The sequence below is a fragment of the Klebsiella sp. GN_Kp190 genome (assembly GCF_040061795.1).
In the GTDB taxonomy this organism is placed as follows: domain Bacteria; phylum Pseudomonadota; class Gammaproteobacteria; order Enterobacterales; family Enterobacteriaceae; genus Klebsiella; species Klebsiella michiganensis.
In genome coordinates, this window is the sequence record NZ_JBEAFN010000022.1 from 1 (window position 1) to 41,855 (window position 41,855).

Consider the following 41,855-nt stretch of genomic DNA (forward strand, 5'->3'; position numbering starts at 1 on the left):
ACAGAAACGCCAGCACGAACCCCATGCCGAGAAACATCAGGGTGAAGCCTTCACCTAATAGCAGTGCTGCATCAGTCATAAAATAGCCTTCGGGCAGGAGGCACGATAATGATGTTATTTATCCCCGTCATCTTTCAAATTGCTTCTTTGTTGGCCAGCTTCGTTCCCCCCAGTCACTTACTTGCGTAAGCTCCCGGGGATGTAATGAGGGACATCCATGTCCCTCACCAGAGGCAGCCTTTGGCTGTTCAAATTCGTTCCAGACGAATTTGTCTCTCCCTTGCCGCCTCAAAGCAACTCGAAATCTTTTGGGTATATAACGAAAATAATAAGGGTGGATTTCCCTGGACCGCCCGGTCAGAGCCCCTGTTTATTATCGTCATAAACATCACGCCATCATTATCGTGCGAATGATATCATCCAGATTATTTGATAAAGCTTACGTTCTGGCATATTTCATCAGCGACTATCTCTTTACGCTGATTGAAAATAACTTTGTTCTGTTCAAACAGGTTATTACCATGAGTATCAATAGAAACAATTAACGGGCCAAACTCTTTCACCCGACATACCCACAGCGTTTCCGGCATACCGAGATCGCGCCACTGCGCATCTTCAATTTCTTCCACGCACACCGCGGCCACTACCGCGCAGCCGGCCGGGAATACGCAGTGCAGCGCTTTATGCTCCGCGCAGCCCTCTTCAGTGCCCTTGCCCATACCGCCTTTACCAACAATTAATTTCACGCCGGTCTTTGCAATAAATTCTTTTTCGAATTTTTCCATGCGCATGCTGGTCGTTGGTCCGACGGAGACCATTTCAAACTTATCGTCTTCGCCTTTAATCGGACGGACAATAGGCCCGGCGTGTAAAATAGCGCCGCCGCTAACATCAACGGGTAATTCACGGCCACCTTCAATTAAGCGACGGTGCGCCACATCACGACAGGTAACAATATGGCCATTGAGATAAATAATATCGCCAGCCTTAATATCGGCTAAATCTTCATCTTTAATTGGCGTAGTAAGGATTTTTTTCGTCATCAGAAATTCACTCCGCTGTGAGACATAATGGTGTAGTTCAAGTCTTTATCAAAAACGATATGCCCTTTCCGGTGTGACCAGCAGCCCACGTTCACCGCCACCCCAATGGTGGAAGGATGACGCGCGGTGTTTTCAATATTCACGCCCATAACGGAGGTATTACCGGACATCCCCTGCGGCCCAAGGCCAATTTTGTTAATACCGTCTTCCAGCATTTTTTCCAGCGAGGCCGCACGTTCATTTTCATTATGCGAACCGATCGGGCGCATCAGCGCTTTTTTCGACAGCAGCGCCGCCGTTTCAACGGAGGTCGCCACGCCCACGCCGACCAGCAGCGGCGGACACGCGTTCAAACCGTAGCTGGTCATCACGTCGAGAACAAAGCGGGTAACGCCTTCATAACCCGCGCCCGGCATCAGCACCATCGCTTTCCCCGGCAGGGAACAGCCGCCGCCAGCCATATAGGTATAAATGCTGCACTGGTCAGAATTGGGGACAATCTCCCAGAACACCGTCGGCGTGCCTTTACCCACGTTTTTGCCGGTATTGTATTCATCAAAAGTCTCAACGCTGTTGTGGCGCAGCGGGGAATCCACGGTTGCTTTAATCACCGCTTCACGCAGCAGCGCTTCCAGTTCGCCGATCAGCGGGAAGTTCGCCCCGCACTCCACCAGAAACTGAATCACGCCGGTATCCTGGCAGGAGGGGCGATCCAGCTCCTTTGCCAGACGCTGGTTCTCAATCATGGTCGTAAAGATGACGTCAGCCAGTTTACTGGTCTCTTTCTTATGCAAATCTTCCAGTTTTGCAGTGACGTCATCAGGTAAGACTTTGCCGGTATACCCCACAAATTTGGCCATCACATTGGTCATATGGGATATCTGTTCACTTTTGCTCATACAGGCTCCTTAGTCAGGACAGCTTCCGTTCATTACGGATGAAAAGGGAAAAGGATTGGCAGCAGAATCAGGCTGACAATGGTGGAAACGATAATCAGAGGGATGCCGGATTTGGCGTAGTCGACAAACTTATAGCCACCTGCCGACAGCACCATCATGTTGGCAGGCATACCGATTGGCGTAGCGTAGGCGCAAGAACTGCCGATGACCGTCGCCATTAGCACCGCACGAGGATCGGCGCCCATGCCCGCGGCAATCGACAGGCTCACCGGTACTAACAGCGCGACGGTCGCGGTGTTGGACATGAAGTTAGTCATAATGATGGACAGCGCAAAGACCACCACCAGCAGCATAAACGGCGAAGAGTTTTGCCCCAGCATGCCAATCACGTGATCCGCCACCAGTTTTCCCGCCCCGGTCATTTCCAGCGCTTTCGCCAGCGCCAGCGTGCCGCCGAAGATAAAAATGGTCTGAGAATCAATGGCTTTATAGGCCTGCTTTTCTGTAAGTACGCCGGTAACCACCAGCACCAGCGCGCCGATACAGCCTGCTACCGCCAGACTCACACCGGTCTGCTTTTCGAAAATCATGCCGAGGATCGTGGCGATCAGAACAACCAAAGAGAGGATCTGCTTCCAGCGCGGAACGTGGCTGTAATCGCGCTGTTCACCGATGCTGCCAACTGCACCGCTGTTCGGGTGATTGGGCAGGAATTTATAGCCGATGGTCAGGAAGTAAATAACGCCGCAAATCAGCATCGGTAAACCGACTTTGGCATATTCAAAAAAGCCAAAACCGCTGCCAATATTCTGCAAAGCTGACTGCGCAATCAGGTTGCCCGGCGCGCCAATCAACGACAGGTTACCGCCGAGCGCGGCGGCAAAAACCAGCGGCATCAGCAACCGGGAACGGGCAAAGCCTGATTTCGCCGCCACGCCGATAACGACCGGGATCAGTACGGCTGCGGTACCGGTATTGGAGAGAAAACCGGACATCACGCCAACCACGACCATAATGGTAAAAATCAGCTGTTTTTCCGTTTTCGCGAAGCGCGTAATCACGCCCCCCACCTTATTCGCCATCCCGGTTTCAAATAGCGCCCCGCCGACGATAAACATGGCGACGAAGAGAATAACGTTGGTGTCGATAAAGCCGGCGAAAGCCTGCTTGAGATTGAGCACGCCGGTAAGCACCAGCGCGACGCAAACCACCATAGATGTGACCGCGAGGGGGATTTTTTCCCACACGAACATGGCGATAGCAAACGCCAGCAAACATAGGGTAATGGTAATCGGTTCCATATTTATAGTTATCCCATCAATGATATATGATGTTGTATCCAATATTGACGGGAGGGAAATTATTCCCATACAAAGAGTAAGTCAACGCGTTTTTTTCGAAAGCTTCAGGATTGAGATCTTTATCAAAATCTTGCGAAAGCAGTCACTTATCGAAACTTATTTATGAAATGAATAAGTAAGGCGCCTGCAGCGGTCCTACAGGCGATGCGATCAAGCGGAGGGTTCTTCGACGTAGCGCGTTAGCATGTTCTCCATCGAACGGATAATATGCTCGCGCATTCGCTGGCGCGCCAGCGCTTCATTATGCTGCTCCAGGGCCTGTAAAATCCCCTTGTGCTCGCGGATGGAAATGATCGCGTACTCTTCCTCAGTGACCTTATGCCCCATCGAAAGCCCGTTCCACATATTGCTGAGCAGCAGCTTCATTTTGCCATTTCCCGCCGCGTTCCATATCTCCATATGAAACGCCTGGTTCAGGTCTGAATATTCAGCTGAGTTATTTTCCGCCAGCGCTTTTTCCGCAGAGTAATGCACTTCGGCAATGCGCGAAATGTCCGTCCCGGGACGACACGCTTTAGCGACTGCTTCACTCTCCAGCAGCGCGCGAATCTCATAATGCTCGCGGATCGTTTGTTCGTTAATTCCCAGCACGACCGCCCCTTTATTGGGCCGGACTTTAATCAGCCCATCCGCAGCCAGTATCTGAAACGCTTCACGCACGGGCATACTGGACACGCCGACCATGGTGGCGATCCCTTCAAGGGTAATTTCTTGCCCTTCAACTAAATCTCGCGACAGTATAGCTTTACGTAATACTGCCGCGACCTGCTCTTTCGCTGAAAGAAGCTTAATTTTCCCTAATCGAGGCTTCTGCACTTTCCCAATCCTTCATGTGTTGACGCATTATTTCTGCCAGAGAGAGGAAATAACGCTGCGTTTCCTGCGCGATCTCGGCGCGATCGCCCTGACGAATAGCCTCCATCAGAGAGCTGAGTATTTGCGCCGACTCTTGATTATCCTCTTTCAGATACAGAATGACATAACCGATATAACCATCCAAAAACTGCTGATAAATTTTTTCCAGATAGCGATTATCAATATAAGAAATGAGCGTCTCGTGGAACGCCAGCTCTCGCGCTCGCTCACCGGAATGCCCCAGCGCGCGCGCGCTGGCCGCCAGCGATTCGCCCGCCGCTGCGGGTACCAATGAAAAAAGCTCCGTTGCCATCACCGCAATGGCCCGGAAAATATGGCTGACATGGTCAGGCGCCAGCCTGGCGACCTGCATATGGCGGTTTGGCAAACGCACCAGAAACCCTTCCTGCTCAAGGGCCTGTAGCGCTTCCCGAACCGGCATACGAGAAAGCCCCAGCTGTTCGGCAATACTCTCCTGCGCGAGTTCATCCCCCGGTTTCATGCTACCGGAAAGGATCTCGTAACGGAGCATTTGCGTAATGTGGTCCCTGGTCTGCTTTCTTTCGATTTTTTTCACAACGTCCTCGTTTATTACCGCTCAAGACGCGGGGAGTTTAGCAGATTTACCAGCAGGTTGAGTCATTCAGGGGTGGGAGAAAGCCATAAAAAAGCCGGAACCCAGGCTCCGGCTTTTCTTTTCATGAAACGTTATTTATTCACAAAGTCTTCGCCAAGGGCGATATCTTTCTTCAGCGTATCCAGCATCCCCTCCAGCGCCTGCTGCTCAAACGCGCTCAGCGTGCCGATAGACTGACGCTGCTCTACGCCATTTTTGCCTAACAGCAGCGGCTGTGAGAAGAAACGGGCATATTGACCATCACCTTCAACGTAGGCGCATTCCACTACCCCTTTCTCTCCCTGCATGGCGCGAACTAAGGAGAGACCGAATCGCGCGGCGGCCTGTCCCATCGAGAGCGTTGCTGAACCGCCACCGGCTTTTGCTTCCACAACTTCAGTACCGGCGTTTTGAATGCGCTTAGTTAAATCGGCCACTTCCAGCTCGCTGAAGCTGACGTCCGGAATTTGTGACAATAAAGGAAGGATAGTCACGCCTGAGTGGCCGCCAATCACCGGAACCTCAACATCTGATGAAGATTTGCCTTTCAGTTCGGCAACAAAGGTATTCGAGCGGATAATATCCAGCGTTGTGACGCCAAAGAGCTTGTTCTTATCGTAAACACCGGCTTTTTTCAGCACTTCTGCGGCAATCGCCACGGTGGTGTTCACCGGGTTGGTAATCACCCCGACGCAGGCCTGCGGACAGGTTTTGGCGATTTGCTGTACCAGATTTTTCACAATACCGGCATTAACATTGAATAAATCGGAGCGATCCATGCCGGGCTTACGCGCTACGCCCGCGGATATCAGCACCACATCAGCGCCTTCCAGCGCAGGGGTGGCGTCTTCGCCGGAAAAACCTTTGATTTTTACATCGGTAGGGATATGGCTTAGATCAACCGCCACGCCCGGGGTTACCGGAGCAATGTCGTACAACGAGAGTTCTGAACCTGAAGGCAGTTGGGTCTTAAGTAGTAGGGCAAGCGCCTGGCCAATTCCACCAGCGGCGCCGAGGACTGCAACTTTCATCCTAAACTCCTTATTATGGTTAAAATAGTCTTTCGTTACTCCGTCGCCTGGACCTTAATTCACAAGATGAACAATTACAATAATTATGGCTGAAGAATGCGTGGTCGTGCGCAGCGATGCAGCAGCTTCGCATTTTCCTCCCTGAGACTGACCATCCAGCAAAGCGTAGTACCGGATCGACTGTTGGTTACAATACACCCAGCACATTGAGCAGAACAACATCATTTAATAACATTTCATTTACTTTTGTGGCAATTTGCGCGCCGTGACGAAAGCATGTTCCTTATTAGGGTTTTTTGCTAAAATATGCGCCCTTCATAACATTATTTACGCTTCTCCCCTGCGGATTATTTGCATAAAAATGCATGTTTATGCATAATGATGTTGTTTTTACCACCATAATTGGGTGACTTATGCGTAGTTCGGCAAAACAAGAAGAACTGGTTAAAGCGTTTAAAGCGCTGCTTAAAGAAGAGAAATTCAGCTCTCAAGGTGAAATCGTTCAGGCCCTGCAAGAGGAAGGCTTCGATAATATCAACCAATCGAAAGTCTCACGTATGCTCACCAAGTTTGGCGCCGTACGCACGCGTAACGCCAAAATGGAAATGGTTTACTGCCTGCCCGCCGAGCTTGGCGTCCCGACGACCTCCAGCCCGCTAAAAAACCTGGTGCTGGATATCGATTATAACGATTCGGTCGTGGTTATTCATACCAGCCCAGGCGCAGCGCAGCTGATCGCCCGGCTTCTGGACTCCCTTGGCAAAGCCGAAGGGATTCTCGGCAGCATTGCGGGTGATGACACTATCTTTACCACCCCGGCCAGAGGTTTTACCGTTAAAGAGCTGCATGACGCCATTCTCGTCCTGTTTGAGCAGGAACTCTGATGCCCTTCCCTCTGGTTAGCGCCGGAGGGTATCCCTTCAAAAAATTATCATTTCTTTAACATTTTGTGTGTTTTTCCGCTTCTATACATTCATTTACGTGATGAAACCGGCTTAAGCGCACAAAAGATCAAATTCACCTATCCTTATGATTTTATTAGCCATAATGACCAAGCATGGCGAAGAAAAGACATTTCTAATTCTTATATGTTATAAAAAAGACATTTCTTTGTAATTATTTACATGAAAAACAATTAGCAAGGTATTAATATTTTCAGTGATTAGTGTATACTTGATTTTGTGATGAGGGTCACGAAACAAAGACCCCCAACAAAAAGATTCGACGAGGTGAACATCATGAAAATCAAAACCACTGTAGCAGCATTAAGCATCCTTTCCGTTCTGTCTTTCGGCGCCTTCGCCGCTGACTCTATCAACAGCGAACAGGCTCAAGGCCGTCAGGCAATCGGCACCGTTTCCGTCGGCGCGGTAAGTTCTTCCCCGATGGATATGCACGAAATGCTGAACAAAAAAGCACAAGAAGAAGGTGCTTCTTCATACCGCATTATTGAAGCACGTACCGGTGACCACTGGCACGCAACGGCTGAACTTTATAAATAAGATTTAACGATTGTCGGTCATTAACTGAAACAGAATCTCTCCAGCGGCCCCAGGTTCATTAAGCCTCCCGCCGCTGCAAATATGAAGGTTGGAGAAAAAATTATGAAAAGCGCAATTATCATCGCATCCCTGGGTCTGGCTTCCGTTCTCTCTTTCGGCGCAAACGCCGCCGTTAATCAAGTGAACGCCGAACAGGCGCAAAATCTGCAGTCCATGGGCACCGTTTCCGTTTCTCAGGTAGGCAGCGCGCCGATGGATATGCGTCAGGAACTGGCGGCTAAAGCTGAGAAAGAAGGCGCCAGCAGCTACCGTATTATTGAAGCCCGTACCGGCGATAACTGGCACGCTACGGCTGAGCTGTACAAATAAACCCTCGTCGTCTTATCCGACGACTTGCCCCCGCTCCGTCGGGGGCTTTTTTATGACTGCCGCACATTAAAACGCAGCTCCCCTTCCAGCTCCTCTTCCGCCTCATCAAAGAGCAGAATTAACGCGCCGAAACGCCGGCGCTGATTATCGCTTAAATGAATAAACTCAATCTCCAGCGGTAAGGGTAACAGCCCGGCGGTCACGGCTTCCCACAGAGAATCCAGGTTATTCACTTTCTCACGCGCTAAAGCAAAGGTACGAGAAAACTCACGATAAAAATCCTGCTGCTCAGCTATTTCATCAAAATCAAAGGTATAGGTAGTCATTGCCCGCATCCCGTCCACACCTGCAACTTTTCATAGCCCGGTCATCCCGGCGTGTAGTTCCACTCTGACGGAGGAATTCATACTCTGAGCGTTAAGTATAGCGATAAAAAAACCGACGCTTCGGCGTCGGTTCTGGCGGTTAGCTGTTGGTTAACACATGCTGGTACTTATGCAGCATCTCCACCAGCCTTCGTACCGGCTCGGTCACCTGCGGAGAGGCTTCCCAGTGCTGTAATTTTTGCTGGTAGATATCCAGTTCATCAAGCAAGCGGGCAAAATAGTAGCGGCGCTTATCATCACTACTGGCTGAAATGACGCGATCCGCGGTACGTCGCAGCTGCCGGTGAAAGGCCGACAGATCGTCATTTATCGGTACCGGCGCATCGCGCAGACGCTGATGCGCGATAATCAGGGTCAGCGCCAGACGAAAGCGGGCGATATCGCCAGGGAATTTATTCAGCAACAAAAAGAGCTGACGATACAGGGCCGGCAAGTGGTTCTCTTTACGTCGCGCCATATTGGTGGTCAGCGATGATACCGCCGCCGAGACAAACTGGTTGAGCAGCACGCGGCCGGTGCGGGCCTGCGAATTATCACGCACCAGCAGGATCACCATCAGCGCAAGGAAGCATCCGACGATCTGGCCCAGGGCACTATCAAGAAACTGGTTGAATTCAAACTTCATCGGATTGTCGAGCACCAGAATATTAATGGTGCTGGCCAGCGCCCCCAGCGAACCGAGCCGCCGCTTTTGTACCTCGATGCCGATAAAAAAGGCCATCACCGCCAGGCTGATACACAGCAGCAGCATACTTTGCTGCGTCGCGGGCATAATCACGAGGAAAAACAGCGCCCCCAGCGGTAACGCCGCCAGCGTGCCGTAGAGGAAATCGATAGCTACCATCCGCGGATTAGGTAAACGCATCGCTAAGGCCGTGACAACCGCAATCATGACCATCGCCCCGCTTCCTGAAGTCCAGCCGGTCCACAGCCAGAACAGCGTACCGAGGATACAGGAGATAGACGTACGCCAAAAGTTGACCATCGCATGGTGCCGCTCGGCGGATTCCGCCTTCACCACCACTTCGCCTTGCAGCACTTCTTCTTCAATACGGCTGATTTTGGTATTGCCGACCACGCCCCGCTTCAAAAGCAGATAGCGCGTCGCAGCGCCTACCCAGCTGTAGATTGTTACCGGCGTATTGTGCTCTCCCTTCCAGGTCAAGAAGCGGCGCATCCGCTTTAGCTGGCGGTGCACGTCCTGCACGGTCTCGACCGGTTCAGCAAACAGCTCGCGGTAATCATCCGTCACCATCTCAGGGCGTGTATTCTGAATCAAATAGGTTTCACAGGCCTGAGTAATTAAGGTCAGAGAGAGGGTATTGATCGCCTTCAGCCGCTGATTCACTTTTGCCCAGCGCGAGGACTCCATGATCAAGTTGCCGCGCATCCCTTCCAGCCCGTTGGTACGACGCACCAGCGCGCTCCAGGCCTTATCGACGTCATCTTTATCACCATGCGCCACGCAAAGCTGCATCAGGCGATAGTGATCGATCAGCAGATTATCCAGTTCAAGGTCGATCTCTTTTTTAATCGAACGCGGAGAAAACAGCAGGTCGGCCACAATGGCGCTGACGATACCGATGACAATCTCACTGCATCGCTCAACGGCGAACTGCGGCGCCAGCATCGGCTCTTCATGAATAGTGATAATAATGATAAGCGCGGTATAGCCCGCCAGGCCCCAGGCATAGGAGTTCTCAACCCGCACCAGCGAGGAGATCCAGGTGCAGAATCCGGCCCACAGGCAGCATACCAGCACCATCAGCAGCGGGGCGCGGATCATCAGGATGATGATCGCCAGCGCGGCGATACAGCCGATAAAGGTGCCGGCGATACGCAGCATCCCGCGATAGCGGATCGCCCCGGAGTAAGGCTCCCCGCCTGCGGCAAACGCCGGGCCGGCAGCAACGATGGCGGCGGTAAGCACCGCCCAGCGCGGCGTTTCCAGCTGAAAATGAAAACCGACGAATAACGCCAGCACCACCGCGCAGGCTAACTTAACGGCGAAGCGGAGATGCCGGAGTTCGATGGTGAAGATCCCCATGGCGATTAACCGAACTCACGCAGGCGCATCGCCAGTTTCTGGAAGAAGTTTGCCTGGCGAGTATCGCGATCCTCTTTACCTGTAATCACCACCGTCGCGGTGGTACCCGCAGGCCAGAGATTGCCCTGCTGTTGATCGAGGCGAATACGTACCGGCACCCGCTGTGCCAGACGTACCCATTCAAGGTTAGAATCAATAGAGGCTAGCCCTTTTGAATCGCTGCTGCTGCTGGCATTGGTGACGCCTGCAGCAATGCTGTCGACGGTGCCCCTGAGGGTGTGTACGCTTCCCAGCGGGGTAATTTCAGCACAAAAACCGGGGCGCACGCCCTCAAGCTTGGTCTCTTCAAGATAGGCCATAACGTAGAAGGTATTCTGCTTCACCAGCGCAACCGCGGTGGAGCCTCGGGTGATAAACTCGCCGCGGTAAACGTTCAGGTTGGTCACCCAGCCGTCGGCCGGGGCGCGAATCACCGTACGTTCAAGGTCAAGCTTCGCCAGGTCGCGACTTGCCGTCGCTTTGGCTAATTGATGCTCAACGGTTTGCAGAACGTTATTCGCCTGGTCTATCTCTTCCCGGGACATGGCCTGGACGCCAAGGCGGTTACGACGGCCGGCTTCGACGCGTTTCTCCTGCGCCAGAGTCTGATAGTAGGAGACATCGGCTTCAGCCTCGGCTAACGCCTTCTGGTAACGCGGCTGGTCAATGACGAACAAAACCTGGTCTTTCTTAACCAGTTGGTTATCCTTGATATTCACCTGCGAAATCAGGCCGGAGACATCGGGAGCGATGGCCACAATATCCGCACTAAAACGCGCATCGCGCGTCCAGGGCGAGGCGGTGTAATACACCCATGCGCGAAAAATCGCCATAAATGCAAGGATAACCAGTATCACAGTGATTGCGGTACGGAGGATATTTCTTGTTAGTGTTTTCACATCAACCTCAAACGAACAAACGTGATATCAGATAAAACAGGCAGCAATATAGCGCGGTATTAAACAGTGCCGGGTGCCAGACAAAATCATAGATGCCCGTTGGAACCAGCAGGCGGTGCACCAGCCAGAAGATGGCTAGCGACAATAGCAATTCAAAGAAGATCGGCGGAAACGACAAGCCGAAAATCACAATGACAGGAAACAGACTCATGATGACCTTGATAAGAAGCGTACAGGTGATATGCGCGATGCGTTTATTATTAAGCTAACTATATAGTAACGTAACAATTGCGGTCTTATCTATAATGTGTGATCTAAATCACTTTTAAGCCAGAGTGAATAATGGAACGATTAAAACGCATGTCCGTTTTTGCCAGAGTGGTCGAATTAGGTTCATTCACCGCCGCGGCCCGCCAGCTCCAGATGAGCGTTTCTTCCATCAGCCAGACGGTAGCCAAACTGGAAGATGAACTGCAGGTTAAGCTACTCAACCGCAGTACGCGCAGCCTTGGCTTAACAGAAGCGGGAAAAATATACTATCAAGGCTGTCGGCGAATGCTGTTCGAAGTCCAGGATGTCCATGAGCAGCTGTACGCGTTTAACAATACGCCCATCGGTACGCTGCGCATCGGCTGTTCTTCAACTATGGCACAGAATGTCCTGGCTCGCATAACCGCCGATATGCTCAAAGAGCACCCGGGTCTCTCAATCAATCTGGTCACAGGCATTCCCGCGCCGGACCTGATTGCGGACGGCCTGGATGTGGTTATTCGCGTGGGAGCGCTGCAGGATTCCAGCCTCTTTTCCCGCCGCCTGGGCTCCATGCCGATGGTGCTCTGCGCGGCAAAAAGCTACCTTCAGCACGCCGGATGTCCGGAAAAACCGGCGGATCTCGCCAGCCACTCGTGGCTGGAATACAGCGTCCGGCCGGATAACGAATTTGAAATCATCGCTCCGGAAGGGATTTCAACCAAGCTGATCCCTCAGGGCAGATTCGTCACCAACGATCCGATGACGCTGGTGCGCTGGCTGACGGCAGGCGTCGGCGTGGCTTACGTTCCGCTGATGTGGGCGATCGAAGAGATCAACCGCGGCGAACTGGAGATCCTGCTGCCGAGCTACCAGTCCGATCCGCGACCGGTATACGCGCTGTATACCGAGAAAGATAAGCTGCCGCTGAAGGTACAGGTATGCATTAATTACCTGACTGAGTATTTCGTCGGGGTGGCGAAGATTTACCAGGGGATGCACGGCCGGGGGATTGCCCGCTAGCGGCCCGAGCCCGCCACAGAGGGTAAGAACAGATTATCGGGCCCGGCATCGGAAATAATCTGCGTTACGTCGCGGAGATTGCCGATACGCACCTCGCCGGAACGATCAAATTTGCTTTTGTCGATTAATAATAGCGACTGTGCCGCCCGTTTCAGAAGCAGCGATTTGTAGGCGGCATTATTGGCGCTGGAATCCCAGAGTACGCCATCGTTATCGATCCCCTCGCAGGAAAAAATAAACAGATCGATCTCCAGCGATTTGACCTGAGAGAACAGCGCCGGATTAACGTAATAACCATACTGACGCAGGAGCTGCCCCCCGGCGCTGATCAGCTGGATCCGCTCACGGCGGCCCAGCTCTACGCAGACCGGATGGCTATTGGTAAACACCGTCAGGGTCATATTCGGTAGCTGACGCGCCAGAAACCAGCAGGTTGAGCTGGCATCCAGGGCGATCGTCATTCCTTCATCAATCCACGCCAGCGCCGTACGCGCGATATCAGATTTATGGGCATAATGGCTTTTCACGCGGCTATGAAAAGGCTTCTCGCCGTTGTGATTGTTACGCTGGAGAACGCGCGCCTGCCCGTGGCTACGCTGAAGACGCCCCTGCTTCTGCAGCTCGCTCAAATCGCGACGAATGGTCTCGATACTGACCTGCAGCAGATGGGACAACGCTTCGGTGGTTAAGGTGTGATGCTGGTTGAGTAGTTCGACTATCTGCTGCTGACGCGCGGCTTTCATCGCGACTCCGCGGAGGTGATTTGCGCTTTCGCCGCGGGCGAAAGCGCCTTGAGAAGTATCAGGCGGTACCGCCGACGGTGAGTTTATCCACTTTGAGCGTTGGCTGACCGACGCCAACCGGTACGCTCTGGCCCTCTTTGCCGCAAACGCCGACGCCGCTGTCCAGCTTCAGATCGTTCCCCACCATCGAAATCTGCTGCATCGCTTCGATACCTGAACCGATAAGCGTCGCGCCCTTCACCGCTTTGGTCACTTTACCTTTTTCAATCAGGTAGGCTTCAGACGTGGAGAAGACAAATTTCCCGGAGGTGATATCCACCTGACCGCCGCCGAAGTTCGGCGCGTAGATGCCGTAATCGACCGATTCGATAATCTCCTGCGGCGTAGATTTCCCCGCCAGCATGTAGGTGTTGGTCATACGCGGCATAGGCAGATGCGCGTAGGATTCGCGACGACCGTTACCGGTTGGCGCCACGCCCATCAGCCTGGCGTTGAGCTTGTCCTGCATATAGCCTTTGAGAATGCCGTTTTCGATCAAAACGTTATACTGGCCCGGCGTGCCTTCATCATCAATGGCAAGGGAGCCGCGACGGTGAGCAATGGTGCCATCATCCACTACGGTGCACAGCTCAGAGGCCACCAGTTCGCCCATATGGCCGCTGAATACCGACGTCCCGCGACGGTTAAAGTCACCTTCCAGGCCGTGACCGACGGCTTCATGCAGCAGGACGCCAGGCCAGCCCGCGCCCAGCACAACCGGCAGCATCCCGGCAGGCGCCGCGACGGCGGTCAGGTTGACCAGCGCCATACGCACGGCTTCTCTCGCCCAAACATCCGCGCGAACGTCGCCATCCTGCGAGTCCAGGAAATAGTCGTAGCCAAAGCGGCCGCCGCCGCCGCTGGCGCCGCGCTCGCGTTTGCCATCCTCTTCCACCAGCACGCTGACGGAAAGGCGAACCAGCGGGCGAACGTCCGCCGCCAGCGTGCCGTCGGTGGCGGCGACAAGAATTAACTCGTAGACGCCGGTCAGGCTGGCGGAAACTTCCTGCACCCGCTTATCGGCCGCGCGGGCGGTTTTATCTACCCGGCGCAGAATATCCAGCTTCTCTTCCCGGCTCATACTTTGCAGCGGATCGATGCTGGTATAGAGGGAACGATGTTCCACCCCGCCAAGGGTATGCACTTTACCATCCCCATGGTCGCGTACAATGGTGCGGGCCGCCTGTGCGCTCTGTTCCAGCGCCAGTCGACTAATCTGGTCAGCATAGGCAAAGCCGGTTTTTTCCCCGCTCACCGCGCGGACGCCAACGCCCTGGTCGATATTGTACGAACCATCTTTAATGATGCTGTCTTCAAGAACCCAGGACTCGTGATAGCTCGACTGAAAATAGAGATCGCCGTAATCCAGACGGCGCTCGGCCAGCTGGCCAAGAATGGTAAACAGATCCTGATGATTCAGGCCGTTTGCCGACAGTAATTGTTCACTTACCAGGTTCAGACTCATCGTTTTGCTACTCGTTTGTTGCCGCCTCAGGGGCGGAAATAAAAAAGGCTATCTATTGAGAGTGCGGTAATTACGCACAATCGTCAAATCATTGCTTTTTGTCGCTCCGCGCCTGGCGCAGCACTTCGTTAATTTGCGGCTGATCGATAGGACCGGTGATGCGATAGCGCAAAATAGAGACCTTGTTCCACAGCGGCCCCAGTACCTTACTGGCAGCAAAGACCGCGGCGCCGATAATCGGGTTAACGGCAAAGGCCGCGGCGACGCCCACGGTCGCAGAAATCTCCGGCGCGACCACGGCCTGCATATCCAGCTGACGACGCACGAGATCCACCGACCCCTTCATGGCGATATCCGCTTCCAGACCATCGACCAGCGTATCGTCGGTATGCAGAACGCCGTCTTTAATCCACGCCGTACTGCGAATGGAATCAAAGTAGAACCCTTCGCTGAACGTATCGCTAAAGTCGAAGCGCAGCTTGCGCAGCAGCGCGTCAACGCTCAACAAACGCAGAAGCTGGCCGGCATGACCGGTGCTGAGGTCGGTAAATTCGCCTTTTCCAAGACGGCTTTTGAGGATCCCGTTAAGCGAGGCAACGTCGGGCTGCCACGGCGGCGCACGCCAGTGCAGGTCATAATCAATATCAAACGACGAACCTTTTACCGGCGTGGAGACGCCGAAGAAGTTCACGAAATCGTCGGTTTTATTGCCGTGCAGCTTACCTTTCAAAGAGGTTCGTACGCCCGCCGGCGCGCTCACCCATACGCCATCGGTCGTCAGACGGCCAAAACCGGTATCGACCAGTCCGTTCGCCAGCGTCAGGGTATCGCCGCGAATATCAAAATCCCCTTCGATACGGCCATATTTTTGCCCCCACAGCCAGCACTCGGCGCAGCGAAGCTGAAGGTCCGGCCAGCCGTGGAAATCAATGTTGGTATCGGCCAGCGGGGCGCTGCTTTTTTCTGTACCGCGGCTTTTCGCCGCCGTTGGGTTGTAGTAGAGATAGCGAATGGCCGCCAGCCACGGGGCGTTCTTCCGCATCGTCAGGGTTGCGTTGACTTCACGCCCCTGGGCTTCAATCTTCGTTCCCCCGGCATCGGGTCGGGAGACAAGGCTAACGTTATTCCAGCTTTGGCCCGCCATCGTTAACGCCGGCGTTCGCAGCGTGACCTGCTCCGGGAAGACGAGATTACTGCTGACGTCATTCGCCGCTCCGCCCTGGAACAGCGCCAGCCACTGCGCGCCATCCATCGGCGGCATATTCAGCTCCACGCCTGGCTGCTCGGGAAGCGGAGAAACGGCTTTACTGTCCGTGGTTAAAATAGCGCGGTCCAGGGTCAGCTTATGACCCAGCAGCCAGCGGCTATTAATATGGTTCTTCGCCCCCATGGAGCCGGCCAGATTAAAACTGCTTAAGCCGCCATCGACCTTAATTTTTACCGGCAACGGCTCCCCGGCCTGCTTATCTAACGGTGCAGGTAAGTGACTACTTACACTCTTCAGGTCAGCGTTGAGGTCAACCTTATAGGCCGCGCTACCGCGATACGGAAGCTCAATCGCGACTTTTCCGTCCCAGGGCACGCTGCCGCTCAGGGTGCCGTCCAGGGATTTCGGCAATAAACCGGTACGCGCAGGCTGCCAGCTGGCGTTCATCCCGACGTTCACGAGAAATGCTTTCGCGCCTTCGGTGGTCGAAAAATCAAGATTCAGCGGCTGATTAAACCAGCTCGCGCTCATCGGTTCGCTTTTCAGGTCGCCGTTTACAAAGCTGAATTTACCGCTCAGGTTCTGCAATGTGGTATCGATAGGCTTGATAAACAAGCTGTTATTGTTCAACCGGACATCACCTTTAGCGGTGGTCATCTCGCCATCCAGGGGGATATCAAGATGTAAGCGAGCGCTAACATTACCGTCCAGCTGGAGCTCATCCAGCGCCGCGCCCAGCGTCTCTTTCAGCGGCGTCTCGTTAAAATAAGGGCCAACCTCTTTACCCGGGCCGTTAACGTCGGCATCAATCAGCAGCTTTTCTCGCGAATAGTCGGGAATCACCGCATCGAGATTGCTGGCGGTCACGTTGCCGAGCATCGCCTTATCGGCCTTCATCCATAGCCCATCATTGATAAAGTTAAGGTCGATATTAAGCCCGGTAAGCGCGGGCCAGTCAGGCTGAAAGGCAAAGGTGGCGTTCTTGAGCGGCACCGTGACCTGGAATTGCCCCTCATTATGCTTGTACGGGAAAAGATGCGGGTTACCGCCATAAGCCAGCGTAGCATCGGTGGCCTGACCGCCTTTAATGGCTCCGCTGAGGTAATCCACCAGCGCTTTGCCCATCAGATTTTCCGGGAAGTAGCGCCAGGCCTGTCCGCCATCGTTGGTACTGATACCGGCCAGAATACCGAGCCAGGGTTCGTCACCCTGCGGCTGCAGATAGCGGAACCCACCGCGAGCGCGAACGCCGGTAGCCTGTACGTCAATATCGCGACCATCGAGCATAAAACCCTTGTCATTCTTCACCCAACTGAGGGTTGCATCGCCTTTGGCGATCTCCAGCGGCGCACGAAAGACCGTTTCATAGGGCATTTTCGCCTGCGTTATGCTGGCATGCAGAGTACCGTTTTCTACGCTCCCGGCAATGTTGCCGGAGAAATGCTCAGCCCCTGGCAGCAGCTTCCACTGCTTCCAGGACATGTCGCTCCAGTCCGCCCGGAAGCGCGTTTTTTCCGCCATTTGCAGCGGAATATCCAGCGCCAGAAGATTGATTTTGCCGTCCGGCTGCGTCGTACGCCAGATTTCGCCCAGCGACGGAGCCAGTTTATCCGCCATCGGCTGCAGCCCGGTCAGACCGCTAAGGTTAAGGTTGCTGGCGCGAATGCGCAGCTCATCGCTGCGTTGACCATTTTTTCCGCCCACATCCTGAGCCGGGATCCACGCCATCGACAGCGCGCCGCGCGGCCAGGGTTTGTCATCCATCGAGATGCGCGTATCAGGGATGTGAAAGCCCCAGCTTTGATTATCGCGATAGATGTGCGCCGTCAGATTATCAACCGACAGATGGTGCTTCTCTTTATCGCCCTGCCAGCTGGCGCCGCCTTTTTTAAGCCATACATCGCCGCTGGCGACATCGCCTTTGTCGATAGTCATCCAGCCTTCCAGGCTAAACCGCGCGCTCTGCAGGGCGATGTTGTCCTGCATCCAGCGCCCAAGCCACGGCTTAACGTCGATATCATCCGCCTGAAGCCAGACGCGCCCCTTATTGAGCAGGCCGTCTTCATCGCGCAGGTCCATTCGCACCTGCATCACGCCGTGCTGGCCGGTCAGGCTACTGAGGCTAAGCTGCCCCTCCGCGCGATGGCGATTTTTACCGTTCAGCCAGGTAAGCTGCGGAATGGCGAGCTCCGCACGCTGGCCGGAGATGGTCAGAAAGCTCAGATGGCTATCGCGAAGAATAAAGTGATCGAACTGGCGGAGGAAAAGATCGCTGATACGGTCGGTTTTCAGCCCTTCACCGCTATTATTCGTTTGAATGGGGGTATTGGTATGAACCTGCAGCTGCCAGAAGGTCAGATCGCGAAACTGCCAGCGCATATGCAGCAGGCTTTGCCAGACGTCGAGCGCCAGGGTGACGCGTTTAGCGGAAAGCTCGCCGCCATCATTCAGGCCGGCCTTAACATCGCGGACATCAAGCGTCGGGCCAAAAGTCTGCCAGCTGGCGACAATATTTGAAGCATCGACCGGTACGCCGGCCATCGCGGAGACTTTTTCCAGCACCTGCGGACGCCAGCTGTTTAACTGCGGCAGAACGAGACGCAGACCGCTCACCAGCAGTGCGACGACAACAATCAATGTTGCCACGGTGAGCAGTAATATCCCGGGCAGTCGCCTCACGCATCTCTCCTTGTCAGCCTGTTACGCGTCATCCTTTTGCCCGCCTCTTTATCCCGACATCAGCAAGCAAAACGGATGATTACATCATTACTACATCAAACTGCTCTTGATTATAGAGCGGTTCAATTTGCACTTTGACCTGCTTACCGACAAAGATCTCGACTTCTGCCAGCGCGTGCGACTCTTCCCCTTTCAGCGTTTCCGCTACCGCAGGAGAAGCATAGACCAGGAACCGGTCGGAATCGTAGGCATGGTGCACGCGCACGATTTCGCGCATGATTTCATAGCACACCGTTTCCACCGTTTTCACCGTACCGCGACCGTGGCAGGTAGGGCACTCATTACACAGCACATGCTCCACGCTTTCGCGAGTACGCTTGCGGGTCATCTCTACCAGCCCAAGCTGGGAGAAGCCGTTGATGCTGGTTTTAACCCGGTCTTTGCTCAGCGCCTGCTCAAGAGAGTGCAGCACCCGACGGCGGTGATCTTCATTATTCATATCAATGAAATCGATGATGATAATCCCACCGAGATTGCGCAGCCGCAGCTGGCGGGCAATCGCCTGGGTCGCCTCAATATTGGTATTAAAGATAGTATCGTCAAGATTACGGTGACCGACGAATGCCCCGGTGTTGATATCAACGGTGGTCATCGCTTCCGTTTGGTCAATGATCAGATAACCACCTGATTTCAGCTCAACTTTGCGTTCCAGAGCGCGCTGGATTTCATTTTCCACGTCAAAGAGATCGAAAATCGGCTGACGGCCGCTGTAGTGCTCCAGCTTGCTGGTCATCTCCGGAATATATTCGGCGGTAAACTCCAGCAGCGATTCGTAAGTCAGACGAGAGTCAACGCGAATCCGGTCAAGATGCGCATCGGCGAAATCACGCAGCACGCGCTGCGCCAGCGCCAGTTCGCCGTACATTTGATATCGGGTCTGCTGGCGCTTTTTGCGTTCCATCACTTTTGTCCAGACGCGCTTGAGATAGGCGGCATCAGCAGCCATCTCCTGCTCATGAACGCCTTCCGCCGCGGTACGGATAATGAATCCGCCCTGCTCGTCACAGTATTCAGAGACCACTTTTTTCAGGCGTTCACGTTCCGCTTCGCTTTCAATACGCTGAGAGACGCCGACGTGCGAAGCGCCGGGCATAAAGACCAGATAGCGAGAGGGAATGGTGATATCGGTGGTCAGGCGGGCGCCTTTGGTACCGAGGGGGTCTTTCACCACCTGCACCATTAAATCCTGCCCCTGGCGCACCAGCTCGGAGATATCGCGTACGGCGAACTGTTTTTGCTCTTCGCCCGCCACGCACTCGGTGTGCGGCATAATATCGGAAGCATGCAGAAACGCGGCCTTATCCAGGCCAATATCTACAAAAGCCGCCTGCATTCCCGGCAGCACCCGACTGACACGACCCTTGTAGATATTGCCTACTATTCCGCGTCGCGCTTCACGCTCAATATGAATTTCCTGAAGTATACCGCCATCAATATAAGCGACGCGCGTTTCTGATGGCGTTACGTTAACTAATAATTCAGCAGTCATCTTTATCCCTTTTCTTCACGCAGTGAGTTAAAGTTACTTAGCAACTCATACGTTTCCACCAGCGGTAAGCCAACGACGGCGTGATAGCTGCCATTTATCTTCCTGACGAAACAGCCACCCGACCCCTGAATACCGTATGCACCTGCTTTATCTAAAGGTTCGCCGCTGGCGACATAATCGGCGATATCCTGCCCTGAGAGCACGCGGAAAGTGACCTCCGTGACCACCAGGCAATCCAGCGTCTGCCGCTTATCAGCCAGCGCCACGGCGGTCATCACCTGATGAGTCTTTCCGGAAAGCATGCGTAGCATCTCGGCGGCGTGCCCGCCATCGCGCGGTTTTTCCAGCACTTCGCCGTTAAGGATGACAATGGTATCCGCGCCTAAAACCGGGAGATCGCGCGGTGCCAGCGCGACGCCAGCCTGGGCCTTTTCGCGCGCCAGCCGGACCACATACTGCTGGGCGCTCTCCTGCGGGCGGCGCTGTTCCTCAATACCGGGAACCACGCGCTCAAAAGCGAGGCCAAGCTGTGTCAGCAGTTCCTGCCGACGCGGAGAACCTGAAGCAAGATACAGAGTCGTCATATCAACCTTATTGCACCGCAAACTGCTGGCGCACTTTACGCATCAGCAGGAAAATCCATGGCCAGAGCACACCGTTTACTACACTACTCCAGAACACTTCCGGACGGAAAGAGACGTTGATCACTAAAAACTCTGCCCAGAAAACAATGATATCCACGGAGAGGGATAACATGACCACCACCAGCGCCTGTTGCCAAAGCGCCAGGTTGCGGAACAGTTGATACTTCAGCGCAACCAGATAAGCCACAATACTTAATGATAGTGCGCGAACGCCAAGCGTCGACCCGCTGATGAGATCGAGGATCGCGCCCATCACAAAGCCTGTGCCAACGTTAACCCGGTGGGGTAGCGCGAGGATCCAGTACAACAGGATAAGCAATACCCAGTTTGGCCGGTAGACGCTAATGTCCGCCGGCCAGGGCATAATCTGCAGCAATAGTGCGATAAGAAACGAGAGCCAGATAACCCAGCGTCCCTGGCTACGGTAACTTGCCACTATTGCCCTCCTGCTGGCAGAGGCTGCTGTGGCATACCGGTTGCCGGCGCGGGCATCTGCGGCCCCATCGCATCCGGCGCAGGCAGAACCTGCGGCATCATCTGCATCAGGCGTTCATTCGCTACGCGATGAACCTCTTCCGGCGTCATCGGATTCGCGCCGTTGCGATCGGCTCCCCACAGCAGCAGCAGATAACGCAAGCGCTGCAGACCGGCAGTCGGACGCGCCTGAATCACCGTATACGCACGCTGCGTATCCAGCTTAACGGACGAAACCACCCCGACCGGATACCCTTCAGGGAAGCGGCCGCCGAGACCCGAAGTGACCAGCACGTCGCCGACGCGAATATCGGTATTGGCCGGCAGATGTTCCAGCTGTAAATCGTCAGTACAACCGTTGCCTGCGGCAATGACGCGAATATCGTTACGCAGTACCTGAATCGGTAACGCATGCGTGGCATCGCAAATCAGCAGCACGCGGCTGGTCAGTTTCGCGACCGCGACCACCTGACCCACAACGCCTTTATCGCTGATAACCGGCTGGCCTTCATAGACGCCGTTAACGCTGCCTTTATCGATAACCACCTGATCGCTATAGGGGTCGTTAACCGTTGAGATGACCTGGGTCACCATTTTTTGCTCGTCCTGGCGCAGCGGAGAGCCCAGCAGCTCGCGCAGACGCGCGTTCTCCTGTTTGTACTGACCCAGCATCAGTAAGTCGCTGTTCTTGAGCAGCAACTCCTGACGCAGCGCGCGATTTTCCAGTTCGAGCTGATCGCGGGTGGCCAGCGTTTGCGAAACGCTATCCAGCAGCTCCCGGGGACCATTAGAGACAAAGTAGAAAGGGCTGACGGCTGTATCCATATACGTTCGAATTTGGCTGAACGTACCCAGGCGGCTGTCGGCGATTATCACGCCAAGCGCCACCAAAACCGCCAGAATAAGGCGAATCTGTAGCGACGGGCCACGGCTAAAAATTGGCTTCATAGGCTATGCGTATTCTCGTGTCAGTTAAGATCGGGGCAGCCGTAGGCCAGCTACCCGGATCTCAGGCTGACTACTCTTCGCTGAACAAGTCGCCGCCGTGCATATCGATCATTTCCAGTGCCTTACCGCCGCCACGAGCGACGCAGGTCAGTGGATCTTCTGCAACTACGACAGGGATTCCTGTCTCTTCCATTAACAGACGGTCAAGGTTGCGAAGCAGAGCACCGCCGCCGGTCAGAACCATCCCGCGTTCGGAGATATCGGAAGCCAGCTCCGGTGGGCACTGTTCCAGCGCGACCATCACCGCGCTGACGATACCGGTCAACGGTTCCTGCAGCGCTTCGAGGATTTCGTTGGAGTTCAGAGTAAAGCCGCGCGGAACGCCTTCAGCAAGGTTACGCCCGCGAACTTCGATTTCGCGGACTTCATCACCCGGATAAGCGGAGCCGATTTCGTGCTTAATGCGTTCTGCGGTCGCTTCGCCAATCAGGGAGCCATAGTTACGACGGACATAATTAATGACGGCTTCGTCAAAACGGTCGCCGCCGATACGGACAGAAGAGGAGTAAACCACGCCGTTAAGGGAGATGACCGCCACTTCAGTGGTACCGCCGCCGATGTCCACAACCATTGAACCGGTTGCTTCGGAGACCGGCAGGCCTGCGCCGATCGCAGCCGCCATCGGCTCTTCAATCAGGAAGACTTCACGGGCGCCAGCGCCCTGTGCGGACTCACGAATCGCGCGACGTTCAACCTGGGTCGCACCAACCGGCACGCAGACCAGCACGCGCGGGCTCGGACGCATAAAGCTATTGCTGTGCACCTGTTTAATAAAGTGCTGGAGCATTTTTTCGGTAACGAAGAAGTCGGCGATAACGCCGTCTTTCATTGGGCGAATAGCTGCAATGTTGCCCGGTGTACGCCCAAGCATCTGCTTCGCTTCATGACCCACAGCGGCGACGCTTTTCGGCGATCCGGCACGATCCTGACGAATGGCCACAACGGAAGGCTCATTCAATACGATGCCTTGTCCTTTTACATAAATCAGGGTATTCGCGGTACCCAGGTCAATGGACAGGTCATTGGAAAACATGCCACGAAATTTTTTTAACATACTAAGGGATAATCCTGAAAGCTGGGGCGGAAAACAAAATCCGCTTACTTTACCAACCACGCGCAGCAGCGACAAGGCGCAAAAATCATCTGCTGCGGTGAAAATTAGTGCAGTTCGTTACCTTTGTTACAAATTTGACTGAGTCCGTCCAACGCAGAAATCTTCAGCAGCGCTCCGCGCTTGAATCTGCAACCTGTCAAAGGTCATTCACTGGCATTTACATTGCGACAATCCGGCAGGTAGACAAGCACACCCCCATCACTATGGCGCGCATTATTCTACGTGAAATCACGCTAAACGGCAGATCAAACAGAGTATCTTTGCGAATATTTTTTCACATTTGTGTCAAGTGGCTGTGAGGCGGCAAAAAATTCCCCCTGGCCACCGGTAACACCGCATTGAGACAGCACCTGCCACTCGCTTCGGCTGAGTACGCCGGTTGCGAAAACCTGAACCGGCATTCCTTTACAGGCTTCTACCAGACTCTGCACCAGCAGCTGATTTTCACTGCGTTTTTCTATATTGCGCGATAACCCCGAATGCAGCTTAATCACTTCAACATCGAGCTGCTTGATCCAGCTGGTTCCAACCAGCGTCAAACCGGCCTGAACCACGGCAATTCGAATACCTAAAGCGTTAACCAACCGCATAACCGGCTGCAGGCGGCCGATATATTGACAAACATCCGCCTCTGCAAGTTCAAAAATAATACGTCGACGGTGCGATTTTTCGCATTGCATCAAAGTATCGCGCAGCCAGCGCTGGAATCGAGGGCGGATCAAGGACTCGACCGTCACCTGCAGCGCGAGGTTTTCTTCCGGCCAAAAGCCTAAAAACGGCAGCAATCGCGTAATTTGCAAACGGTCATACTCCTCCGCCAGGCCAAACTGCAGCACCATCGGCATATATTCGGCCGCAATCACCTCTTCCTTACCATCATAAAGACGGCACATTAGCTCACGATGATGTACGCGACCATCACGAGTGACGGCGGGTTTCTGGTAAAGTCGCGGGCCGCCGCGGCTAAGCATTTGCTCGATAAGCGTACGCCAGCGCACGTTGCCACGCCCTTTCTCCGGCAGAGAATCGTCATAGACGGCCCAGCTGTTGCTGCCCTGCAGCACCGCATTACGCGTGGCCGCTTCCGCATGCTCCATTACCTGGGCCGCCGTTTGTCCGCTGCGGAAAGCGCAGATCCCAATATGCATCATATCGTCACGATCGAGAATTCGCGTCGGCGGCAGGGCATCCATGGCTTTCAGGAGTAACCCGGCAATGCTGTCCGCCTCTTTCAACGTGCGATGCGGAAGCAGGACGGCAAAATCGCTGCGGTGGTAGCGAGCCAGCAGTGCGCCAGGGTAGCGCATAATAAAAGTGGAAAGCATATTGATCAGCGTAAAGTAGTGCTCTTCGGTCGCTGCGCGTCCCCAGTTATCGCGCAGCAGGTCGAAATCCGGCAGGCGGATCATCATTACGATGCCGTATGACCCCACTTTCTCCTGATCTTCAAGCAGCGTCGACAGCTGATTATCAAAAAATAATCGGTTACTCAGCCCGGTTTTTGAATCCTGCGCGACATAGGAACGGATCAGAGTATCCATACGGCTTCGCTGATCGCTGGCGAACTGAAGTTCGGATAGCAGCATATCCAGCGCGCTACTGGTATTCGCTGGCCACTCGTGTACCGACCCTCGCACCTGCGGTCCGCGTTCGCCATTAAGAATACGCGCAGTGCGGAGTTCCAGTAGCTCCTGGCCCGCCAGCTGGCGACGGATCCAGCGTACGGAAAAAAAGATAATCAGCACCATAAAACCAATGGCGATGGAGAGCGGCGCGGTGATGTGCAGTGAACGGAAGTAATTGGCCATCGGATCCAGGTACACCAGATGGATTGCCATACCGGGCTGCTTGAGCGACGGTACCGTGATATCGCGAAACTGATTGCTGCTACCTAAAGGACGATAGTTATCGGTGCGGGAATGGCTATAGACCGATTTGCCATTAAGCTGAAAGTCAACGCGCGTCGCGTCGATCGGCGTCATCAGCTCATCCATCTGCGGTTCAATCTGGTCAAAAGACATAGAGACCAGACGGTTATCCAGCATGGTCGCCACCGCCTGAACGCGGTTGGTCATTTTTAGCTGAATGCCGTTGTAAAAACTCAGCGAAGCGCCAATCAGCGTGACAAAGATCGTCAGGCTGGTGAGTAACGTGACAAACGCTGAGAATTTCGTCGTTAATCGCATCCCTGTGTTAACTCCGCGTGTGAATGACTACCCGATAAACATCCGGGCTCCTGTGCTGGCGCCTAAACTAAAGTAAGCACTAACTTTCTAAAGAGCGACGCATACTATCAAAGCTGGCGCATCTGGCAATTTATTGCGTTACATCGGTGTAATAATGCCGTTAGCGAGTATAGTCTGCAGAAAAAATTTTCCAATCATCCAACCTATGAGGACCGGCGCATGCAGGCTTTAATCTTAGAACAGCAGGATGGCAAAACTCTCTCTTCGGTGCAAACCATTGACGCCAGCCAGCTGCCGCAGGGGGATGTGACAGTGGATATCCACTGGTCCAGCCTCAACTATAAAGATGCGCTGGCCATCACCGGTAAAGGAAAAATTATCCGCAACTTTCCGATGATTCCTGGCATCGATTTTGCTGGTTTTGTCCACAGCAGCGAGGATCCGCGTTTCCACGCCGGCCAGCAAGTCCTGCTGACCGGATGGGGCGTGGGGGAAAACCACTGGGGCGGACTGGCGGAGCGCGCTCGCATTAAAGGCGACTGGCTGGTGGCGATGCCGCAAGGCCTGGATGGTCGTAAAGCCATGGTCATTGGGACCGCCGGTTTCACCGCGATGCTGTGCGTGATGGCGCTGGAAGACGCCGGGGTTCGTCCGGAAGATGGCGAAGTCGTGGTCACCGGGGCCAGCGGCGGCGTCGGCAGCACCGCGGTCGCTTTGCTGCATCATCTCGGGTACAAGGTGGCGGCGGTTTCCGGGCGCGAAAGCACCCATGAATATCTTAAAAACCTCGGCGCGCAGCGCATTCTTAGCCGCGATGAGTTCGCCGAAACCCGCCCGCTGGAAAAACAGCTGTGGGCCGGTGCCGTTGATACCGTTGGCGATAAGGTGCTGGCAAAAGTGCTGGCGCAGATGAACTACGGCGGCTGCGTGGCGGCCTGCGGTCTGGCAGGCGGCTTTGCCCTGCCCACGACCGTGATGCCGTTTATTCTGCGTAACGTGCGCCTGCAGGGCGTTGATTCGGTAATGACGCCAGCCGCGCGCCGGGCCGAGGCCTGGCAGCGTCTGGTGCGCGATCTGCCGGAATCCTTCTATGCGCAAAGCGCGACGGAAATCTCCCTCGCCGAAGCCCCTGAATTTGCCGATAAGATCATGACCAATAAGATTCAGGGGCGCACGCTGGTTAAAATCGCCTAATCTGCAATTTTTCGTGACATATTCGCAATAACGCTCCGCCTCCGTCATGCTAAGAAAAACGCACGACGGAGGATGCCATGAAATCCAAAAAACTGACGGAAGCCGACGTAACGGCAGAATCCGTTTTTATGCTGCAGCGTCGCCAGATCCTGAAAATGTTGGGAATTAGCGCCACCGCTCTTTCCCTCTCACCCTCCGCGCAAGCTGACCTGCTGGATTGGTTTAAAGGCAACGACCGCCCGCCGGCGCCGGCAGGTAAAGCGCTGACGTTCGATAAACCGGCGCAATGGCAAAACACTCTCACGCTCACGCCGGAAGATAAGGTATCAGGCTACAACAACTTTTATGAGTTCGGCCTGGATAAAGCCGATCCGGCGGCCAATGCCGGAAGCCTGCGCACTGATCCCTGGACGCTGACGATTGGCGGCGAAGTGGCAAAACCCCTTACGCTCGATCATGACGACCTGACCAGCCGATTTCCGCTGGAAGAGCGAATTTACCGGATGCGCTGCGTCGAAGCCTGGTCGATGGTGATTCCCTGGGTCGGCTTCCCGCTGCATAAATTGTTATCGCTGGTCGAGCCCACCAGCAATGCGCGCTACGTCGCGTTTAAAACGCTTTATGCGCCTGAGCAGATGCCGGGCCAAAAAGACCGTTTTATCGGCGGCGGGCTGGCGTATCCCTATGTCGAAGGGCTGCGGCTCGACGAGGCCATGCATCCTCTGACGCTGCTTAGCGTAGGCGTGTATGGCAAAGCGCTGCCTCCGCAAAACGGTGCGCCGGTCCGACTCACCGTGCCCTGGAAGTACGGTTTCAAAGGGATTAAGTCTATCGTCAGTATCGAGCTGACGCGTGAACGTCCCCCCACGACCTGGAACCTCGCCGGACCTGAGGAGTATGGCTTCTACGCCAACGTCAATCCGCACGTCGATCACCCCCGCTGGTCGCAGGCAACTGAGCGCTTTATCGGCGCAGGCGGCGTACTCGACGTCAAACGCCAGCCAACACTGCTCTTCAATGGCTATGCTGACGAAGTGGCTTCGCTCTACCGGGGCCTGAATTTGCGGGAGAATTACTAGTGCGCCTGACTGTAAAGCAGATTACCTGGCTGAAAGTGTTTCTCCATCTGGCCGGATTTTTGCCTTTTGTCTGGCTCTTCTGGGCCGGACATCAGGGGTATTTCAGCGCCGACCCGGCAAAGGATATCCAGCACTTTACCGGTAGGATGGCTCTTAAATTCCTGCTGGCTACCTTGCTTGTTTCGCCGCTGGCGCGCTACGCTAAACAGCCGTTATTGATACGCACCCGGCGCTTACTTGGTTTATGGTGCTTTGCCTGGGCTACGCTGCATTTGACCAGCTATACGCTGCTCGAACTTGGGATTAACAATCTGGCGCTATTGGGTACAGAAGTCCTCACCCGCCCTTATCTGACGCTGGGGTTAATCAGCTGGCTGATTCTGCTGGCGCTGGCGGCGACGTCAACGCAAGCGATGCAGCGAAGATTGGGTCGTCGCTGGCAAACATTGCATAACTTCGTCTATGTTGTCGCGATCCTCGCCCCCATTCACTACCTGTGGTCGGTGAAGATTTTATCCCCCCAACCGCTCATTTATGCGCTGCTGGCGATCCTGCTTTTAGCATGGCGATATAAGAAGTTCCGCCAGTGGTGGCGCTAATTCCGGATATGTGCAGTTTCCCGCAGTTCTTTTATCAACCGCCACTCTTTACACGATAGCGGTTGATAATCTTCCCTGATAAGACCAGTATTTAGCTGCCAAATGCTACGAAATCGTTATAATGTGCGACTTTGGTTTTCCTGACGGGCTTTTTGAGTCCCGAAAAGGTGACAATCGCGCATCGAAGGTATATTTTGTTTTTTACCCGAGAATGGCAGAAGATAGCCGCATATTGGCCGATAAGTTTCGCTTTTTGCTTTCGAGCATCGGAGGCTTAACCTGTCGGCTTCTGAAGAAGCGCGGCGTCTTGCAACAGCAGTAATTCATATGCTTTACAGACGGTGCTAACACGCCTGTCACAATCACACTAAACAAAGAGTACGGAACCCACTCATGGATATTCGTAAGATTAAAAAACTGATCGAGCTGGTTGAAGAATCAGGCATCTCCGAACTGGAAATTTCTGAAGGCGAAGAGTCTGTACGCATCAGCCGTGCCGCGCCAAACGCAGGTTTCCCGGTGATGCAACAGGCTTACGCCGCACCGATGATGCAGCAACAGCCAGCGCTGTCTAACGCAGTCGCCTCTGCGGCAACGCCAGCAATGGAAGCCCCTGCGGCAGCGGAAATCAGTGGCCACATCGTACGTTCCCCAATGGTTGGTACTTTCTACCGCACCCCGAGCCCGGACGCGAAAGCCTTCATCGAAATCGGTCAGAAAGTTAACGCGGGCGATACCCTGTGCATCGTTGAAGCCATGAAAATGATGAACCAGATCGAAGCCGATAAATCCGGCGTGGTGAAAGCCATTCTGGTCGAAAGTGGTCAACCGGTAGAATTTGACGAGCCACTGGTCGTCATCGAATAACGAGGCGAACATGCTGGATAAAATTGTTATCGCCAACCGCGGCGAGATTGCATTGCGTATCCTGCGTGCCTGTAAAGAACTGGGCATCAAGACCGTTGCTGTGCACTCAACGGCGGATCGCGATTTAAAACACGTATTGTTAGCGGATGAGACGGTCTGTATCGGCCCGGCTCCGTCCGTAAAAAGCTACCTCAATATCCCGGCGATTATCAGCGCTGCTGAAATCACCGGCGCGGTGGCTATTCACCCGGGTTACGGATTTTTGTCCGAAAACGCAAACTTCGCTGAGCAGGTTGAGCGTTCCGGCTTTATCTTTATCGGCCCGAAAGCTGACACAATCCGCCTGATGGGCGACAAAGTGTCTGCGATCACCGCGATGAAGAAAGCGGGCGTTCCGACCGTACCGGGCTCTGATGGCCCGCTGGGCGAAGATATGGACGTTAACCGCGCCCATGCAAAACGCATTGGCTACCCGGTGATTATCAAAGCCTCCGGCGGCGGCGGCGGTCGCGGTATGCGCGTTGTGCGTAGCGATGCTGAGCTGGCGCAATCCATCTCCATGACCAAAGCGGAAGCCAAAGCCGCGTTTAACAACGACATGGTGTATATGGAGAAATACCTGGAGAATCCTCGTCACATCGAGATCCAGGTACTGGCTGACGGTCAGGGTAACGCTATCTATCTGGCTGAGCGCGACTGCTCCATGCAGCGTCGTCACCAGAAAGTGGTCGAAGAGGCGCCAGCGCCGGGCATTACGCCGGAACTGCGTCGCTATATCGGCGAGCGTTGCTCCAAAGCGTGCGTCGATATCGGCTATCGCGGCGCGGGTACTTTTGAGTTCCTGTTCGAAAACGGCGAGTTCTATTTCATCGAAATGAACACCCGTATTCAGGTTGAACACCCGGTAACCGAAATGATCACCGGCGTCGACCTGATTAAAGAGCAGCTGCGCATCGCAGCCGGCCAGCCGCTGTCCATCAAGCAGGAAGAAGTTGTGGTTAAAGGCCATGCGGTGGAATGCCGTATCAACGCCGAAGACCCGAACACCTTCCTGCCGAGCCCGGGTAAAATTACCCGCTTCCACGCGCCGGGCGGTTTTGGCGTGCGCTGGGAGTCTCATATCTACGCGGGCTACACCGTGCCTCCGTACTATGACTCAATGATCGGTAAGCTGATCTGCTATGGCGAAAACCGTGATGTCGCGATTGCCCGCATGAAAAATGCGCTGCAGGAGCTGATTATCGATGGCATCAAAACCAACGTTGATCTGCAGATTCGCATCATGAACGACGAGCATTTCCAGAATGGTGGCACCAATATCCACTATCTGGAGAAAAAACTCGGATTGCAGGAGAAGTAATTCTGCCATCGCTGCAAAAGGCCGGATAATCCGGCCTTTTTTCTTTTTCTCTCCTCTCCTCTTTTCCATGCGGTACAATCCCCGCTTTCTTTATCCTCAAGGGACAAAAAATGGACAAACGCTTTGTTCAGGCCCATAAAGAGGCGCGCTGGGCGCTGTGGCTAACCCTTCTCTATCTTGCGGCCTGGCTGGCTGCCGCCTATCTGCCGGGCGTCGGTATTGGCCTAACCGGCCTGCCGCACTGGTTCGAAATGGCCTGCCTGCTGGTACCGCTGGTGTTTATTCTGCTGTGCTGGGCGATGGTAAAAGTTATCTATCGCGATATTCCTCTGGAGGATGACGATGCAGCTTGAAGTCATACTGCCGCTTATCGCCTACCTGCTGGTGGTGTTTGCTCTCTCCATCTATGCAATGCGTAAGCGCGCAACGGGTTCCTTCCTGAACGAATATTTCCTCGGCAGCCGCTCGATGGGCGGCATTGTATTAGCCATGACGCTTACCGCTACCTATATCAGCGCCAGTTCGTTTATAGGCGGCCCCGGCGCGGCCTATAAATATGGCCTCGGCTGGGTGCTTCTGGCGATGATCCAACTTCCGGCGATCTGGCTTTCTTTGGGGATTTTGGGTAAGAAATTTGCCATTCTGGCGCGCCGCTATAATGCCGTAACCCTGAACGATATGCTCTTTGCCCGCTACCAAAGCCGTCTGCTGGTCTGGCTCGCGAGCCTGAGCCTTCTGGTGGCGTTTGTCGGGGCAATGACGGTGCAGTTCATCGGCGGGGCGCGGTTGCTGGAAACCGCAGCGGGTATTCCCTACGAAACCGGTCTGCTGATTTTTGGCGTGAGTATCGCGCTCTATACCGCGTTCGGCGGTTTTCGTGCCAGCGTCCTCAACGACACGCTCCAGGGAATGGTGATGCTGGTCGGCACTATCGTCCTGCTGGTTGGCGTCGTTCATGCGGCGGGCGGGCTACATAATGCGGTAGAAACCCTGCAAACCATCGATCCTAAGCTGGTTTCCCCGCAGGGGGCTGATGACATTCTTTCCCCCACCTTTATGACCTCCTTCTGGGTGCTGGTCTGCTTCGGGGTGATTGGCCTCCCGCACACCGCCGTTCGCTGCATCTCCTATAAAGACAGCAAAGCGGTGCACCGGGGAATTATCATTGGCACCATCGTGGTGGCGATCCTGATGTTTGGGATGCATCTTGCGGGTGCGTTAGGCCGGGCGGTGATCCCGGATCTGACGGTGCCGGATCTGGTCATCCCGACGCTCATGGTGAAAGTCTTGCCGCCCTTTGCCGCCGGGATCTTCCTCGCCGCGCCGATGGCCGCCATTATGTCGACGATCAACGCCCAGCTGCTGCAAAGTTCCGCTACGATCATTAAAGATCTGTATCTGAATCTGCGCCCCGAGCAGATAACAAATGAAGCCCGGTTGAAGCGGATGTCGGCAACGATCACCTTGCTGCTGGGCGCTTTACTGCTGCTGGCAGCCTGGCGTCCGCCTGAGATGATTATCTGGCTCAACCTGCTGGCGTTCGGTGGCCTGGAGGCCGTGTTCTTATGGCCGCTGGTGCTGGGCCTGTACTGGGAACGCGCGAACGCGAAAGGGGCGTTGAGCGCGATGATCGTCGGCGGCGTACTCTATGCCATACTCGCCACTTTTAATCTGCAGTACCTGGGCTTCCATCCGATAGTGCCCGCGTTGCTGTTAAGCTTATTGGCTTTCCTGGTCGGAAACCGGTTCGGTACCTCCGCCCCGCAAGCCGCCGTATTGACTACTGATAAATAAAGAGTTTTGCCATGCCATGGATCCAACTGAAACTGAACACTACCGGCGCGAACGCGGAAGAGCTGAGCGATGCGCTAATGGAAGCGGGTTCCGTTTCCATTACTTTCCAGGATACGCACGACACGCCGGTATTCGAACCTCTGCCGGGCGAAACCCGTCTGTGGGGCGATACTGACGTTATCGGCCTGTTTGACGCCGAGACCGATATGAAAGAAGTGATTGCGATGCTGGAGCAGAATCCGCTGCTGGGCGCCGGTTTCGTGCATAAAATCGAACAACTGGAAGACAAGGACTGGGAGCGCGAATGGATGGATAACTTCCACCCTATGTGCTTCGGTAAACGCCTGTGGATCTGCCCGAGCTGGCGCGATGTGCCGGATGAAAACGCCGTTAACGTGATGCTCGACCCGGGCCTGGCGTTTGGTACCGGTACGCATCCCACCACGGCGATGTGCCTGCAGTGGCTGGATGGCCTCGATCTCGCGGGCAAAACGATTATCGATTTTGGCTGCGGCTCAGGCATTCTGGCCATTGCGGCATTAAAGCTGGGCGCCGCGAAAGCTATCGGTATTGATATCGACCCGCAGGCCATTCAGGCCAGCCGCGATAATGCCGAGCGTAACGGGGTTTCTGAACGCCTGGAACTCTATCTGCCTAAAGATCAGCCAGAGGCGATGAAAGCCGATGTGGTGGTCGCAAACATTCTGGCCGGCCCATTACGCGAACTGGCTCCGCTTATCAGCGTGCTGCCGGTTACAGGCGGTCTGCTGGGGCTTTCCGGCATCCTTGCCAGCCAGGCGGAAAGCGTTTGTGAAGCGTACGCCGATCTCTTTAACCTCGATCCCGTCGTGGAGAAAGAGGAGTGGTGCCGGATCACCGGTTATAAAAAGTAATCTCCCTGTGGCCTCATCGCAGGCCACCGCTTTTCGCGTTTTCTGTACAAAATCATTCGCTCAATGAGAATAAGATGATGCGGTAACGTATTGTAGTTACCAATAAAATCATAAATTTATTCATTGGACGAATGATATGAAAACAACTTTAGGCAAGGCGGCATTACTGGCGTTAAGCATGATGCCCGTTACGGTTTTCGCTTCCCACTGGAGCTATGAAGGCGAAGGTTCGCCGGAACACTGGGGGGCGCTCAATGAGGAGTACAAAACCTGTCAAAATGGCATGAATCAATCCCCTATCAACATCGATACCACGTTTAAGACACACCTTTCACCGCTGGATACGCACTACATCGATGGTCCCATTACGCTCATCAACAATGGTCACACTATCCAGGCGGGGTTAAAGACCACAACAGCGGATACCGTTACGATTGACGGTACGCCATTTACCCTTCAGCAGTTCCATTTTCATGCCCCGAGCGAAAACACCGTTCACGGTAAGCACTATGCGATGGAGATGCATCTGGTACATAAAAGCGCTCAAGGCGCCGTTGCCGTCGTGGCGGTGATGTTCGACCAGGGCGCGGAAAATAGCGAACTGAACAAACTGTGGGCCACCATGCCCGAGAAAGCCGATCAGACGGCTAAAATCGTCACCCAAATGGATCTCAACGCCCTTCTTCCCGCAGACAAGACATACTGGCGTTTCAGCGGCTCCCTGACCACGCCGCCTTGCTCCGAGGGGGTAACCTGGATTGTGCTTAAACATCCCCTGACACTTTCATCAGCGCAGCTGGCAAAATTTAGCCACGCTATGCATCACGATAACAATCGTCCGATACAGCCGCTGAATGGTCGCGTGGTCATAGAATAAACATCAGCTGTGCTTCACGATCATGTTCTGAAATGAGAGCCAACTCACATAAAGCCAAGGTAATTTGCTGATTTCTTCAGCAGATTATCTTGCCCGTTCCCTGTGCCGGGAAGAAAAAATGAGAAGTTATACAAAATTATATGTGTAGATAAATTCATCACATGTTTTTAATGCAATGATTTATATAGCTAATTATTCATGCACACTGACCTGCAAGGCGATTCTTTGATCCACCGCAGAGGATTGCTCAAAGTTTGGCCTTTCATCTCGTGCAAAAAATGCGTAATATACGCCGCCTTGCAGTCACAGTATGGTCATTTCTTAACTCATGCGCATCGGACACTACCAGCTCAGGAATCGACTCATCGCAGCGCCTATGGCTGGCATTACTGACAGGCCATTCCGCACGTTGTGTTACGAGATGGGAGCAGGATTGACCGTATCCGAGATGATGTCCTCCAACCCGCAGGTTTGGGAGAGCGACAAGTCACGCTTACGGATGGTGCACGTTGATGAGCCCGGTATTCGTACCGTGCAAATCGCCGGTAGCGTACCGGAAGAGATGGCTGCAGCCGCCCGTATTAACGTGGAAAGCGGCGCCCAAATTATTGATATCAATATGGGATGCCCGGCTAAAAAAGTGAATCGAAAGCTTGCAGGTTCAGCCCTCTTGCAGTACCCCGAGCAGGTGAAGTCTATCCTGACGGCGGTCGTCAAAGCAGTGGACGTTCCCGTAACTCTCAAGATTCGCACCGGTTGGGAACCGGAACACCGTAACTGTGTAGAAATTGCCCAACTGGCTGAAGAATGTGGCATTCAGGCTCTGACTATTCACGGACGCACGCGCGCCTGTTTGTTTAACGGAGATGCTGAGTACGACAGTATTCGGGCAGTTAAGCAGAAAGTTTCCATTCCGGTTATCGCGAATGGTGACATTACTGACCCGCTTAAAGCCAGAGCTGTGCTCGACTATACGGGGGCAGATGCCCTTATGATAGGCCGTGCAGCTCAGGGAAGACCCTGGATCTTTCGGGAAATCCAGCACTATCTGGACACTGGAGAGCTGCTGCCGCCGCTGCCGTTGGCAGAGGTTAAGCGCTTGCTTTGTGCACACGTTCGGGAACTGCATGGCTTTTATGGCCAGGCAAAAGGGTACCGAATCGCACGCAAACACGTATCCTGGTATCTGCAGGAACACGCTCCAGATGACCAGTTTCGGCGCACATTCAACGCCATAGAAGATTCCAGCGAACAGCTGGAGGCGTTGGAGGCATACTTCGAAAATTTTGCGTAATAGAAATAAAGAGCTGACAGAACTATGTTCGAACAACGCGTAAATTCTGACGTACTGACCGTTTCTACCGTTAACTCTCAGGATCAGGTAACTCAAAAGCCCCTGCGTGACTCGGTTAAACAGGCACTGAAGAACTATTTTGCTCAACTGAACGGTCAGGATGTTAATGACCTGTATGAGCTGGTACTGGCTGAAGTAGAACAGCCCCTGTTGGACATGGTGATGCAATACACCCGCGGTAACCAGACCCGTGCTGCCCTGATGATGGGCATCAACCGTGGTACTCTGCGTAAAAAATTGAAAAAATACGGCATGAACTGATACTAATCAGTTAAATGTTTGATATAAAAGGCGCTCTTCGGCATGGGGAAGCGCCTTTTTTATTACATGAATTTTAATGGCTGGCTATCGTCTGCCGCCCATTAGCCCCGCAAAGGATTGACATAATATTATCAACCAGGGCGGGTGCCTGGCGATACAGATCGAATTGCCCGGGCTCCACCAGCCAGTTTTTAATAATACCGGTAAATGCGCTGTGTAATACAATTAATGAAATTTCAACATTGGTTTCCGCTGGCAATAATCCGTTACGAATACAGAGCTGCAAAATGCTGCGAATAATCGGATAGCTAAAACCAATTCTCTTGCGAATCTCAGCTTCCGGCATCATGTCGCTGGAAAACTCACACTTCTGATACAGAATTTGCATTAAGGCACGTTGACGGGGATTATTGGCGATATATTGTAAGCCAATAATAAATTTCTCTCGTAGCGTGCTGAGCGGATCCTGATCGTCTTTAAGGTTAAATTCATGCTGAAGCAGGTCGCGTAGCGGCAGCTGCTGTTGCCACATTTCATTAAATAGCTCAGCTTTGCTTGCAAAGTGCCAGTACACCGCTCCGCGCGTCACGCCAGCAGCATCAGCGATATCGGCTAAGGTCGTGCTGGTCACGCCACGTAAGGCAAACTGCTGAATGGCAGACTCAATCAGAAGCTGCCGCGTCTTTAACGCATCTTCTTTCGTTCTTCTGGGCATACGGTGCTCCACTCAACGCCAGATTGAGAGTGTGGGGAAATCGCTGGATACCTATAAACCTAACATCTGACAATCAATATTGTTTAGCAAAAATACAGATGAGTTAAATCTCAAACGCTCTCCAATAAATACACCGCAAGAATAATTAAGATAAATATATTCATATATTAAATATCAATGTAAGCAAATTTTAATTTAAGTTCATTCTAAAAACATTATTCCTGATATTTTGTTTTTACGTGCCTTGCTGATGGCTAAAAAATAACTATGTCTTACATCCATCGTTTTTTATTTGTAGGATAACAAACCGCATTTTAATTCATTATTTCTTGCACAGATTCGTGGCCATGCCTGGCTCATAATCTATAAGGAACAGCAATGACACCTCATGTCAGGGTTACACTTTTATCCAGCCTTATCATCCCGGCCATCCTGCTCAGCGGTTGCGATAATTCAGGCGATCGGCAACCGCATGCGCAGATACCTCAGGTCTCCGTTTATGTCGTACACAGCGCGCCGCTGTCCGTCACCACGGAGCTACCTGGCCGCACATCTGCCTACCGCGTCGCGGAAGTCCGCCCGCAGGTCAGCGGGATTATCCTGCACCGTAACTTTGTCGAAGGTAGCGATGTCACCGCTGGACAGTCTCTTTATCAAATCGATCCGGCGACCTATCAGGCGGCTTACAACAGCACAAAAGGTGATGAAGCGAAAGCAGAAGCCGCGGCGGCTATCGCCCACTTAACGGTAAAACGCTACGCGCCTCTTCTCGGCACAAAATATATCAGCCAGCAAGAATACGATCAGGCGGTGGCGACCGCGCGCCAGGCCGATGCCGATGTTATTGCCGCAAAGGCAGCCGTGGAAAGCGCGCGTATTAACCTGGCGTACACAAAAGTGACGTCGCCAATCAGCGGCCGCATCGGCAAATCCAGCGTGACCGAAGGTGCCCTGGTGACAAATGGTCAGGCTGACGCGATGGCGACGGTACAGCAGCTCGATCCCATTTATGTGGATGTCACTGAATCCAGTAATGATTTCATGCGCCTGAAACAGGAAAGCCTGCAGCACGGCAGTGACACCAAAAGCGTGCAGTTGATTATGGAAAACGGAAAACCTTATGCGCTTCAGGGCACGCTGCAGTTCTCTGACGTCACGGTAGATGAGAGCACCGGCTCTATTACGCTTCGCGCCATCTTCCCCAACCCACATCACGCTCTGCTGCCAGGGATGTTTGTTCGCGCCCGTATTGATGAGGGCGTTTCACCGGATGCAATTCTCGTTCCTCAGCAGGGAGTCACCCGAACGCCGCGCGGCGATGCCAGCGTGATGCTCGTTAATGATAAAAACCAGGTGGAAACGCGAGCCGTCACAGCCTCACAGGCGATTGGCGATAAGTGGTTAATCACGAGCGGTCTGAAAGCCGGTGAAAAGGTTATCGTCAGCGGTCTGCAGAAAGTACGTCCCGGCGTCACCGTGAAGGCCGAAGAGGATACCGCGACGTCCGTCGCGCAATAAGGTACGAATCCCTATGTCTAAGTTTTTTATCCATCGACCGGTCTTCGCCTGGGTGCTGGCGATCATCATGATGATTGCCGGTGGCCTCGCAATTATGCAGCTACCGATTGCACAATACCCGACTATCGCGCCGCCAGCGGTGGCCATCTCCGCAACCTATCCAGGTGCGGACGCACAAACCGTTCAGGATACGGTGACTCAGGTTATCGAACAGAACATGAACGGTATCGATAATCTGATGTACATGTCCTCAACCAGCGATTCCGCAGGCGGCGTTACCATCACCCTGACCTTTAAATCAGGTACGGATCCGGATATTGCGCAAGTTCAGGTGCAGAATAAACTGCAGCTGGCGACGCCGCTTCTTCCTCAGGAAGTACAGCAGCAGGGGATTAGCGTCGAGAAATCAAGCAGTAGTTTCCTGATGGTTGCCGGATTCATCTCCGATAACACGAGCACCACTCAGGATGATATATCCGACTACGTTGCATCGAACGTCAAAGATACCATCAGCCGCCTTAACGGCGTCGGCGATGTACAGCTCTTCGGCGCGCAGTATGCCATGCGCGTCTGGCTGGACGGTAATCTCCTGAATAAGTACAACCTCACGCCTGTCGACGTCATTAACCAACTGCAGGTACAGAACGATCAGATTGCAGCAGGCCAGCTTGGCGGTACGCCGGCCCTTAAAGGCCAGCAGCTAAATGCATCCATTATTGCTCAGACGCGACTGAAGGATCCGGCAGAGTTTGGCAAAGTGACTTTGCGCGTGAACGCGGATGGCTCAGTGGTGCACCTGAAAGATGTGGCACGTATTGAGCTGGGAGGTGAAAACTACAACGTTGTCGCAAAAATCAATGGAAAACCGGCTTCAGGACTGGGAATTAAGCTCGCTACCGGCGCCAATGCCCTCGATACCGCCGCCGCGATTAAAGCGAAGCTTGCCGAACTGCAGCCGTACTTCCCGCAGGGGATGAAGGTCGTCTATCCCTACGACACTACGCCGTTTGTGAAAATCTCTATTCATGAGGTTGTGAAGACGCTGTTTGAAGCGATTATCCTCGTCTTCCTGGTGATGTATCTGTTCTTACAGAATATCCGGGCCACGCTGATCCCCACCATTGCGGTTCCGGTCGTCCTGCTCGGGACCTTTGCCGTACTGGCGATGTTCGGTTACTCCATCAATACGCTAACGATGTTTGGCATGGTGCTGGCAATAGGCCTTCTGGTCGACGATGCTATCGTGGTGGTGGAAAACGTCGAACGCGTCATGGTAGAAGAGAAGCTTCCCCCCAAAGAAGCGACGGAAAAATCAATGTCGCAAATTCAGGGGGCGCTGGTCGGCATTGCCATGGTGCTATCGGCAGTGTTTGTCCCGATGGCCTTCTTTGGCGGCTCTACGGGGGCGATCTATCGGCAATTTTCTATCACCATCGTCTCCGCCATGGCGCTGTCCGTCCTGGTCGCGCTGATCCTGACCCCCGCGCTTTGTGCCACATTACTGAAACCCGCATCAGCCGATCATCATGAGAAAAAAGGATTTTTTGGCTGGTTTAATGCGAAATTCGATCGTAGCGTGAACCACTACACTAACAGCGTTAGCGGGATCCTGCGCTGTACCGGACGCTACCTGATCATCTATTTGCTGATCGTTGTGGGTATGGCCGTCCTGTTTATGCGCCTGCCCACCTCCTTCTTGCCGGATGAGGATCAGGGGGTATTTATGACCATGATCCAGCTTCCTTCAGGCGCAACGCAGGAACGCACGCAAAAGGTTCTTGATACGGTTACCGATTACTATCTGCATAAAGAGAAGGCGAATGTTGAAAGCGTCTTTACCGTTAACGGCTTTAGCTTTAGCGGTCAGGGTCAAAACTCCGGTATGGCGTTTGTCAGCCTGAAGCCATGGGAAGAACGCAGTGGCGCAGAGAATGGCGTTGAGGCAATCATCAAACGTGCGACCGTTGCCTTCAGTCAGATTAAAGATGCTATGGTCTTTCCTTTCAATCTGCCGGCAATTATCGAACTGGGTACGGCGACCGGTTTTGACTTTGAGCTTATCGATCAGGGTAACCTTGGCCATAGCGCGTTAACCCTGGCCCGTAATCAACTTCTGGGTATGGTGAGAGAGCATCCCGACCAGCTGGTACGCGTTCGCCCCAACGGGCTCGAAGACACGCCGCAATTTAAGCTGGATGTTGATCAGGAGAAAGCTCAGGCTCTGGGGATTTCGCTATCCGATATCAATGAAACCATTTCCGCGGCGCTAGGGGGTTACTACGTCAACGACTTTATTGACCATGGACGAGTGAAAAAAGTCTACGTTCAGGCCGATGCAAAATTCCGTATGCTGCCGAGCGATATCAATAATATGTACGTCCGCAGCGCGAATGGCGAAATGGTTCCGTTCTCCGCCTTTGTCACCTCACGCTGGGTTTATGGTTCACCGCGCCTGGAGCGCTATAATGGCTTACCCTCTATGGAAGTTTTGGGTGAAGCTGCTCCGGGGAAAAGTACCGGCGATGCGATGATTTTAATGGAGCAGTTAGCCAGCAAGCTTCCTGCCGGTATTGGTTACGACTGGACGGGAATGTCCTATCAAGAACGTTTATCCGGTAACCAGGCGCCCGCGCTCTACGCCATTTCGCTTATTGTTGTCTTTCTGTGTCTTGCGGCGCTTTATGAAAGTTGGTCTATTCCCTTCTCCGTCATGCTCGTCGTTCCATTAGGGGTAGTTGGTGCATTACTGGCGGCGTCGTTACGCGGGCTTAATAATGACGTTTATTTCCAGGTGGGCTTATTAACAACTATCGGCCTCTCTGCGAAAAACGCGATTCTTATCGTGGAGTTTGCGAAAGACCTGATGGATAAAGAAGGCAAAGGAATTATCGAAGCCACACTTGAAGCATCGCGTATGCGTTTACGCCCTATCCTGATGACTTCGCTGGCCTTTATCCTCGGGGTTCTGCCTCTGGTTATTAGCCATGGAGCCGGCAGCGGCGCCCAAAACGCGGTCGGTACCGGCGTTATGGGCGGAATGCTGACGGCAACATTACTGGCGATCTTCTTTGTTCCTGTCTTCTTCGTCGTGGTAAGACGCCGCTTTACGAAACACGCAGAGTAAATATGTTTTTCTAAAGGCACCTTTCAGGTGCCTTTTTTTCGTCTGCGTTTCGATAACTATCCTGATGATATTAAATATATTTATTGCCGCGGTACCCAATACACATTATTTCCCCATAGTTCTCTGGTTTTCTTCATGATATTTACGTTACTCATAAATTGAGATTATTTACTCTAGCGGCACCCCATATTGCTGATGATAAAATAAACCGTTCCGCGCAGGTATGGGTTCTCCAATACAGCGAAGCGGATTATTTAGAGGTAATATCATGAATAAAGTTATTCTAGTGGCATTGCTGGCAACGCTACTCGCCGGCTGTGCACATGACTCTCCGTGTGTACCGGTCTATGATTCTGAAGGCAGATTAGTGCACACCAATACCTGTATGAAAGGAACGACCCAGGATAACTGGGAAACCGCCGGCGCGATTGCCGGAGGCGCAGCTGCCGTCGCTGGCCTGACGCTCGGCATCGTGGCGTTGACTCGTTAATTCCTTTCTTTTCTCTGCCATGACAGGTGCCGGAGCGAGCTCCGGCACTGCTTTTCCCCGAAGGTAAGCTCCACAATGCTTAAACTGCAATACCGGCAGCTGAAGCTCGGGAAACGATCCTTTAGATAAGATCAAATGGGCAAATTGTCATTGCCAGGTCTGGTATAAATGGATATTTTCGCAGCAGCACAAACGCAAAAAGCCCATCCGTCAGGATGGGCTTTTCACTTATTTGATGCCTGGCAATGCCCTACTCTCACATGGGGAGACCCCACACTACCATCGGCGCTACGGCGTTTCACT

General features: G+C 53.6%; 37 protein-coding genes and 2 pseudogenes. 18 read left to right on the forward strand and 21 right to left on the reverse strand.

What is annotated here, in order from left to right; genetic code table 11:
* The 7 genes and pseudogenes from ABLU67_RS13950 to mdh all read right to left on the reverse strand — a co-directional run.
* Window positions 1–79 (reverse strand): annotated as a pseudogene (locus tag ABLU67_RS13950) (oxaloacetate decarboxylase subunit gamma); the annotation flags it as partial.
* Between the two features lie 346 nt (window positions 80–425).
* On the reverse strand, window positions 426–1,043 hold the full coding sequence (gene ttdB / locus ABLU67_RS13955; RefSeq protein ID WP_014227006.1) for a L(+)-tartrate dehydratase subunit beta: 618 nt from the start codon (window positions 1,041–1,043) through the stop codon (window positions 426–428).
* On the reverse strand, window positions 1,043–1,942 hold the full coding sequence (gene ttdA / locus ABLU67_RS13960) for a L(+)-tartrate dehydratase subunit alpha (protein WP_014227007.1): 900 nt from the start codon (window positions 1,940–1,942) through the stop codon (window positions 1,043–1,045). The genes ttdB and ttdA overlap by 1 nt, the downstream gene beginning before the upstream one ends.
* A 32-nt stretch (window positions 1,943–1,974) precedes the next feature.
* On the reverse strand, window positions 1,975–3,243 hold the full coding sequence (locus tag ABLU67_RS13965; protein WP_049084495.1) for an SLC13 family permease: 1,269 nt from the start codon (window positions 3,241–3,243) through the stop codon (window positions 1,975–1,977).
* Window positions 3,244–3,453: 210 nt separating this feature from the next.
* Entirely contained in the window at window positions 3,454–4,119 is a 666-nt protein-coding gene (locus tag ABLU67_RS13970; RefSeq protein ID WP_014227009.1) for a GntR family transcriptional regulator, read from the reverse strand.
* Window positions 4,091–4,735, reverse strand: coding sequence for a GntR family transcriptional regulator (locus ABLU67_RS13975; RefSeq protein WP_048263770.1), 645 nt, complete (start codon window positions 4,733–4,735; stop codon window positions 4,091–4,093). Before ABLU67_RS13975 ends, ABLU67_RS13970 begins: the two co-directional genes overlap by 29 nt.
* Before the next feature lie 131 nt (window positions 4,736–4,866).
* Window positions 4,867–5,805, reverse strand: coding sequence for a malate dehydrogenase (gene mdh / locus ABLU67_RS13980; protein ID WP_049084496.1), 939 nt, complete (start codon window positions 5,803–5,805; stop codon window positions 4,867–4,869).
* A gap of 413 nt (window positions 5,806–6,218) precedes the next feature.
* On the opposite strand from mdh, the gene argR reads away from it, so the two are divergent.
* The 3 genes from argR (at window position 6,219) to yhcN-B (ending at window position 7,676) form a co-directional block, all read left to right on the forward strand.
* A complete protein-coding gene (gene argR / locus ABLU67_RS13985) occupies window positions 6,219–6,689 on the forward strand; it encodes a transcriptional regulator ArgR (RefSeq protein ID WP_004106225.1) in 471 nt (156 codons plus the stop codon).
* A 354-nt stretch (window positions 6,690–7,043) separates the two neighbouring features.
* The gene (yhcN, locus tag ABLU67_RS13990) at window positions 7,044–7,307 is read left to right on the forward strand and encodes a peroxide/acid stress response protein YhcN (protein ID WP_004106226.1); all 264 of its coding nucleotides are present in this window, start codon (window positions 7,044–7,046) and stop codon (window positions 7,305–7,307) included.
* 102 nt (window positions 7,308–7,409) lie between these two features.
* Complete coding sequence (yhcN-B, locus tag ABLU67_RS13995) at window positions 7,410–7,676, forward strand: DUF1471 family stress response protein YhcN-B (RefSeq protein WP_004106229.1); 267 nt, start codon at window positions 7,410–7,412, stop codon at window positions 7,674–7,676.
* A gap of 50 nt (window positions 7,677–7,726) precedes the next feature.
* On the opposite strand, the gene ABLU67_RS14000 is transcribed toward yhcN-B, so the two are convergent.
* From ABLU67_RS14000 to aaeX, 4 genes are all read right to left on the reverse strand, one after another.
* Window positions 7,727–8,002, reverse strand: coding sequence for a barstar family protein (locus ABLU67_RS14000; protein WP_004854654.1), 276 nt, complete (start codon window positions 8,000–8,002; stop codon window positions 7,727–7,729).
* A 139-nt stretch (window positions 8,003–8,141) separates the two neighbouring features.
* Window positions 8,142–10,109 (reverse strand): p-hydroxybenzoic acid efflux pump subunit AaeB, encoded by a 1,968-nt coding sequence (gene aaeB, locus ABLU67_RS14005; protein ID WP_014227012.1) that lies wholly within the window; start codon window positions 10,107–10,109, stop codon window positions 8,142–8,144.
* A 5-nt stretch (window positions 10,110–10,114) separates the two neighbouring features.
* Window positions 10,115–11,047 carry a p-hydroxybenzoic acid efflux pump subunit AaeA gene (gene aaeA, locus ABLU67_RS14010; RefSeq protein WP_348852343.1) on the reverse strand — a complete coding sequence of 311 codons (933 nt, stop codon included), beginning with the start codon at window positions 11,045–11,047 and terminating at the stop codon, window positions 10,115–10,117.
* A 7-nt stretch (window positions 11,048–11,054) separates the two neighbouring features.
* Window positions 11,055–11,258: a p-hydroxybenzoic acid efflux pump operon protein AaeX gene (gene aaeX, locus ABLU67_RS14015; RefSeq protein WP_002918640.1), complete on the reverse strand. Its 204-nt coding sequence runs from the start codon at window positions 11,256–11,258 to the stop codon at window positions 11,055–11,057.
* Between the two features lie 131 nt (window positions 11,259–11,389).
* Here aaeX and aaeR point away from each other — a divergent pair, with 131 nt between their 5' ends.
* Window positions 11,390–12,319 (forward strand): HTH-type transcriptional activator AaeR, encoded by a 930-nt coding sequence (gene aaeR, locus ABLU67_RS14020; protein ID WP_004854659.1) that lies wholly within the window; start codon window positions 11,390–11,392, stop codon window positions 12,317–12,319.
* Here aaeR and fucR read toward each other — a convergent pair.
* The 9 genes from fucR to csrD all read right to left on the reverse strand — a co-directional run bounded on the left by fucR (window position 12,316) and on the right by csrD (window position 25,427).
* On the reverse strand, window positions 12,316–13,062 hold the full coding sequence (gene fucR, locus ABLU67_RS14025) for an L-fucose operon activator (protein ID WP_025108485.1): 747 nt from the start codon (window positions 13,060–13,062) through the stop codon (window positions 12,316–12,318). The two genes, aaeR and fucR, sit on opposite strands and share 4 nt — an antisense overlap.
* A gap of 58 nt (window positions 13,063–13,120) precedes the next feature.
* Window positions 13,121–14,566, reverse strand: a complete 1,446-nt coding sequence (gene tldD, locus ABLU67_RS14030; protein WP_004854666.1) for a metalloprotease TldD — start codon at window positions 14,564–14,566, stop codon at window positions 13,121–13,123.
* Between the two features lie 88 nt (window positions 14,567–14,654).
* On the reverse strand, window positions 14,655–18,452 hold the full coding sequence (gene yhdP, locus ABLU67_RS14035) for an AsmA2 domain-containing protein YhdP (RefSeq protein ID WP_348852344.1): 3,798 nt from the start codon (window positions 18,450–18,452) through the stop codon (window positions 14,655–14,657).
* Between the two features lie 79 nt (window positions 18,453–18,531).
* Entirely contained in the window at window positions 18,532–20,001 is a 1,470-nt protein-coding gene (rng, locus tag ABLU67_RS14040) for a ribonuclease G (protein ID WP_004125826.1), read from the reverse strand.
* Window positions 20,002–20,003: 2 nt separating this feature from the next.
* Complete coding sequence (locus tag ABLU67_RS14045) at window positions 20,004–20,585, reverse strand: nucleoside triphosphate pyrophosphatase (RefSeq protein ID WP_348852345.1); 582 nt, start codon at window positions 20,583–20,585, stop codon at window positions 20,004–20,006.
* Between the two features lie 7 nt (window positions 20,586–20,592).
* The gene (gene mreD / locus ABLU67_RS14050) at window positions 20,593–21,081 is read right to left on the reverse strand and encodes a rod shape-determining protein MreD (protein WP_004125830.1); all 489 of its coding nucleotides are present in this window, start codon (window positions 21,079–21,081) and stop codon (window positions 20,593–20,595) included.
* A complete protein-coding gene (mreC, locus tag ABLU67_RS14055; protein WP_004106252.1) occupies window positions 21,081–22,067 on the reverse strand; it encodes a rod shape-determining protein MreC in 987 nt (328 codons plus the stop codon). The genes mreD and mreC overlap by 1 nt, the downstream gene beginning before the upstream one ends.
* A gap of 70 nt (window positions 22,068–22,137) precedes the next feature.
* Window positions 22,138–23,181, reverse strand: coding sequence for a rod shape-determining protein MreB (gene mreB, locus ABLU67_RS14060; RefSeq protein ID WP_002918653.1), 1,044 nt, complete (start codon window positions 23,179–23,181; stop codon window positions 22,138–22,140).
* Between the two features lie 305 nt (window positions 23,182–23,486).
* A complete protein-coding gene (gene csrD / locus ABLU67_RS14065) occupies window positions 23,487–25,427 on the reverse strand; it encodes an RNase E specificity factor CsrD (protein ID WP_025108487.1) in 1,941 nt (646 codons plus the stop codon).
* A 219-nt stretch (window positions 25,428–25,646) separates the two neighbouring features.
* Between csrD and ABLU67_RS14070 the strand changes: the two genes are divergently transcribed.
* From ABLU67_RS14070 to fis, 11 genes and pseudogenes are all read left to right on the forward strand, one after another.
* The gene (locus tag ABLU67_RS14070; RefSeq protein ID WP_032751507.1) at window positions 25,647–26,621 is read left to right on the forward strand and encodes an MDR family oxidoreductase; all 975 of its coding nucleotides are present in this window, start codon (window positions 25,647–25,649) and stop codon (window positions 26,619–26,621) included.
* A 77-nt stretch (window positions 26,622–26,698) separates the two neighbouring features.
* Window positions 26,699–27,700 carry a protein-methionine-sulfoxide reductase catalytic subunit MsrP gene (msrP, locus tag ABLU67_RS14075; protein ID WP_014227018.1) on the forward strand — a complete coding sequence of 334 codons (1,002 nt, stop codon included), beginning with the start codon at window positions 26,699–26,701 and terminating at the stop codon, window positions 27,698–27,700.
* Window positions 27,700–28,299 carry a protein-methionine-sulfoxide reductase heme-binding subunit MsrQ gene (gene msrQ, locus ABLU67_RS14080; protein ID WP_025108489.1) on the forward strand — a complete coding sequence of 200 codons (600 nt, stop codon included), beginning with the start codon at window positions 27,700–27,702 and terminating at the stop codon, window positions 28,297–28,299. The genes msrP and msrQ overlap by 1 nt, the downstream gene beginning before the upstream one ends.
* A gap of 393 nt (window positions 28,300–28,692) precedes the next feature.
* The gene (gene accB / locus ABLU67_RS14085) at window positions 28,693–29,166 is read left to right on the forward strand and encodes an acetyl-CoA carboxylase biotin carboxyl carrier protein (protein ID WP_004125844.1); all 474 of its coding nucleotides are present in this window, start codon (window positions 28,693–28,695) and stop codon (window positions 29,164–29,166) included.
* 10 nt (window positions 29,167–29,176) lie between these two features.
* The gene (gene accC / locus ABLU67_RS14090; protein ID WP_004125846.1) at window positions 29,177–30,526 is read left to right on the forward strand and encodes an acetyl-CoA carboxylase biotin carboxylase subunit; all 1,350 of its coding nucleotides are present in this window, start codon (window positions 29,177–29,179) and stop codon (window positions 30,524–30,526) included.
* A 110-nt stretch (window positions 30,527–30,636) separates the two neighbouring features.
* Window positions 30,637–30,879 (forward strand): YhdT family protein, encoded by a 243-nt coding sequence (locus ABLU67_RS14095; RefSeq protein ID WP_004125848.1) that lies wholly within the window; start codon window positions 30,637–30,639, stop codon window positions 30,877–30,879.
* Complete coding sequence (gene panF / locus ABLU67_RS14100) at window positions 30,869–32,320, forward strand: sodium/pantothenate symporter (protein ID WP_032751512.1); 1,452 nt, start codon at window positions 30,869–30,871, stop codon at window positions 32,318–32,320. The genes ABLU67_RS14095 and panF overlap by 11 nt, the downstream gene beginning before the upstream one ends.
* A gap of 11 nt (window positions 32,321–32,331) precedes the next feature.
* Window positions 32,332–33,213, forward strand: coding sequence for a 50S ribosomal protein L11 methyltransferase (gene prmA, locus ABLU67_RS14105; RefSeq protein WP_014227021.1), 882 nt, complete (start codon window positions 32,332–32,334; stop codon window positions 33,211–33,213).
* Window positions 33,214–33,349: 136 nt separating this feature from the next.
* Entirely contained in the window at window positions 33,350–34,090 is a 741-nt protein-coding gene (locus ABLU67_RS14110) for a carbonic anhydrase family protein (RefSeq protein WP_004854712.1), read from the forward strand.
* Between the two features lie 328 nt (window positions 34,091–34,418).
* Window positions 34,419–35,427, forward strand: a pseudogene (gene dusB / locus ABLU67_RS14115) (tRNA dihydrouridine synthase DusB).
* Entirely contained in the window at window positions 35,409–35,705 is a 297-nt protein-coding gene (gene fis / locus ABLU67_RS14120) for a DNA-binding transcriptional regulator Fis (RefSeq protein WP_000462905.1), read from the forward strand. The pseudogene dusB and the gene fis overlap by 19 nt, the downstream one beginning before the upstream one ends.
* A gap of 73 nt (window positions 35,706–35,778) precedes the next feature.
* On the opposite strand, the gene envR is transcribed toward fis, so the two are convergent.
* On the reverse strand, window positions 35,779–36,420 hold the full coding sequence (gene envR / locus ABLU67_RS14125) for an acrEF/envCD operon transcriptional regulator (protein ID WP_004854718.1): 642 nt from the start codon (window positions 36,418–36,420) through the stop codon (window positions 35,779–35,781).
* 378 nt (window positions 36,421–36,798) lie between these two features.
* Between envR and ABLU67_RS14130 the strand changes: the two genes are divergently transcribed.
* From ABLU67_RS14130 to ABLU67_RS14140, 3 genes are all read left to right on the forward strand, one after another.
* A complete protein-coding gene (locus ABLU67_RS14130) occupies window positions 36,799–37,938 on the forward strand; it encodes an efflux RND transporter periplasmic adaptor subunit (RefSeq protein WP_348852346.1) in 1,140 nt (379 codons plus the stop codon).
* Between the two features lie 13 nt (window positions 37,939–37,951).
* The gene (locus tag ABLU67_RS14135; RefSeq protein WP_014227025.1) at window positions 37,952–41,062 is read left to right on the forward strand and encodes an efflux RND transporter permease subunit; all 3,111 of its coding nucleotides are present in this window, start codon (window positions 37,952–37,954) and stop codon (window positions 41,060–41,062) included.
* 268 nt (window positions 41,063–41,330) lie between these two features.
* Complete coding sequence (locus ABLU67_RS14140; RefSeq protein ID WP_032751522.1) at window positions 41,331–41,552, forward strand: hypothetical protein; 222 nt, start codon at window positions 41,331–41,333, stop codon at window positions 41,550–41,552.
* Window positions 41,553–41,855 lie beyond the last annotated feature (303 nt).

Excerpts from the sequence above, each read along its gene's own strand:
- mreB (WP_002918653.1), bottom strand. The coding sequence starts at position 23,181 with ATGTTAAAAAAATTTCGTGGCATGTTTTCCAATGACCTGTCCATTGAC.
- ABLU67_RS14110 (WP_004854712.1), top strand. The coding sequence starts at position 33,350 with ATGAAAACAACTTTAGGCAAGGCGGCATTACTGGCGTTAAGCATGATG.
- fis (WP_000462905.1), top strand. The coding sequence starts at position 35,409 with ATGTTCGAACAACGCGTAAATTCTGACGTACTGACCGTTTCTACCGTT.
- ABLU67_RS14135 (WP_014227025.1), top strand. The coding sequence starts at position 37,952 with ATGTCTAAGTTTTTTATCCATCGACCGGTCTTCGCCTGGGTGCTGGCG.
- rng (WP_004125826.1), bottom strand. The coding sequence starts at position 20,001 with ATGACTGCTGAATTATTAGTTAACGTAACGCCATCAGAAACGCGCGTC.
- accB (WP_004125844.1), top strand. The coding sequence starts at position 28,693 with ATGGATATTCGTAAGATTAAAAAACTGATCGAGCTGGTTGAAGAATCA.
- ABLU67_RS14045 (WP_348852345.1), bottom strand. The coding sequence starts at position 20,585 with ATGACGACTCTGTATCTTGCTTCAGGTTCTCCGCGTCGGCAGGAACTG.
- ABLU67_RS14070 (WP_032751507.1), top strand. The coding sequence starts at position 25,647 with ATGCAGGCTTTAATCTTAGAACAGCAGGATGGCAAAACTCTCTCTTCG.
- ttdB (WP_014227006.1), bottom strand. The coding sequence starts at position 1,043 with ATGACGAAAAAAATCCTTACTACGCCAATTAAAGATGAAGATTTAGCC.
- aaeB (WP_014227012.1), bottom strand. The coding sequence starts at position 10,109 with ATGGGGATCTTCACCATCGAACTCCGGCATCTCCGCTTCGCCGTTAAG.
- mdh (WP_049084496.1), bottom strand. The coding sequence starts at position 5,805 with ATGAAAGTTGCAGTCCTCGGCGCCGCTGGTGGAATTGGCCAGGCGCTT.
- yhcN-B (WP_004106229.1), top strand. The coding sequence starts at position 7,410 with ATGAAAAGCGCAATTATCATCGCATCCCTGGGTCTGGCTTCCGTTCTC.
- prmA (WP_014227021.1), top strand. The coding sequence starts at position 32,332 with ATGCCATGGATCCAACTGAAACTGAACACTACCGGCGCGAACGCGGAA.
- ABLU67_RS13965 (WP_049084495.1), bottom strand. The coding sequence starts at position 3,243 with ATGGAACCGATTACCATTACCCTATGTTTGCTGGCGTTTGCTATCGCC.
- aaeX (WP_002918640.1), bottom strand. The coding sequence starts at position 11,258 with ATGAGTCTGTTTCCTGTCATTGTGATTTTCGGCTTGTCGTTTCCGCCG.
- accC (WP_004125846.1), top strand. The coding sequence starts at position 29,177 with ATGCTGGATAAAATTGTTATCGCCAACCGCGGCGAGATTGCATTGCGT.
- csrD (WP_025108487.1), bottom strand. The coding sequence starts at position 25,427 with ATGCGATTAACGACGAAATTCTCAGCGTTTGTCACGTTACTCACCAGC.
- ABLU67_RS14130 (WP_348852346.1), top strand. The coding sequence starts at position 36,799 with ATGACACCTCATGTCAGGGTTACACTTTTATCCAGCCTTATCATCCCG.
- ABLU67_RS14140 (WP_032751522.1), top strand. The coding sequence starts at position 41,331 with ATGAATAAAGTTATTCTAGTGGCATTGCTGGCAACGCTACTCGCCGGC.
- panF (WP_032751512.1), top strand. The coding sequence starts at position 30,869 with ATGCAGCTTGAAGTCATACTGCCGCTTATCGCCTACCTGCTGGTGGTG.
- argR (WP_004106225.1), top strand. The coding sequence starts at position 6,219 with ATGCGTAGTTCGGCAAAACAAGAAGAACTGGTTAAAGCGTTTAAAGCG.
- aaeR (WP_004854659.1), top strand. The coding sequence starts at position 11,390 with ATGGAACGATTAAAACGCATGTCCGTTTTTGCCAGAGTGGTCGAATTA.
- ABLU67_RS14095 (WP_004125848.1), top strand. The coding sequence starts at position 30,637 with ATGGACAAACGCTTTGTTCAGGCCCATAAAGAGGCGCGCTGGGCGCTG.
- yhcN (WP_004106226.1), top strand. The coding sequence starts at position 7,044 with ATGAAAATCAAAACCACTGTAGCAGCATTAAGCATCCTTTCCGTTCTG.
- envR (WP_004854718.1), bottom strand. The coding sequence starts at position 36,420 with ATGCCCAGAAGAACGAAAGAAGATGCGTTAAAGACGCGGCAGCTTCTG.
- fucR (WP_025108485.1), bottom strand. The coding sequence starts at position 13,062 with ATGAAAGCCGCGCGTCAGCAGCAGATAGTCGAACTACTCAACCAGCAT.
- tldD (WP_004854666.1), bottom strand. The coding sequence starts at position 14,566 with ATGAGTCTGAACCTGGTAAGTGAACAATTACTGTCGGCAAACGGCCTG.
- ABLU67_RS14000 (WP_004854654.1), bottom strand. The coding sequence starts at position 8,002 with ATGACTACCTATACCTTTGATTTTGATGAAATAGCTGAGCAGCAGGAT.
- ttdA (WP_014227007.1), bottom strand. The coding sequence starts at position 1,942 with ATGAGCAAAAGTGAACAGATATCCCATATGACCAATGTGATGGCCAAA.
- mreC (WP_004106252.1), bottom strand. The coding sequence starts at position 22,067 with ATGAAGCCAATTTTTAGCCGTGGCCCGTCGCTACAGATTCGCCTTATT.
- msrP (WP_014227018.1), top strand. The coding sequence starts at position 26,699 with ATGAAATCCAAAAAACTGACGGAAGCCGACGTAACGGCAGAATCCGTT.